Raw genomic sequence first — 53,886 nt, forward strand, 5'->3', positions numbered from 1 at the left:
GCCGTGCGTGATGTGCGCGGGTGCGATCCTCGCGGCGCGCGTGCCGCGGGTCGTCTTCGGCGCGTGGGACGAGAAGGCGGGCGCGGCCGGATCCCTCTACGACGTGCTGCGCGACCGACGGCTGCCGCACCGCGCGGAGGTGTTCGCGGGCGTCGCGGCGGAGGAGTGCGCGGCGCTGCTCGACGCGTTCTTCGCGGGGCGGCGGGGCGGATCCGGCGCCGCTGCGCGGGGCGCCTGACCCGGTCGACCGGCGTCAGCGCGTGGCGACCCGCACGTCGGGCTCGAGGTAGATGACGCGCGCGACCGGCACGGCTTCGCGCACGCGGCGCTCGATCGCGTCGATGCCGGCGGCCACGTCGCCGAGCGAGCTCGTGGCGGGCATGGCGATCTTCGCGGCCACGAGCAGCTCGTCGGGGCCGAGGTACAGCGTCTTCATGTGGATGATCGACTCGGCCTCGTCGCCCGCGATGATGGCGGCGCGGATGGCCGCGAGGTCCGGCTTCGAGGCGCCCTCGCCGACGAGGAGGCTGCTCATCTCGACCCCGAGGATCACGGCGACTGCCACCAGCAGCACGCCGATGAGCAGGGTGCCGATGCCGTCGTAGATCCCGTTCCCCGTGAGGATCGACGCCGTCACGCCGAGGAGCGCGAACACCAGGCCCGAGAGTGCGGCCGTGTCCTCGAGCAGCAGCACGGGGAGCTCCGGGCTCTTCGCGCGGCGCACGAACTGCACCCACGTCTGCTTCCCGCGGAGCGGGTTGGACTCCTTGATCGCGGTGCGCAGCGAGAACGACTCGAGCGCGATGGCGATCAGGAGCACGACGATCGGCAGCCACGGCACGTCGAGCGGCTCCGGGTGCTCGATCTTGTGGATGCCCTCGTAGAGCGAGTACACGCCGCCGACGGAGAACAGGATGATCGAGACGATGAACGCGTAGACGTAGCGGACCCGGCCGTATCCGAACGGGTGCTCCTCGTCCGCGAGGCGCTTGGCGCGCTTGCCGCCGATGAGCAGCAGGATCTGGTTGCCGGAGTCGGCGAGCGAGTGGACGCCCTCGGCGAGCATGGAGGAGGAGCCCGAGAAGAACGCGGCGACGAACTTCGTGATCGCGATGCCGACGTTAGCGGCCAATGCGGCGAGGATCGCCTTGCTGCCGTGGGATTCGCTCAAGGCCTGTCCTCCTCGACCGGCGAGGCGGCTCGGGCCGCCCGGGCGCGCGTGCCCCGGTCGCCTCAGCCTAGCCACGCGGCCGGTGTCGCCGACCACTCGGTCGGGCGACGCCCGGTCCCTAGGATCGGGGCATGCCCGACGCCTCCCGCTCCGCCCCGTCCGCTCCCGCCGAGACCGTCCGCCTCCCGTCGCTCGCGATGCTCGGCACCGGATCCATGAACGGCGCCATCCTTGGTGGCCTGCTGCAGCCGGGCGTCGAGGTCGACGGCGACGTGCGCGTGACCACCCGCTCGGCCGCCAGCGCCACGGCGCTCGGCGAGCGCGACGGCGTCACCGCGTCGAGCGTCGAGGAGGACGCGGACGCCAACCGGCGCGCGGTCCGCGGCGCGCGGGTCGTGATCGTGGGCGTGAAGCCGCACATGGTGCCCGACCTGCTGCGCGAGATCGCCGACGACCTGGATCCCGGCGCGCTCGTGATCAGCGTCGCCGCCGGCGTGACGATCGCCACCTTCGAGGAGCTGCTGCCGGAGAGCATCGCGGTGCTGCGCTCGATGCCGAACACGCCCTCGCTCGTCGGCCGCGGCGTGACGGGCCTCGCCGCGGGCACGCGCTCGACGCCCGAGGACCTGGCGGTCGCCCGGGCCGTGTTCGCCACGGTCGGTGACGTCGTCGAGGTCCCCGAGGAGCGGATCGACGCCCTCAGCACGATCTCCGGATCCGGCCCCGCCTACGTCTTCCTGCTCATCGAGGAGCTGACCCGCACGGCCGAGGCCAAGGGCTTCAGCGCCGACGAGGCGCGCGTGCTCGTGCAGGGCACGTTCCGCGGGGCGGTCGAGCTGCTGGCCGCGTCCGACGACGAGCCCGCCGAGCTCCGCCGCCGGGTCACGAGCCCGAAGGGCACGACCGAGCGGGCCGTCGAGGTGCTGGAGGCGGCGGATCTGTCAGGTCTGTTCGACCGAGCGACCGACGCCGCGCTCGCCCGGGCCCGGGAGCTCGCGGCGGGCTGAGCGCGCCGCTGCGGGCGGACCGGCGGATCAGGACAGCGAGGCGAACCGCTCGATGTCGGCCGAGGTGCCCGACACGATGATGAGGTCGTGGTTCGACACCAGCGTCTCCGAGGTCGCGTAGGTGAAGGGCTTGCCGGGCGTCTTCACGCCGACCACCGTGATCCGGTGCTTCCTCCGCACGGCCGACTCCAGCAGCGTCATGCCTCGGATGGGCTTCGGCGGGTACATCTTGGCGAGCACGAAGTCGTCGTCGAACTCGATGAAGTCGAGCATCCGGCCGGACACGAGGTGCGCGACGCGCTCGCCCGCCTCCGCCTCCGGGTAGATGACGTGGTTCGCGCCGATGCGCTCGAGGATCTTGCCGTGCGACTGGCTGATGGCCTTGGCCCAGATCTGCGGGATCTTGAGGTCCACGAGGTTCGCCGTGATGAGCACGCTGGCCTCGATGGACGACCCGACCGCGACGACCGCGATCGAGAAGTCCTTGGCGCCCAGCTGCTGCAGGGCCTCGATGTTGCGCGCGTCGGCCTGCACGGCGTGGGTGACCCGGTCGGACCACTTCTGCACGAGCCCCTCGCTCGCGTCGATCGCGAGCACCTCGCGGTCGAGCCGCGCGAGCTGGCCCGCGGTCGCGGCGCCGAAGCGGCCGAGCCCGATGACGAGCACGGGGGCGTTGTGGGGGATGCGTTCGCCCATGAGGGGCCTCTCTGATCCGGTCGGTGCGGGATGGGACGGGTGGGTGGGTGCGCGTCGCCGGCTCAGCCGACGATCGGCCGCTCCTCGGAGCGCTGGAAGAGCTGCCGGCGGGTGCTGGAGGCGAGGGCGGCGGCCAGCGTGACCGTGCCGACGCGCCCCAGGAACATGGTGGCCGCGAGCACGTACTTCGCGGGATCCGTGGCCTCGGCCGTGAAGCCCGTGCTGAGCCCCGAGGTGGCGAACGCGCTGATGGCGTCGAAGAGCACGTAGTCGAGGCGCTCGCCGGAGATCTGCAGCAGCACGATGCTGCTGAGCGCCACGGTCGTCGCGCCCCAGAGGACGATGCTCACCGCGAGGCGCAGCACGTCGCTCGGGATGCGGCGCTCGAAGACCTCCATCGACTCGCTGCCGCGGGCCTCGGCGAGCGCCGCGAGGAACAGGATCGCGAGGGTGGTGACCTTGATGCCGCCGGCCGTGGACGCGGACCCGCCGCCGATGAACATGAGCATGTCGGTGACCAGCAGGCTCGCGTTGCCGAAGTCGGCCATGTCCAGCGTGGAGAAGCCGCCGGAGCGCGTCATGACCGAGAGGAAGAGCGCCTGGAAGCCGTGCTGCACGGGATCCATGAGCGCGAAGGTCTTCTCGTTGTCCCACTCGAGCACCACGTAGGCGAGCGTGCCGAGCACGATGAGGATGAGCGACGTCCCGAGCGTGAGCTTCACGTGCACGGAGAACCGCCGGGGCTTCCGCCAGCCGCGGTAGACGGCGTAGATGACGGGGAAGCCGATGCTGCCGAGGAAGACGCCGACCATGAGCAGGCTGAGGAACCAGTAGTCCTGGTGGTAGAGCTCGAACCCGGCCTCGCTGAAGACGAAGCCCGTGTTCGTGAACGCCATGAGCGAGTAGTAGAAGGAGTCGAGCGCGGCCTGGCCGACCGGGATCCCCTCCAGCAGGATCCGCGGGAACAGCAGCGCGGCGATCGACAGCTCGATGACGAGCGCGCTGATCGCGACCGTGAGCAGCAGCGTGCCGATCTCGCCGAGCTTCACGGCCTGGCCCTCGGCGACGGGGCCGTGGTGGATCCGCAGCGGGTTGCTGTCGCTCGCCGCCATGAGCCGCGCCTTGAGGCCGAGGCGGCGCGACACGATGAGGCCCATGATCGACGCGAGCGTGAGCACGCCGATGCCGCCGATCTGCACGCCGAGCGCGATGAAGGCGTGGCCGAGCGGGGTCCAGTACGTCGCCATGTCGACGGTCGCGAGGCCCGTGACGCAGATGGCGGACACGGCCGTGAAGAGCGCGTCGGCGAAGGGCGCGGTGCCGCCCGTCGACGTCATGCCGGGGAGCATGAGGATCGTCGTGAGCGTGAACACGAGCGCGGCGAAGATGAGGATCGCGAAGCGGGCGGGCGTGGAGTGCGCGAAGTAGTCGAGGAAGTCGCGGATGCGCCCGAGGAGGGGACGCCCGTGATCCGGCCTGACGCGCATGGTCCCCTGTTCGCTTCCGGGGCGCAGTGCCCCGGATCGCCATGGTACTGCGAGCGCGGGACGGAATACCCTTCGGGGATGGCTGACATCTTCGACGTCGTGGGGGACCCCACCCGCCGCGACCTCCTCCGCGTGCTGCTCGACCGACGCGCGGTGCCCGAGGCGCCGACCGGGGAGATCAGCGTCTCGGAGCTCGTGCAGACCCTCGGGATCAGCCAGCCGACCGTGTCGAAGCACCTGCGGGTGCTGCGCGACATCGGCCTCGTCTCCGTGCGGGAGGAGGGTCAGCACCGCTACTACCGCCTCGAGCCGGCGCCGCTCGAGGCGCTGGACGCGTGGGTCGCGCCCTTCGTCGACGACGACCGGGCTGAGCCGGCCGACGACGGGCACGCGGATCCCGACACGGGGCTGCTCGGCGGCGGCCTGTCGGCGGACCCCGACGCCGGCGACGACGGCGAGCCGGCCGGCTACCCGTTCGCCGCGTCCCTCGGCCGGATCTGGGCTGACACCCGCTACCAGGCGGCCGCCGCCGTGCACGACGCCACGCGCGTCGCGGGCTCGGCGGGCCAGGCGTCGCTCGGCCGGCTGCGCGGTTGGAAGCCGGGGAATTCGCGGGACGCGTGATGCAGGATGTGACACGATGGACAGGCGTCCATCCGGACCCCTAGAATCGCGCACCAGCGCCCGCATCGCGGGGGCGATGAGGTCCGTGAGCCGGTCACGCAGAACGAGGAGTCGATCCGCCCATGTCGCGTGACCTGTCCGACGTCCGATTCCTCACGGTGGCCGAGGTGGCCGAGATGATGCGCGTCTCCAAGATGACCGTCTACCGCCTCGTGCACTCGGGCGACCTGCCCGCCATCCGCTTCGGCCGCTCGTTCCGCGTGCCCGAGTCCGCCGTGCTCGCCGCGATCGACCCGACCAACGCGCTGCCCGGCCAGCCCGGCGAGGCCTCGCGTCACTCCGGCATGTCGGATGTCGGCTAGACTCCTCTGAGGCTATTTTCCGCGGGTCACCAGAACCCGCGTGTTCCGTCCGGCAACAGATGAGGTGCCCCTATGGGTTCAGTGATCAAGAAGCGTCGCAAGCGCATGGCGAAGAAGAAGCACCGCAAGCTGCTTCGCAAGACGCGCCACCAGCGCCGCAACAAGAAGTAGAGCGGACGCGCCCACGAGGGCGCAGGACGTGATGGAGAGGACGCCGACCCGGTGACGGGGCGGCGTCCTCTTCGTGCGTCCGGGGGTGCTCGCCTACGCTGGGCGGATGAGCGCAACGGTCCTGACCCTCGTCGGCAAGCCCGGCTGCCACCTCTGCGACGACGCGCGCGACGTCGTGACCGGCGTGCTCGATGGGCTCGAGCCCGCCCGCGCGGCCGAGGTGACCCTGGAGGAGCGCAGCATCCTCGACGACCGGGCGCTCGCGGACCGGTACGCGGAGGAGATCCCCGTGCTCCTCATCGACGGGCGCGTGCACAACTACTGGCGCATCGACGCCGACCGGCTGCGGCGGGCGCTCGACGCGCGCTGACCCGGGACCGGGACCCGGCGCCGCCGCCCGCGGATAGGGTCGGAGCATGACCCTCCGCCACGTCGTCTCCTGGAAGCTCGCCGACCGCGATCCCGCCGCCCTCGACCGGGACGCCGCCCGCGTCATGGAGGCGCTCGGGACCCTGCCCGACCTGGTGCCCGGCATCCGCGCGTTCCAGCTGGGGCGCGACGTGGTCGGATCCGCGCGCAGCCACGACGTCGTGCTCATCGCCGACTTCGACGACCGGGCCGGCCTCGAGGCGTACGACGTGCACCCGGAGCACCAGCGCGTCGCCGCGTTCGTGCGGAGCCTGGTGGCGTCCGCGGCCTCGGTCGACTTCGAGGTCTGACCTCCCAGGGCGTCGTCGCCCTCGGCGCGCGCCGGCGGATCGACGCGGGCCGCGGCTCACCGAGCGGCGCGGCGGGCTCCGCCGGGAGCCGCGCCCGTCGCCCCCGCAGCGCGGCCGCGGCGAGGAAGCCGACCCCGAGGACGATCTCGAGGGTCCAGTAGACCGGGCTCGTGGTGTCCGCGACCCGCGTGAGGCCGAAGATCCCCTCTGCCACGAGCACGGCGCTGAGCACGGCGACGCCCGCGATCGTCCACCGGGACGACGCGCGCCGCACGAGCGCCGCCGCGACGCCGATGACCGGGCCCGCGACGAGGCCGACGGGGATCCACATGGAGTGGAGCGGCTCGGCGAGGAAGTGCCCGCGCCACAGGCTGACGGCGCCGTAGGCCTCCACCATCGCGACGAAGGACGCCGCGCCGAGCGCGGCGCCGAGGAGCGGGCGCGCCCGCGAGGCCCAGGCGGCGACGAAGGCGAGCATGCTCCAGCCGCCGGCCGAGTTCGCGAACGAGGCCGTCCAGAACGGGAGGACGCCCTGGGCCGGGCTGGTGAGGCCGCTCGCGAGGAGGCTGAGGACGAGGACGATCGCGGTGGCGCGGACGCCGGCGAGGACGCTCGCGCGAGCGGGCGGTCGCATCGGCGGGCGCGCGGGCGTGCGGACGGGGCGGTCGTCGGCCGAGCGGGGGATCCGCGTACCCGCGCCGACGGAGGTCGCGTCAGCCCCGCGGCAGCGCCGCGTCGAGGATCCGCACGGCCTCGTCGGCCGGCACAGTCCACGTGATCGTCGCGGTCACGCGCGCGACGCTGTCACCCGAGACGCTCGTGCCGGCGAAGTCGACCTGCACGTCGCGCACCTCGCGGCCGAGGACGGTGGCGGACTCGGTGGCGGTGAGGATCGCCTCGTCGTCGTAGGGGAGGTTCGTGAGGGCCATGGGCGTCCTTGGGTGCGTGCGGGGCGGGCGTGGTCGGGAGGGGCGCCGGGAGCGCGGATCGCGTCAGTCGAGGGAGGCGTCGGCGTGCGCGCCGGAGCCGAGCGGGGGCTCCGGCAGCAGGTGCAGCCCGGAGCCGGTGTTCGCGCTGTCCATGAGCACCTCCACCCACACCGGGTTGATCGCGGGCGGGCGACTGCCCGAGAAGCGGAAGTGCAGCGGCAGCTCGGGCGCGACCCACACGGTGCTGCGGCCGTCGCCCTCGGACGCCGGGTACTTCCACGAGAACGCGAAGCTCTCCCGGCGGCGGAGCTTGTTGAGCATCACGATCTGGAGGTGCGCGAGCGCGCGGTCGTCGATGGTGGTGCGGGTGCTGCTGTCGAAGATCAGCTGGCCCATGCCCTGCCCTCCTCCGTGTCCCGTCCTGGTGCCCGTCGCGGGCGCGGATCCTGAGGATCCCGCGGCGTCGACGGCTTGGCGACCCTCGGGTGAGGGCATCGAGTGGTGCATCAGATATTACGGCAACAGAGGAAAAAGATGCCCGTCGGGCGGCGATCCCGTGGCCCGTCCCGCCGGTCGACGCACCTTCAGGTGGTCAGCCGCAGGATGCGCCGGGATGCGATCGCGTCGAAGGCCGCGCGCACCTCGCCGAGCGCGGCGTCGCGGGCCGCGTCGTCGAGGTGCGCCGGGCCGTACGTCACGACGGGCTCGAGCACGTCGTAGCCCACGAAGCGCAGCGTGCCGTGGTGGAGCGGGAACAGCAGCGCGTCGAGGTCGCCGAACCACGATCCGGGGCCGAACGACTCCGGCGACCCTCCCGTGGTCACGAGGAGCACCGCGCGTCGGCCGACGAGGGCGGCCTCGTCGAACAGCCCGTGGTCGCCGCCGAAGACCGCGCCCATCACGAGGACGCGGTCGAGCCAGCCCTTGAGGATCGCCGGGACGGAGAACCACCAGAGCGGGAACGACAGCACGAGCAGGTCGGCCTCGAGGAGCGCGTCGAGCTGCCGGGCGACGGCGGGATCGAGCCGCCCGTCGCGGACGGCGGCCATCTGCTCGGCCTGGGGCTTGAAGCGCTCGCCCGCGTCGGGGAGCTGGGCCCGCGCGAGCACCGGATCCCACCCGCCCTCGCGCAGGTCGACGACCGTGACCGCGCAGCCACGGGAGGCGAGGGCACGTTCCGCCTCGCGCATCTGCGCCGTCGCGAAGGACAGGGGCTCGGGGTGCGCGTGCACGATGAGGGCGGTGCGGGGGCTGTCGCGTGTCGTCACGGGATCAGGAGACCGTCGACTGCGCGAGGCCCGACTTGAGCTGGATGTGCGTGACGCACACGCCGTGCTCCCGCCGGTCGGCGATGGGCTCGTAGTCGGCGAACTCGCCCTCGGGGTCACGGAGCCACCGCATGATCCGCAGGCGCACGGGGTTCGCGAGGACCTTGAACACCTCGACGGCGTCATCGTCGGCGTCGGGTCGGGAGCGGGGCACGCCCCATCCTCTCGCGACGGGCGGGTCGCTATCGCGCGTTGGAGCAGGTCGCCTCGTCGGCGGTCTGGCCCATCACGTTCTCGGGGAGCACGGCGGGTGCCGACGGATCCGTGGAAGGCGCGGCGCCCGCGTCCGACGTGGACGACGGGTCCGGCGTGGCCTCGGAGCCGGGCGGGAGGACGACGCCGTTGGCCGCCCGGTCGGGCGCGAGCGCGAAGTCCGCGTCGGCCGAGATGAGCGCCATCATCCGGTCCGCGGACGCGGCGTCCGGCACCACCTTCTGCCCTTCGCGGAAGCCCGGGTACTGGACGAACGTGATGCGGTCGAGGGGGATGTCCTTCAGCGTCAGGGCGAGGGACGCGATCGTCGCGGGATCGTCGAGCGACGTCGAGAGCTTCATGTCCTCCACGACAGCCCGCGCGATCCCGTAGACCTTCGCGGGATTCGTGAGCGTGCCCGTGCTCGTGACCGCTCGCGCGAGGGCGCCGAGGAAGACCTGCTGGTTGCTGATGCGGCCGATGTCGCTGCCGTCGCTCACGCCGTGCCGGGTGCGGAGGAACCCGACCACGTCATCGCCCTGGAGCGTCCGCTCGCCCGCGCCCAGGTGGATGTCCGCGTCGTCGTCGATGGGGTTGGCCAGGCACACCGGCACCCCGCCGATCGCCTGCGTGATCCCCTTCACGCCCAGGAACTGCACCACGCCGCCGTACGGGACGGCGAGACCCGTGAGGCTCTCGACGGTGCGGACCACGCACGCGAGCCCGCCGACCTGCATGGAGTCGTTGAAGGGGCTGCGGCTCGCGGCGGGCAGGTCCCGGGTGCCGTCCGCGCTGCGGCAGGCCGGACGGTCGACGAGGAGGTCGCGCGGGAACGACACCACCGTCGCCCGCGAGTGGTCCTCGCTGATGTGCAGCAGCATCGTGACGTCGTTGTGGTCGTTGCCGACCATCTCCGCCGGATCCCCGTACCGGTCGCCCTGCCCCTCGCGGCTGTCGCTCCCGGCGAGCAGGATGTTCGCACCCCCGTCGATCCCGCCGATGGACGGCGGCGGCGCCTGCCCGTCGTTGATGTCGACCGAGTTCGCCTGCACCGTGCGCGCGAGGTCCCACGCGGCGAACGCGGCGACGGATCCCGTGCTCGCGATCACCACGGCCGTCGCCGCAGCGAGCGCCTTCACCGCGGTGGGCACGGCGCTGGGCTTGCGCAGCCGGCCGTGCCGGGCGATGCCGGGCGCGAGGCGCCCGTCGTGTCGCGTCTCGCGGGGCATGCGGGCTCCTCGGGGTCCGGGCGTGCGGCCGTCCCGGTCGGATCGGCGGTGCCTGCCACGCTACGGACGCGGCGGCGGCAGCGGTTCCCCCGAGCGATGTAGATCCGCACCCCCGAACCGTGCGGCCGACGCGGAACGGCCCGACCCCCTGCTGAGGGGATCGGGCCGTCCGGTGGACGCTGGGCCTACGGGGCGAGCCGGTTCGGGCCGCGGAACAGGTAGGTGACCTCGCGCAGGTTCGACTGGTGCAGCAGCAGCATCAGCACGCGGTTGAGGCCCATGCCGAAGCCGCCGTGCGGCGGCACGCCGTAGCGGAAGAAGTCGAGGTACGAGCCGAGCTCCTCGGGGTCGAGGCCCTTCTCCCGGGCCTGCGCCTCGAGCACGTCGACGCGGTGCTCGCGCTGCGCTCCCGTGGTGATCTCGACGCCGTTCCAGATGAGGTCGTAGCTGTTCGTGATCGTCGGGTCCTCGGCGTTGCGCATGTGGTAGAACGGCCGGATCGACGACGGGTAGTCGGTGAGGAACACGAACTCGTGGCCGAACTCCTCCATCACGTGCGCCGCGATCTGGCGCTCGCCCTCGGGGTCGAGGTCGTCGTCGGCGCGGTCGATCACGTGGCCGCGCTTCGCGACGATGTCCTTGGCCTCGAGCAGCGGGATCCGCGGGAACGGGATGCTCGGCACGGTCACCTCCACGTCGAACAGCTCGCGGATCTCGTCGCCGTGCTTCTCCTTCACCGCGGTCAGCGCGGCGACGATGAGCTCCTCCTGGAGCCGGGCGACGTCCTCGTGGCTCTCGATCCAGCTGATCTCCGCGTCCACCGAGGTGAACTCGGTCGCGTGGCGCGAGGTGAAGGACGGGTCGGCGCGGAACGCCGGGCCGACCTCGAACATCTTGCCGAAGCCGGCGGACTGCGCCATCTGCTTGAAGAACTGCGGGCTCTGCGCGAGGTACGCGACGCCGTCGAAGTAGTCGACCTTGAAGAGCTCGGCGTTCGACTCGGAGGGCGTGGCCATGAGCTTGGGGGAGAAGACCTCGATGAAGTCGTGCTCGACCCAGTAGGTGCGCAGCGCGTGGACCAGCGTGGTCTGCACGCGGAAGATGAGCGAGTTGCGGGGCGCGCGCAGGTCGATGAAGCGCCAGTCGAGGCGCTTGTCGATGGAGGAGTCGGCCGCGATGGGGGTCTCGGGGATGGCCGCGCCCGCGACCTCGATGCCGGACAGGCCGACCTCCAGGCCGCCGAGCTTCACGCGCTCGTCGTGCTTGAGCGTGCCGGTGGCGGTGAGGAACGTGCCCGCGGCGAGGCCCGAGATGGTGTCGGCGGTCGCGTCCTCGTCGCCCTGGCGCTTGTAGGTGAGCTGCACCGCGCCGGACTCGTCGCGGAGGATCACGAACTGGATCTTCTTCTGATCCCGGACGGTCTCGACCCAGCCGGAGACGGCCACGTCCCCGTCGTCGAGGGCGGCCAGGTTCTTGATGAGGGTTCGGGTGGTCACGGTCGTCGAGTCTATCCGCGGCGCTGTCGGGCCGGTCGCCCCGCGGGCCGCCTAGCCTGGTGGCACGGCCACGCGACGGGCGGGCGCCGGCGCCCGCCGCGGCGCGACCACGCAGGGGAGACGCCATGCACATCGACCTCAACAGCGACCTGGCCGAGTCCTTCGGCCGCTGGACCCTCGGCGACGACGACGCGATGCTCGACGTCGTGTCGAGCGCGAACGTGGCCTGTGGGTTCCACGCGGGGGATCCGCTCGTCATGCTGCACGCGCTCGAGCGCGCGGCCCGGAACGGCGTCGCGGTCGGCGCGCATGTCGCCTACCGCGACCTCGCCGGATTCGGCCGGCGCGACCTCGACGCCTCGCCCGCCGAGCTCACGGGCGACGTGCTCTACCAGCTCGCGGCGATCAGCGGCATGGCCCGGACCGTCGGCGCCCGCGTCTCCTACATCAAGCCCCACGGCGCCCTCTACAACCGCATCGCGCACGACCCCGTCCAGGCGCAGGCCGTGGTGGACGCGGTCGTGGCGCTCGACCCCTCGCTCCCGGTGCTCGGGCTCCCGGGCTCCGAGATCCTCCGGCTGGCCGCAGCCGCCGGCCTGCCGACGCGCGTCGAGGCGTTCACCGACCGCGCCTACACGCCCGAGGGCGCGCTCGTGTCCCGGCGGCAGGAGGGCGCGGTGATCCACGACCCGGCCGAGGTCGCGGCCCGCTCCGTGCGCATGGCGACGGAGGGCACGGTCGTCGCGATCGACGGATCCGTGGTGCGGCTCGACCCCGACTCGCTCTGCCTGCACAGCGACACCCCCGGAGCCGTGGGGCTGGCGCGCGCGGTGCGCGACGCGCTCGAGGCGGCGGGCGTCGAGATCCGGCCGGTGCCGGACGCGGGCGCATCCTCCACCCCGGGCCACCGCGTCCTCCCCGCCCGCGACCGGCGCACCCTGTGACCCTCCGGCTCCTGCCGTGCGGCGACGCCGCCGTGATGCTCGACCTCGACTCGCTGGACGAGGTCCTGCGCCTGCAGCCCGTGCTCGACGCGACCCGGCCGCGCGGCGTCGTGGACATCGTGCCGGGCGCGCGCAGCATCCTCGTCACGGTGGATCCGCGCGTGCTGCCGCTCGCCGCCGCCCGTTCCTGGGCTCTGGCCGCCCAGCCCGCCGACGAGGCCGGCGCCCGCGGCGGCGCGCCCGTCGAGATCGACGTGGTCTACGACGGCGAGGACCTGGCCGACGTGGCCGCGCTCCTCGGCATCGGCGTGCGCGAGGTCGTGGAGCGGCACACCTCGGGCACCTGGACGGTCGCGTTCGGCGGCTTCGCGCCCGGCTTCGGCTACCTCGCCGGCGTGCCCGGCCTCGAGGTGCCGCGCCGCACGTCGCCGCGGCCGCGGGTCCCGGCCGGCGCCGTCGCGCTGGCGGGCGAGTTCAGCGGCATCTACCCGCGCGTCTCGCCGGGCGGCTGGCAGCTCATCGGCACGACGCGGGCGGTGCTGTGGGATCCGGAGCGCGAGCCGGCGGCGCTCCTGCAGCCCGGATCCGCCGTGCGCTTCCGCGAGGTCGACGCGTGAGCGACGCCGTGGTCGGACGCCGCGGCCGCCGTGCGTGGGCCGTCGTCCAGGCCGGCCTCGTGGTCGAGCGCACCGGCCCGCTCATGCTCGTGCAGGACGCGGGCCGACCCGGCCACGGCGGCATCGGCGTCTCGCCGTCCGGCGCCCTGGATCCGCGCGCCCTCGCCGACGCGAACCTCCTCGTCGGCAACGACCCCGGCGCGGCGGGCCTCGAGATCGTGCTCGGCGGCGCGGTGCTGCGGGCGACCTCCGCCGTGTGGGTCGCGGTCACGGGCGCCGTCGGACCGCTCGTGCGCACCGTCGGCCGCGAGTCCCGCCCGGCGCCGTACGCCGCCGCCGTGCTGCTCGACGCCGGCGACGCCCTCGAGATCGGCACGGCCGTCGCGGGGATCCGCTGGTACCTGGCGGTGCGCGGCGGCGTCGACGTCGCGCCCGTGCTCGGCTCGCGCGCCACCGACCTGCTCTCCCGCGTGGGACCCGCGCCCGTGGCGGTCGGCGACGTGCTGCCCGTCGGATCCGCGCCCGCCCGGCCCGTGCCCCCCGTCGACGCGCTCGCCGTCTCCGCGCCGGCCGACGGCGAGGTGCTCCTCCGCGCGTCGCCGGGCCCGCGCCTCGACTGGTTCGTCGACGGATCCTGGGCCGCGCTCTTCGACCGCGCGTGGGAGGTGACCGCCGAGGCCGACCGGGTGGGCGTGCGCCTCGACGGCGATCCCCTCGAGCGGCGGATCCCCGGCGAGCTCCCCAGCGAGGGCGTCGTCACGGGCGCGCTCCAGGTGCCGCCGTCGGGCCGGCCCATCCTGTTCCTCGCCGACCACCCGATGACGGGCGGCTACCCGGTGATCGGCGTGGTCGCGCGGGACGACATCCGGCTGGCGGCGCAGCTGCGCCCCGGCCAGCGCGTCCGCTTCGTGTGAGCGGACGCCCTGTCCGGGGCGCGGGACGTGCGGGCGGCGGACCGCCGGTGGTCAGTAGCGGGTGGGTCCGTACATCTGCATCACGCTGATGAACCCGTCGACCCACTTGACGACGGCGACGAACAGGACGATCGCGGTGATGCCGACCCACAGCCAGAGCGGCGCGAGCACGCGGCTTGGGTTCCCGGTGATGCGACGACGGACGATGACGGACCGTCCGATGACGTAGACGCCCGAGCCGAGGAACGTCCATGCCCAGTGGAACGGGCGGACGATGCCGCGCCGGCCGAGGTCGCGCCAGTCGAAGTACGCGACCGCGACGTTGGCGCCGTAGACGAGGAAGGCCACGAGGTTCGCCACGAGGTAGCCGACGCCGGGGAGCAAGGGGCCGACACCGGGGGCCATGGATCCGCGGTCGTAGTGCATGGGGCTCATCATCTGCCGGAGGTCGAGGCCCAGGATCGAGATGAGCGAGATGACGGGCAGCGCGGCGAGCACCCAGATCGCCCAGGTGAACGGCGCCGTGGACGCGGGCACCTGCGGCGGAGGGGTCGGGACGGCGTACGGCGTCTGCGCGTACCCGGCCTGCGAGTACGGCTGCTGCGCGTACGGCTGCTGCGCGGACGCCTGCCCGGGAGCCTGCTGACAGTTCGCCGGCGGCGCCGAGGCGGGAGCGGCCGGCGCCTCCGGGGCGACATGGCCGGAGGTCGGCGCGGCGGCGGGCTCGGCGGCAGCGGCTGCCGCGGCTGCGGCAGGCGCATCGGCCAGGTGGTCGGTCCAGCGCGTGCCGTCCCACCAGCGCAGGCGGTCGGATCCCGCGGGATCCGCGTACCAGCCCGCGGGAGTGGAGGGCGTTCCGGTCGAGTCAGTCACGAGGTGCTCCTAGGGGCGTGCGGGATGGAGGCGAGCGCGTCGGACGCACCGGGGCACGACCGCAAGAGGTCAGACTACCCACGTCGCGCTGGGCCCGCGCCGTCCCGCGCGACCCGTCTCAGGAGGCGTCGAGCCGCCGCGCGAGGTAGGGCGCCGTGCGGCTCCCGGCCGTGTCGGCGACCTCGCGCGGGGTGCCCTGGGCGACGATCCGCCCGCCCTGGTCGCCGCCCGACGGCCCGAGGTCGATCACGCGGTCGGCGTCCGCCACCACATCCGTCTCGTGCTCGACCACGACGACCGTGTTGCCCGCGTCCACGAGTCCCTGCAGCTGCCGGAGGAGGAGCACGACGTCGGCCGGGTGCAGCCCCGTCGTCGGCTCGTCCAGCAGGTAGAGCGTGTGGCCGCGCGGCGCCCGCTGCAGCTCGGTGGCCAGCTTGATCCGCTGCGCCTCGCCGCCCGACAGCTCCGTGGCCGGCTGGCCGAGCCGCAGGTAGCCGAGGCCCACGTCGCGCAGCGTGGCGAGGGCGCGCGCGGCGAGTGGCACGTCGGCGAGGAAGCCGTGCGCCTCGTCCACCGTCATCGCCAGCACGTCCGCGATCGAGCGCCCGTGGTACTCGATCTCGAGGGTCGCCGGCTCGTACCGGGCGCCGTGGCACGTGGGGCACGGCCCGTAGGAGCCGGGGAGGAAGAGGAGCTCGACGGTGACGGATCCCTCGCCCTGGCAGGTCTCGCAGCGCCCGCCCGCGACGTTGAAGGAGAACCGCCCCGCTCCGTAGCCGCGGGCGCGCGCCTCGTCGGTCGACGCGTACGTCCGCCGGACCGCGTCGAAGAGCCCCGTGTAGGTCGCGAGCGTCGAGCGCGGCGTGCGGCCGATGGGGCGCTGGTCCACGGACACGAGCCGGTCGACGGCGTCGGCGCCCTCCACCCGGGCGATCCGCGCCGGTCCCGACGCGTCGTCGTCGCCGTCCGCGTCGTCGGAGTCCTCGACCACCACGCGGTCGGGCGCGAGCGATGCCCGCAGCAGGTCGGGCAGCACGCGGCTCACGAGCGTCGACTTGCCGGATCCGGAGACGCCCGTCACGGCCACCATCACGCCGAGCGGGATCTCGACGTCGAGGTCCACGAGGTTGTGCAGCGTCACGCCCGTCGCCCGGATGCTCCCGGTCGGCGTGCGCGGCGTGCGGTCCACCCGGGCGGGCGCGAGGTCGGGGAAGAGGTGCGGCCGGGTCGCCGACGCCTCGACCTCGCGGAGTCCGTCGACGGGACCGCTGTAGACGACGGATCCGCCCGCCTGCCCCGCGCCCGGTCCCACGTCGACGATCCAGTCGGACCGCCGCACGACGTCCATGTCGTGCTCGACGACGAAGACCGAGTTGCCGGAGTCGCGCAGCTGCTCCAGCACCTCGAGGAGCGGCTCCGCGTCGGCCGGGTGCAACCCCGCCGACGGCTCGTCGAGCACGTAGACCACGCCGAACAGACCCGACCGCAGCTGTGTCGCGAGCCGGAGCCGCTGCATCTCGCCCGGGGAGAGCGTCGTCGTGACGCGGCCGAGGCTGAGGTAGCCGAGCCCGAGGTCCACGAGCACGGCGAGGCGGGCGACGAGGTCCGTCGTGATCGTCACGGCCACGTCGCCCATGCCGTCCGTCGGGGCGATGGCGGTGGCGAGGTCGGCGAGCGTCAGCGCATTGAGCTCCTGGATGCTGCGGCCCGCGAAGGTCACGGCCAGCGCCTCGGGCGTGAGCCCGCTGCCGCCGCACCGCTCGCACGTGCCGGACACCATGTGCGCGAGCGCCGCCTCGCGCAGGCGCGGGCTCGCGGAGTCGGCGAGCGTGTGCAGCACGTAGGAGCGCGCGCTCCAGAACCGCCCGTTGTAGGGCTTCGCCACGCGGTCGCGCTGCGGCGTGATCTGCACCACCGGCTGCTCCTCCGTGAAGAGCAGCCAGTCCCGCGCGTCCTGCGGCAGCTCGCGCCACGGCACGTCCACGTCGTGCCCGAGCGCGATGACGATGTCGCGCAGGTTCTTGCCCTGCCAGGCGCCCGGCCACGCGGCGACGGCGCCCTCGCGGATCGTGAGCGACGGATCCGGCACGAGCGATTCCTCGGTCACGGTGTGCGCGACCCCGAGTCCGTGGCACACGGGGCACGCGCCCGCGGCCGTGTTCGGAGAGAAGGCGTCGGAGTCGAGGCGGCCCTGGCCCGCGGGGTAGGTGCCCGCGCGCGACATGAGCATCCGCAGCGAGTTGGACAGCGTGGTGACGGTGCCGACGGTCGAGCGCGTGCTGGGCGCGCCCCGCCGCTGCTGCAGCGCGACCGCGGGCGGCAGGCCGGTGATGCTCTCGACGTGCGGCGTCTGCTCCTGCCGGATCAGCCGGCGCGCGTACGGCGCCACCGACTCGAAGAACCGGCGCTGCGCCTCGGCGTAGACGGTGCCGAACGCGAGCGACGACTTGCCGGATCCCGAGACGCCCGTGAAGGCGACGATCCGGTCGCGGGGGATGTCGACGTCCACGTCGCGGAGCGTGTTCTCGGACGCTCCCCGCACCCGGACGAAGCCGTCGGCTCGGTCGTCGGGGGCGGATGCGGGCGGGTGGATCTCGGGGGAAGGCACCTGCTCGACCCTAGGCCCGCTCGCCCGCGACCGTCGGCCCGGTGCCAGCGCAGCCGGGAGGTGGTACGGCGGCCGAGCGTGCGGCGGGCGCCGCCCGCCCGGCCGGGCGGATCAGCCGAGCGCGCCCCGCGCCTCCTGCAGCGTCGGGAAGTCCCCGACGTCGCGGCCGAGGCGGTCGGTGACGTGGAAGCCCGCGCCCCACCGCTCCTCGGAGAGCCCCGCGAACTCGTCCCCGCGTCGGGCGACCCAGAGCCCCGCGGCGACGGGGGACCAGCTGACGCCGGGGATGTCGGTCTGGCCGGGCGCGGCCTGCGTGAGAGCCATTGCTCCTCCTTCTCCGTGGCTCGTCGTCGAGCCCCCGTGCTGTCGTCGGCGACGGGGATGCGCGCCGCGACGCCGTCCGATGGGATGGAACCCAACTGTATGCGCACTAACGACTAGTGGGCGTTCTTCCGAGCGGATCCGGAGCTTGGGGCCCGCTGACGGACATCCCGACGCCCGCGCACGACGGAGGGCCGCCCGCGCTCACGCTGACGGCCCTCTCGTGGCGCGACGGGATCAGCCGCGGATGTAGGTCTCCAGCTCCGGGATGCGGAGCTTGGCGAGCACCTTCTTCTCGATCTGGCGCACGCGCTCGCGCGTCACGCCGAGCTGCTGGCTCACGAAGGCGAGCGAACGCGGCTCGAGGCCCGCGAGGCCGAAGCGCATCCGCACGACCTCGGCGTCGCGCTCGGCCAGCCCGTCGATGAGGCGCATGACGTGCGCGGCCATGAGCTGCTGCGTCACCACGTCGATGGGCTGCGTGACGTCCGCGTCCTCGATGAGGTCGGCCATCTCGGTGTCGCCGTCGCCGCCGCTGCCGCCCACCAGGACCTGCAACGACATGGGCTCCTGTGCGCGGTCGAGCAGGTAGCGCACCTTGGTGACGGGCGTGTCCGACTCGCGTGCGATCTCCTCCATGGAGGGGTCGCGGCCGAGCTCGACGGCGAGCTCGCGCTGCACCGCGTTGATGCGGTTGATGTGCTCGACCGTGTGCACGGGGATCCGGATGGTGCGGCTCGTGTCGGCCATGCCGCGGGTGATGGACTGCTTGATCCACCACGACGCGTAGGTCGAGAACTTGAAGCCGGCCTGGTAGTCGAACTTCTCGACGGCGCGGACGAGTCCCATGTTGCCCTCCTGGATGAGGTCCAGGAACGGCAGGCCGCGGCCCGTGTAGCGCTTGGCGATGCTGACGACGAGGCGCAGGTTCGCGTTCACGAGGTGCTGCTTGGCGCGCATCCCGTCCTGCGCCAGCGTCTGGTACTCGCGGCGCTCGGCCGAGGTGAGGTCGGTGCGGGTGTCGAGGACCTCCTGCGACAGCACGCCCACCTCGATGCGGCGGGCCACGGTCACCTCCTGCTCGGCGGTGAGCAGCGGCACGCGGCCGATCTGGCGGAGGTAGTCCTTGACGGCGTCGGTGCTGGCGCCGGGGGTGACGAGCGACGGCTCGGGGAGGTCGGAGTCCGCGTACGGATCGACGGGACGGACGGACTCGACCTGGTCGAGCTCGGTGTCGGAGGTGGTCTCGGCGGCCGTGGGCCGGGTCGGTGTCATCGTCATGGTGCCCGTTCCTTCCGTGCCGTCGCGGACGGCATCGTCATGCGGGCCCGCGTCCGTTCGACGGGGGTCACTGCGAGGTCCCGTGCTCCACGGGGCTCTCGCCGGGAGGCCGGATCACGACCTCGAGCACCTAACTTAGCGCGCGATTCCTTTGGGGCCAAACCGTTCGTATACGGACGTAATATCCGGCCGGCACCGGTCTCGAGACGCCGGCCCCCACCGGTGCGCCCAATCGTATTGGGGACGAACGATTAGCGCAGGGGGTTGCGCTCGTTCCTCGGCGGTTGTACATCTCCTCGCCACCTACACTTGACGGGTGGTCGCCTCACGAATCCATCTCGTCCGTCACGGCGAGGTGCACAACCCGCACGGGATCCTCTACGGACGCATCCCCGGGTACGGCCTCTCCGAGCTCGGCCACCGCATGGCGGACGCCGCGGCGCGCGCGCTCGAGGAGGAGGGTGCTCCCGTCAACCGCGTCATCGCCTCCCCGCTCCAGCGCGCGCAGGAGTCCGCCGCCCCGTGGGCCGAGCGCTTCGCCCTCGAGGTCGCCACCGACGAGCGCGTCATCGAGCCCACCAACCGCTTCGAGGGATCCCGGTTCCCCTCGCCCGCGCGCATCGCCCGATCGCCGCGCCTCTGGCCGCTCGTCGTCGACCCCGTGAAGCCCAGCTGGGGCGAGTCCTACCGCTCCATCGCCGCGCGCATGGCGGAGGCCGTGAAGGCCGCGCACCGCTCCGTGCCCGACGGCGACGTCGTCATCGTCAGCCACCAGCTGCCCATCTGGATGGTGCACCTCTCCCTCGCGGGCGAGCGCCTCTTCCACGATCCGCGCCAGCGCCGCTGCGCCCTGTCGAGCATCACGACGGTGGAGCGCGTCGGCGACCGCTTCGTCGAGACGGGCTACATCGACGCGGCTGCCGGGCTCGCCGCCGACGCCGTCGACCAGGGGGCGGTCTGATGCCCGGCGTGAGCCGTCGCAGCGTCCTCGCCGCCGCCGCGTCCACCGCGCTGGCCGCGTTCGCCCTCGCGGGCTGCACCGAGGATCCGCTCGCCGCCGAGTTCAAGGCCGGCGACAACAAGCGCTACATCGCCGGCGACGGCACGTTCACCGAGGTCCCGCTGGCCGAGCGCGCCGCTCCCGTCGACTTCTCCGGCACCCTGTCCGACGGCACGGAGATCACCTCCGCCGACTACGTCGGATCCGTCACGGTGATCAACTTCTGGTACGCCGAGTGCCCGCCCTGCCGCCTCGAGGCCAAGGACCTGCAGGCCGCGAACGAGGAGCACGCGGCGGACGGCGTCAAGTTCCTCGGCGTCAACACCCGCGACCGGCGCCCGAACGTCGACTCCTTCGACAAGACCTACGGCATCACCTACCCGTCCGTCCTCGACGTCGAGGACACCTCCATGCAGCTCGCGTTCGCTGGCACCATCGCGCCGAACGCCGTGCCCGCCACCCTCGTCCTCGACCGCCAGGGGCGCGTCGCCTCGCGCGTGCTCGGGCAGATCGACCCCGGGGTGCTCCGCACGCTGGTGAAAGACACCGTCGCCGAGGCGGCGGGGTAGGTGGATCAGATCCAGGGCGTCCTCTCCGGCCAGCTCCTCGTTGCGGTGCCGCTCGCGCTGCTCGCGGGCCTGGTCTCGTTCGCGTCGCCCTGCGTGCTGCCGCTCGTGCCTGGCTACCTCGGGTACATCGGCGGCATGGCCGAGGCGAAGGGCGGATCCGCGACGCGTCGCCGCCTGCTCGTCGGCACGGCGCTGTTCGTGCTCGGCTTCTCCGCGGTCTTCATCGTCACGACGCTCGTCTCCGCGACGGCCGGATTCTGGCTCCTGCGCTGGCAGGACGTCATCACGCGCATCCTCGGCGTCGTCCTCATCGTGATGGGGCTCGTCTTCACCGGCCGGCTCGGATTCCTGCAGCGGCAGGTGAAGAGCTCCTGGCGCCCGGCGACCGGGCTCGCCGGGGCGCCGCTCCTCGGGGTCGTGTTCGGCATCGGCTGGGCGCCCTGCATCGGCCCGACCCTCGCCGTCGTCATCTCCATGAGCCTCACCTCGGCCGACGCGGGTCGCGGCGTGCTGCTTGGGGTCGCCTACTGCATCGGGCTCGGCGTGCCGTTCCTCCTCGTGGCCCTCGGGCTCGGCTGGATGACGCGCACCGTCGGGTTCCTCCGCCGACACATCCGCACCGTCAACCTCGTCGGGGGAGCGCTGCTGGTCGTCACCGGCGTGCTCATGGTCTCCGGCCTCTGGTCGGCGTGGATGCTCCAGCTCCAGGGGGTGATCGCCACGTATGTCCCGGCCATCTGACCACGTCGACTCCCCGCGGCAGGCGCCGCGCGAGGGGGCGTCCATCACGCAGCCCAAGCTCGGGTTCCTCGGCACCCTGCGCTGGTTCTGGCGGCAGCTCACGAGCATGCGCACGGCGCTGTTCCTGCTGCTGCTGCTGGCGTTCGCGGCTATCCCCGGATCCCTGGTGCCGCAGCGCAGCTCCGATCCGAACGGCGTCACGCAGTTCCGCGCCGACAACCCCGACCTGTACCCGGTCCTCGACAAGCTGCAGGTCTTCGACACTTACAGCTCGGTGTGGTTCTCCTCCATCTACCTGCTGCTGTTCATCAGCCTCATCGGCTGCGTCGTGCCGCGCGCCAAGCACCACTTCGACGCGCTCCGCCAGGCGCCGCCCAAGACGCCCGCGCGGCTCTCGCGCCTCGCCGGGTTCACGACGCGCACCACGACGGCGGATCCGGTCGACGCCATCCGGCAGGCCCGCGCGCTGCTCAAGCGCCAGCGGTACCGGACCGTCCTCGTCGACGACGCGTCGGCCGCGGGCGGCGTGCTCTCGGTCTCGGCCGAGCGGGGCTACCTGCGCGAGACCGGCAACCTCGTCTTCCACTCCGCGCTCGTGGGGATCCTCATCACGGTCGGCATCGGCGGCGGCTTCGGCTACTCCGGGCAGAAGGTGCTCGTCGAGGGGCAGTCATTCGTCAACACGCTGTCGACCTTCGACTCGTTCAACCCCGGCCGGTTCTTCGACGACTCCTCCCTCACCCCGTACCGGGTGAAGCTGAACGCGCTGCACGTGCAGTACGAGCAGGAGAACCCGAACGCCATCGGCCAGCCGCTCGACTTCACGGCCGACGTGACGGCCGACGTGCCGGGCGGCCAGCCGCAGGACCGCGAGGTCAAGGTGAACGACCCGCTCGCCATCGGCGGCACCGACATGTACCTGCTCGGCAACGGCTACGCGCCGCACGTGACGGTGCGGGATCCCGAGGGCACCGTGGTGTACAGCGCCGACGTGCCGTTCCTCCCGCAGGACGCGAAGCTCACGTCGCTCGGCGTCGTCAAGGTGCCGGACGGGCTGCGCGAGCAGGTCGGCATGCTCGGCTTCTTCTACCCGACGCAGGGCGCGGAGAAGGCGCCGTTCTTCTCCTCCTACCCGGACCTCGACAACCCGCTGCTGACGCTCAACGTCTACACGGGCGACCTCGGGATCGACGGCGGTGTGCCCACGTCGGTCTACACGCTCGACACGGGGAACCTGACGCAGCTCACGGGCGGCAAGACCGGCGTCCAGTCCATCGAGCTCGCCCCCGGCCAGACGACGGACCTGCCGGACGGCCTCGGCAGCGTGAGCCTCGACTCCGTGCCGCGCTTCGTGTCGTTCGACGTGCACCACGACCCGACGCAGCGCTGGGTGCTGCTGTTCGCGATCCTCGTGCTCGGCGGCCTGCTCACCTCCCTCTTCGTGCCGCGCCGGCGCGTGTGGGTGAAGGCGGTGCCGCAGGCCGACGGATCCACCACCCTCGAGTACGCCGGGCTCGCCCGCGGCGAGGACCCCACGCTGGAGGCCGCGGTCGCGGCGCTGGCGGACAAGCACGTGGCCGGCCTCCCGCCTGCCGCGGTGTCAGATGCAGAAGTTAGGCTCCACTCGTGAACACGGCCATGCTCGACGACGTCTCCCTCATCGCGCTCCTCGTCGCGATGGGCCTCTACGCGGCCGCGTTCATCGCGTTCGCCCTCGACCTCGCGCGGCGCTCCGCGCTCGTGCCGGACGCCGCCACCGTCGCGGCGCGCCAGCCGTCCGCGGTCGGCGCCACCGCCGCACGCCGCGGCGGCACCGCCACCCTCGAGAGGGAGCCCGGGTCCTCCGACCGCGACCGCGTCGCCAGCGGACCGGACGCGCCCGTCGCCGCCGGTCGGTCCCTGAGCCTCAACGTCGCCATGGTGCTGCTCGTCGTCGGGTTCATCGCCCACGCGGTCGCCACGGTGCTCCGCGGCCTCGCCGCCTCGCGCGTGCCGTGGGCCAACATGTACGAGTTCGCCATGACGGGCACGCTGCTCATCCTCAGCGTCTACCTCATCGTGCTCACGCGCCGCGACCTGCGCTTCCTCGGCACGTTCGTCACCGGTCTCATCCTCATCCTGCTGGGCATCGCGGTCGTCCAGTACCGCGTCGAGGTGGCGCCGCTGCCGCCGTCGCTGCAGTCGTACTGGCTCGTGATCCACGTCTTCGTCGCCGCCCTCGGCACCGGGTTCTTCGCCCTGGCCTTCGCGCTCTCGGGCGTGCAGCTGCTGCAGTTCCGTCGCGAATCGCTCGCGGCCGACGCGCAGTCGATGAAGATGCGCTTCCTCGCGACGCTGCCCGACTCCGTCACGCTCGAGTCGATGGCCTACCGCCTCAACATCGTCGGCTTCATCTTCTGGACGTTCACGCTCATGGCCGGCGCCGTCTGGGCCGAGCGCGCGTGGGGACGCTACTGGGGGTGGGACACCAAGGAGGTCTGGACCTTCATCATCTGGGTGCTCTACGCCGGGTACATCCACGCACGGGCCACGCGCGGCTGGCGCGGATCGCGCTCCGCGTGGCTGGCCATCATCGGGTTCTCCGCCGTCATGTTCAACTTCGGCGTGGTGAACGTGTTCTTCAAGGGCCTGCACACCTACAGCGGGCTGTAGACCGCAGGGCCTGGTCTGCGGGGTCGGCCTGCGTCAGGCGCGGGCGAGCACGGCGTGCGTGCGGCGGATCCGGTCGAGCCACCAGTCGCGGCGCTCGGCGTCGGCCGCGTGGGCGTCGAGGAGCCGCGCGTCGGGCGAGACGCGCCGCACGGGGATCCGGCCGTCGACCGGCACGAGCGGGTCGGCGACGACGTCCTCGACGAAGAGCGAGACCGTGCCGAGGCCGCAGTCGTGCGGCAGCTCGGGGATCGCTGCCGCGAGGTGCGCGGCCATCGCGATCCCGACGCTCGTGTCGAGCGCGCTGGAGACGACCACCGGCAGGCCGGCGTCCCGCGTGATCCGCAGCGCGCGGTGGATCCCACCGAGCGGCTGCGCCTTGATCACGAGCAGGTCGGCGGCGCCGGCCCGGGCGACCCGCAGCGGGTCGTCGGCCTTGCGGACGCTCTCGTCGGCGGCGACGGGCACGCCCAGGTGGCGGATCCGCCCGCGCAGCTCGGCGAGCTCCTCCACCGACGCGCACGGCTGCTCCGCGTACTCGAGGTCATGCTCGGCGAGGGCGTGGATCGCGTGCTCGGCCTCGTCGACGTTCCAGGCCGCGTTCGCGTCGATGCGCACGCGCCCCTCCGGCCCGAGCAGGCGGCGCACCTCGGCGACGCGCGCCACGTCGTCCGCGAGCGTCGTGCCGCGCTCCGCGACCTTGACCTTCGCGGTGCGGCAGCCGGGGAACCGGGCCAGCACCTCGGCGACGCGGGCGGCGTCGACGGCCGGGATCGTGGCGTTCACGAGCACGTGGTCGCGGAGCGGCGCGGGCGGCTCCGTCCAGCCGAAGTCGATCGCGGCCGCGAGCCAGGCGGCGGCCTCGGCGTCGTCGTACTCGACGAACGGCGAGAACTCCGTCCAGCCCAGCGGGCCCTCGATCAGCACCGCCTCGCGCACGTCGAGGCCGCGGAAGCGCGTGCGGAGGGGGAGGGCGACGACGCGGGCGGTGGCGAGGAGGTCGTCGAGGGCGGGGAGCATGGATCCAGCCTCGCACCCGCGGGCGGCCGGCGGGGCGCCGCCTAGGCTGGACGCATGGTGAAGCAGGTCTCCGACATCCTCGATCCCACGCGCTGGCGCGACGTCCCCCTCGCGGAGGGCTTCACCGACATCACGTACCACCACGACCTCACGGGCCGCATCGCGCGCATCGCGTTCGACCGGCCCGAGGTGCGCAACGCCTTCCGCCCGCGCACGGTCGACGAGCTGTACCAGGCGCTCGACGACGCCCGGCAGGACCCGCGCATCGGCGTCGTGCTCCTCACCGGCAACGGCCCGAGCCCGAAGGACGGCGGCTGGGCGTTCTGCAGCGGCGGCGACCAGAGGATCCGCGGACGCGACGGCTACAAGTACGCGGAGGGCGAGACCGCCGAAGGCGTGGACCCGGCGCGCGCCGGACGCCTGCACATCCTCGAGGTGCAGCGCCTGATCCGCTTCATGCCCAAGGTCGTCATCGCGGTCGTCCCCGGCTGGGCGGCCGGCGGCGGGCACTCGCTGCACGTCGTGTGCGACCTCACGATCGCCTCCGCCGAGCACGGCCGTTTCAAGCAGACCGACGCGGACGTCGGCTCGTTCGACGGCGGGTACGGATCCGCGTACTTCGCCCGCCAGGTCGGGCAGAAGGCCGCGCGCGAGGTGTTCTTCCTCGCCGAGGAGCACAGCGCCCAGCGCATGCACGAGATGGGCGCCGTGAACCGCGTCGTGCCGCACGCCGAGCTCGAGGCGACCGCGCTGGAGTGGGCCGAGACGATCCTCGGGAAGTCGCCCACCGCGATCCGCATGCTCAAGTACGCCTTCAACGCGGTCGACGACGGCATGGTCGGCCAGCAGGTGTTCGCCGGGGAGGCCACGCGCCTCGCCTACGGCACCGACGAGGCCGTCGAGGGGCGCGACTCCTTCCTCGAGAAGCGCGCGCCCGACTGGTCGCCGTTCCCGTGGCAGTTCTGATCCGCGCGGCCCCGCTCCCGTGAGGCGCCTCGAGCGGCTGACCGCGTCCGGCGCCGACGTGGTGCCGCTCCTCCGCGCGGCCCTCGCGGGCGACGGCCCGGCGCTGCTCGCGCGCCCCGTGGACGCGCCCGTGGCCGTCGGGAATCCGCCGCCGCCGGCCGAGGTCGAGCGCCGCGTCGCGCTCGTGGTCGAGACGAGCGGCACCACCTCCCGGCCCAAGCGCGTCGCGCTGTCGTCGGACGCGCTGCTGGCGAGCGCCGCCGCGTCGCAGGCGGCGCTCGGGGCCCCCGGGCAGTGGATCCTCGCGCTTCCCACCCACTACATCGCCGGCCTCCAGGTGCTCGTGCGCTCGATCGCGGCGGGCACCGCGCCCGCGGTCCTCGCGCCCGGGAGATTCGACCCGCGCGCGTTCGCGCAGCTGGCCACGTCGCTGGACGCGCGCGTCGCCCGCTACACGTCGCTCGTGCCGACGCAGCTGCACCGGCTCGTGGAGGCGGCCGAGGGCGACACCGGCGACGACGCCCGCCGCGTCCGCGAGGCCGTCCGGCGCCTCGACGCGATCCTCGTGGGCGGCCAGGCGGCCCCGCCGCACCTGGTCGACCGCGCCGCCGCGCTGGGGTGGCGGGTGGTGCGCACCTACGGATCGAGCGAGACCGCGGGCGGCTGCGTCTACGACGGCGTGCCGGTCGCGACGGCCGGGGTCGCGGTCGTCGACGGCCAGGTGGAGCTCGCCGGCCCGATGCTCGCGGAGGGCTACCTCGGGGATCCGGCCGCGACCGATGCGGCCTTCGGCGAGCACGACGGCCGCCGCTGGTACCGCACGGGCGACGGCGGCGACCTGGTCGACGGCGTGCTGCGGATCACCGGGCGGCTCGACGACGTGGTCATCTCCGGCGGCGAGAAGCTGCGGCTCGCCGCGGTGGAGGAGGCGGTGCGGTCGATGGTCGCGTGGGAGCCGCGTCTCGGCGAGGCCGTCGCGGTGCCCGGCGAGCACGCGGGCTGGGGGCAGCGGCCGGTCGTGTTCGCGCCCGGGACCGTGGATCCGGAGCTCGCCGAGCGCGTGCGCCGCGAGCTCGCCGCGCGCCTGGGCCGCGTTGCGGGATCCGCGGTCGTGCGGGGGATCGACGCCCTGCCGACGCTGCCGTCCGGCAAGCCCGACCGCCGGGCGCTGCGGGCGCTGGCCGACGCGGACCCGGCCGCCTGACGCGTCGCGCGAGCCGCCCGCGTCGCGCGAGCCGCCCGCTCCGCCCGGGCATGACGAGGGGCCGGATGCTCGGCATCCGGCCCCTCGCCTCTCAGGAGGGACGTCCCTTGAGGAAGTCCTACTTCTTGAAGACGTCCTTCACGTTCTCGCCGGCCTGCTTGGCGCTTGCCCCGGCCTGCTTCGCTTCGCCTTCGGCGACCTTGCTGTCGTCGCCGGTCAGCTTCCCGAAGGCCTCCTCGGCCTTCCCCGCGAGCTTCTCGCCGGTGTTCTGGGCCTTGTCATCCGCACTCATATGCGCTCCTTCGTTCGGGGGATGGGACGTCTCCGACGCTACGCCCGCGCGCCCCCGGCGTCACCCCCTCCCACCGGACGCACGGGCGGGCGCCGCCCCAGGATCCCGCGTCGCCCGTGGGAGGATGGGCACATGGCCACCCGCACCCCCGACGCCCGTGCGAAGGGCCTGCTCTCCTGGCTGATCCTCGCGGTCGCGGTCGTCATCGCCGCCTTCACCGTCGCGATCCTCGTGGCCGCCGTGCAGGCGGACGGCCTGGGCGAGGTCACGGGCACGCTCGTCGCGGGCGGCATCGCGACCGTGGTGGCCGCGATCGCGTTCGTCGACCAGCGCCGTAAGGTCCGCGCGACGCGGGCGGCCGAGCTGGCCGCCGCATCCCGCGCGCCCGTCGATGCCGGTGCCGCCGACGCCGCGCCCGGGGACGACGCCGTCAGTCGATGAGCCGGAGCGCCACGAGGCGCTCCAGCGCCGCTTGGCCGGCGGGCGGGCAGCGGTCGGCGTCCGCGGATCCGACGAGCTCGACCTCGGCCACCTCCCCCGACGGCACGGGCTCCTGCCGCGTGCCCTCCCGGGGCTCCGCGCGGTAGACGGTCATGCTCACGAGGCGCCCCGCATGCACGCCGTGGGCGTCGGCCAGGACGGTGAAGAGGTCCTCGATCGTGGCAGGGTCGATGTCGAGCCCCACTTCCTCGGCGGCCTCGCGCACGAGCGCCTGCCGCGCGCCCTCGCCGGGCTCGATCTTCCCGCCCGGCAGGTAGAGCACGTCTTGTCCCTCCACGCGCACCATCAGCACGCGGCGGTCGCGGACGAGGGCGAGCGCGGCGACGCGGAGCGGGCGCTCGTCCGGGCTGCGGCGTCGGCCGGAGTCCCCGGGACCGTCGCCGTCGGGCACGTCCAGCTCGTCCAGGTCGTCATCGTCGTCGTCGAGGACGGGGACGACCGGTCGTCCGGCGGGGTCGGGGGTCGATGTCACGCGGTCCTCCTACAGTCCGTCGAGGCTCTTGCGAGCCGCCCACTCCACGTCGAGCAGGGCGACGACCACGGTATCGGCCCAGGCTCCTCCGGCCCATCGGTCGTGCACGAGGAGCGCCTCGCGTCGCATGCCGAGGCGCTCGGCCAGCCCCAGCGCGGTCGCGTCCGCCGCGTCGAACCGGCACGCGACGCGGTGCACGCCCGCCTCGGCGAACGCGAGCTCGAGGATCCGGTCGGCCGCCTCCGCCGCCAGCCCCGCTCCCCGCACGTCCTCGTGCAGCACCACCCCGAGCTCGGCCTGCCGGGCACCCGGGTCCCGCAGCAGCAGGTGCACCTCGCCGACCACCCGCGCCCACCGCTGGCCCTGGGCGGGCAGCTCGATCGCGAGGGCGAGCCGGTCGCCGACGCCAGCCAGGCGGGTCCAGTCCAGGCGGTCGGCGAGCATGCGCGCGGGGTCGGCCGCGGATCCGGCGAGGTGCGGCCGGGCGCCGGGGGACTCCGCGTACGACTCGATCGCGACCACGTCGTCCGGCGTGAAGGGCCGCAGGACGAGCCGGGCGGTGCGGACGGGACCGCGCACCTCGACCGGGTCGAGCGCGGGCAGGTCGCCGTCCACGGGGATCCGCCGGGTCAGGAGGTGGCGGGCGGCGTCGCCGCCCACTCGTCGGCCAGCACCGCGTAGTAGAGGCTGTCGACCCACTCGCCCTTCACGAGGTGCTCCTCGCGGAAGAGCCCCTCGTGGCGCATGCCGAGGCGCTCGGCCATGCGCGCGGACGAGGCGTTGCGGGCGTCGAGCTGCGCGAGGACGCGGTGGGCGCCCGCGCGCTGGAAGGCGATGTCGAGCATGGCGCGGCTGGCCTCGGTGGCGTAGCCGCGGCCGGCGAAGTCCGGGTTCATGACCCAGCCGATCTCGAGCTGGCGGGATGCCGCGTTGCGGAGGAGGAGGGACACGTCGCCGACCACGCGGCCGGATCCCGCGCGCGGGTTCAGGCTCGGCTCGTCGGGGAGCTCCACGGCGAGGCCGAGGAAGTCGTGCGACTGCTCGAGCCGCGTCTGCCGGCGGCGGGCGGCGAGGTGGCGCTTCGACGCCTCGCGGTCGCGGAGCGGCCAGAACATGTACTCGACCACGTCGGGCCGGCGCTGGATGTCGGCGTAGTCGTCGAGGTCGTCGGCCGTGTACGGCCGGATCACCAGGCGCTCGGTGCGCACGGGCTCCGTCATCCTGAGCGGCGCATCGAGGCGCGGGCCGCGGAGGATGCGGGGCCTCACGACGCCTGGCCTGCCTCGGCCGTGCGCGGCAGCGCGACGGCGACGGGGGAGGACACCGCGGCGGGCATCTCCACGTCGAGGCCGAAGAGCGCCTGTACGGCGTCGACCACGCGGGCCCCCTCGCCCTGGCGCGCGAGCTCGCGCGCGCGGACGGAGGGCTGGTGCACGAGGACGCTGACGAGGTGCCGGAGCGCCTTCTCGGTGGCCTCGGAGGAGTCGCCGCGCTTGCGCACGCGCTCCAGCTCGCCCTCGAGGACGTCGAAGATGTGGGTGCGCAGGGCGACGACCGCGGGGGCCACCTCGTCCTCGGCGCTCGCGGCGCGGAACTCGGCGGCGGCGGTGCTGACGATCTCGCGCGCGTCGTCCGTGGCGGTCAGGTCGCGCAACGGCGCGTGCAGGCTGATGGTCTCGAGGTCGAGCAGCTCGACGCCCTCGACGGTGACGACGTCCGGATCCACGTTGCGGGGGAGCCCCAGGTCGATGACCAGGCGGCGGCGGCCGTCGCCCGACACCGCGGCGGCGCCCTGCATGTGGTCCGCGGCGAGCACGGCGGCGGGCGCGGTGCTGCAGGTGACGACCATGTCGGATGCGGCGAGCGCCTTCAGCAGGTCGCGGCCCTCGACGGCGGGGATCCCGTGGGGGCCCGCGAACCTCTGCGCGCGGCCCGAGGGGGAGTAGACGTGCACGTCGACGACGCCGCGGTCGCGGAGGGCAGCGAGGCTCGCACCGGCGTAGGCGCCCGTGCCGACGAGCAGGACCCGCGTGGCCGACCAGTCGGCGATGCGGCTCTCGGCGAGGTCGAGCGCGAGCCGGACCATGGAGCGGCCGGCGCTCTGCAGTCCTGTGCGGGTCTTGACGCCGCGGGACGTGTTGGACGCGGTCTGGAAGAGGCGCTCGAGGCCGGTGCTCGTGGTGCCGCCCGTGCGCGCGCCCTCGAGGGCTCGGCGCACCTGGCCCGCGATCTCTCCCTCGCCGACGACGACCGACTCGAGCCCGGAGGAGACGGCGAACAGGTGCTCGGCGACCGCGTCGCCGCACTTCACGTCGACGCTGCCGCGGACGTCGTCACGGCCGATGCCGCTGGCGCCGCTGACCACGTCGACCGTGGCCTCGACGGCGAGGGCGCGGGCCGCAGTGAGGGGCTCCTCCACGTCGAGGTAGGCCTCGAAGCGGTTGCAGGTGGCGAGCACGACGGCGCCCGCGATGAAGTCGTTCTGCGCCATGAGCGTGCCGGCGACGGAGGGTGCGGCCACGGACAGCTTCTCGAGGACCTCGAAGCTGGCGTTGTGATGACTCGCCGTCAGACATATGAGCACGCTCCATGGTAAACCTCCCCACCGTGTGCTCCGGGCCGGTGAGGGCACCCTGGCTAGGCCGGGCCGCCTCCCCAGCCGAGCCGCCGCGCAGGCGGGGGATGCGATGATCTCCTCCGTGATCACGCCCAGCTCCTCGCCGTCCTCCGTGCCCTCGTCCGCCGCCGTCCCGCTCCCCGCGGAGCACCCGCTCAACACGCGCACCGCGTCGTCGCTCCTCGTCGAGGCGTACCGCGGCCACCGCGGCGAGCGCGCGCCCGTGTGGTTCATGCGCCAGGCCGGCCGGTCGCTGCCCGAGTACCGCGAGCTCCGCGTGGGCACGCGCATGCTCGACGCGTGCCTCGACCCGGAGATGGCCAGCGAGATCACGCTGCAGCCGGTGCGCCGCCACCACGTCGACGCGGGCATCTTCTTCAGCGACATCGTCATCCCGCTGAAGCTCGCGGGCGTCGGCGTCGACATCGTCGCGGGCCGCGGCCCCGTGCTCGAGAAGCCCGTGCGCACCGCGGCCGACGTGGCCGCGCTGCCGTCGCTGGATCCGGCCGCCCTCGAGCCCATCCGCCAGGCGGTCGCGCGCACGGTCGCCGAGCTCGGCGACACCCCGCTCATCGGGTTCGCGGGCGCCCCCTTCACGCTCGCCGCGTACCTCGTCGAGGGCGGGCCGAGCAAGGACCACATCGCGGCCCGCGGCCTCATGCACGCGGATCCCGACGCCTGGGACGCGCTCATGCGCTGGTGCGCCGAGATCACGGGCGTCTTCCTGCACGCGCAGGTCATGGCGGGGGCCTCCGCCGCCCAGCTCTTCGACTCGTGGGCGGGCGGCCTCTCGCTCGCCGACTACACGCAGCGCGTCGCCCCGGCGTCCGCGCTCGCGCTCGACCACGTGCGCACGATCATCGCCGCGGACGGCCGCACGGTGCCGCTCGTCCACTTCGGCGTCGGCACGGGCGAGCTGCTCGGCGCGATGCACGACGTGGGCGTCGACGCGGTGGGCGTCGACTGGCGCATCCCGCTCGACGAGGCGTCGCGGCGGCTCGGCGGATCCGTCCCCGTCCAGGGCAACGTCGATCCGGCCCTCCTCGCGGCCCCGTGGCCGATCCTCGAGGCGCACGTGCGCGACGTGCTCGAGCGCGGCGAGGCGGCGCCCGCCCACATCCTCAACCTCGGCCACGGCGTGCCGCCGGAGACCGACCCCACCGTGCTCACCCGCATCGTGGAGCTCGTCCGTGAGTAGCGACCCGCGGCAGGCGGCCGGCCAGGTGGATCCCACGGACGTCGTGGTGATCGGCGGCGGCGTGGGCGGCCTCATCGCCGCCCGCGCGTGCGCCCTCGCCGGGAAGCGCGTGATCCTCGTGGAGGCGTCGCCCGCGCTCGGCGGCACCGTCGGATCCCACGTGGTCGACGGCCTCCGCCTCGACAGCGGCGCCGAGAGCTTCGCCACCCGCCGCGGCACGGTCGCCGCCTTCCTCGGGGAGCTCGGCCTCGCCGACCGGATCGTGCAGCCGAATCCGGACGGCGCGTGGGTGCAGCTCGCCGAGCGCGCCATCCAGCTGCCGCGCACGGGCCTGCTCGGGATCCCCGCGCACCCGTTCGACGCCACCATCGCCACCGCCATCGGCCGGGCCAGCGTCGCCCGCGCGAAGGCCGACCTCCTCCTCCCCGCCTCCGTCGGCGCGAAGGAGCGCACGCTCGGCGGCCTCGTCCGCGCCCGCATGGGCGACCGCGTGGTCGACCGGCTGGTCGCCCCCATCGTCTCTGGCGTGCACAGCGCCCACCCCGACGAGGTCGACGCCGACTCCGTCGCGCCCGGCCTCCGCGCCGGCCTCGCCGAGCAGGGGTCGCTCGGGAAGGCGGTCGCGTCCATGCGCGCGGCGTCCCCCGCGGGATCCGCCGTCAGCGGCATCGTCGGCGGCGTGCACCTGCTCGTCGACGCCCTGGCCGCCGACCTCGCGCGCCTCGGCGTCGACGTCCGCACCTCGCTCGCCGTGGAGTCCGTGCACCGGCACCGCTCGCACGAGGGCGCGGCCGCGTACGACGACTGGCACGTCGAGCTCGCCGACGGCCGCGGCATCGACGCGGCGGGCGTGGTCCTCGCGATCCCCGCTGCCGGGCTCATCCGCCTCTTCTCCGGCCTCGCGCCCCGCGCCGTCACGGAGGGCTGGCCCGAGCCGTCCTCCGTCGAGCTGGTCACGCTCGTCGTGCGCGCGCCCGAGCTCGACGCCGCACCCCGCGGCACGGGCGTGCTCGTCGCGGCCGACGCCCCGGGGATCCGCGCCAAGGCCCTCACGCACGCCACCGCCAAGTGGCCGTGGCTGAAGGAGCAGGCGGGCGACCGGCACGTGCTCCGCCTCTCCTACGGGCGCGCGGGCGGCGATGACGACACCGCGGCCGTCCCCGACGACGAGCTCACCGCCGTCGCGGTGCACGACGCGTCGGCGCTGCTCGGCGTCGACCTGGCCGGCCGCGTCACCGGATCCGCCCGCGTGCGCTGGACCAACGCCCTCCCGTTCGCCGCCTCCGGCCACCGCGAGCGCGTGCAGGCCGTGCGCGACGAGGCCGCGGAGCACCCGGGCCTCGAGATCACCGGATCCGCCGTCGCGGGCACCGGTCTCGCCTCCGTGGTGGCCGACGCGCAGGCCGCGGCGGCACGCCTCCTGGGCCGCTGATGCGCGGTCGAGGACCCGCGTGGCCGGGCACCGACCGCCCCGCCGCCCCGACCACGCGGCCGCGCCGGAGGGATACGCTGGACCGACGTGTGCTGCACGTGCCCCTTCAACGATCGGAGATCTCCCATGAAAGGCAAGCTTCTCTTCGTCGCCGGAGCTGGTGTCGGCTACGTCCTCGGCGCCCGCGCCGGACGCAAGCGCTACGAGCAGATCCGCACGAACGCCAAGAAGGTCTGGGATGACCCGAAGGTCCAGCGCCAGGTCGACAACGCGGCCGGCTTCGTGAAGGACCACACCCCCGACGTCGCGCACGCGGTCGTCGGCGGTGCCAAGAAGGTCGTCGGCACCGTCACCGGCGGCAAGAAGGACTCCTCGCGCGGCACCACGCCCTCGAGCGCGTCGACCTCCTCGTACCCGACCATGGACCCCGCCTCGCCCGAGCCGAACGGCTCCGGCACCTCCCGCTGACCCGCAAGCCCATCCCCAGGAGGGAAACCCGCATGACGGATCAGGATCTCAATCCGAAGAGCAAGCGCTCGCTCGTCCGGCTCGTCGCCGACCTGCCGACGCTCATCGTCCAGCTGATCAAGGACGAGATCGAGTCGTTCAAGAACGAGCTCGTCTCGAAGCTCAAGCACGCGGGGATCGGTGCCGGCTTCCTCGTCGTGGCGCTGTTCTTCGCGTTCATCGCGTTCCTGGTGCTCGTCGCCGCCGCGATCCTCGGCCTGTCCGAGGCGTTCTCGCCGTGGCTGTCCGCGCTCATCGTCGCGGGCGTCTTCCTCCTCATCACGGTGGTGCTGGCGCTGCTCGGCATCCGCTGGCTCAAGAAGGGCGTCCCGCCGATGCCCGAGGAGACGGTGGACAGCCTCAAGGAGGACGTCGACGCGGTGAAGGGGACCGGCAAGTATGACCACTGACCGCCCCCGCCCCACGGGACCCCGGTCCCGCACCGAGCTGAAGCTCGACATCCAGCACACGCGCGAGGAGATCTCCGCGACGCTCGACGCGCTCGAGGCCAAGCTGAACGTCCGTCGCCGGGCGCAGGACGGCATCGCCGACCTGCGTCGCCGCATCCGCCGCACGGCCGACGAGGACCCGCTGCTCGTCGTGGCCGTCGGGGTAGGCGCGGTCGTGGCGGTCGGCGGCGTGGTCTGGGCCGTGGCCCGCGCCGCGCGCCGCTGACCCCCCGGTCGAGCGCCCGTGATGGCCGAGGGGGGATCCGCGCGTCCGCGCCGCCGCGAGGCGCGTGACCCGGGATCCCTGGGTGCGCATCCGCTGATGCTGCCGGGGCTCGTCGGCCTCGCCGGCTCGCTGATCCTCCTCGTGGCCTCGTTCGTCGTCGGCCACGCGCCGGCCGAGTCGGAGCTGTCGCGGACACCCGTGATCGGCGCCCTGCGCGTCTCGCCGTTCGCGACCGGCGTGGCGTCGCTCGGGGTCGTCGTGGGCGGCCTGATGCTCACCTCCGGCTGGCTCCTCCTCGGCGCGCTCCTCCCGCGGCTCGGTCTGTCCGGCCTGCGTGCCACGCTGCGGCTCGCGGTCGTCTGGACCGTCCCGCTCCTCTTCAGCGCGCCGCTGTTCAGCCGCGACATCTACTCGTACATCGCCCAGGGCCGCGTGCTGGGCGCCGGCCTCTCGCCGTACGAGCACGGGCCCGGCGTGCTGCCCGACTGGCGGAGCACGGGCGTCGACCCGCTGTGGGCGCACAACCCCGCGCCCTACGGCCCGTTGTTCCTCGCGATCGAGCGCGTCATCGGCGCGATCTCCGACGCCGTCGGAGTCGAGGTCGCGGTCCTCGCCGCGCGCGGCGTCGCCGTCGTCGGCGTCGTCCTCATGGTCGTGTGCGGCCTCCGCATCGCACGCCGCCGCCGAATCGACCCCGTGCGGACGGCGTGGTTCCTCGCCGCGAGCCCGCTCGTCGTCTTCAACTTCGTGGTGGCCGCGCACAACGACGCGCTGATGATGGGGCTGCTGGTCGCCGGCCTCCTCGCCGCCATCGACTCCCGGCCCGTGCTCGGCGTGCTGCTCGTGACGTGCGCGGTGGCGGTCAAGCCCATCGCGCTCCTCGCCCTGCCCATCGTCGCCATCGTGCACGCGGAGATGCGTGCCCGCCGCGTCGACGACCGGGCGCCGGAGGGCGTGGCCGTCGACGGGTCGGCTGGCGGCGTGGTCGGCCTCCGCCCGCCCACGCGGGACCCGCGCGTGTGGGCGGCCTGGACCGCGTCCGGGATCGCCGCGATGGGCCTCCTCGCGCTCGGCGGCGAGCTGCTCGGCGTCGGCCTCGGCTGGATCTCCGCGCTGTCGAGCCCCGTCTCCGTCGTCTCCTGGTTCATGCCGTTCGGCATCGCCGCGGGCGCGTTCGGCCCCCTGGTCGAGGCGCTCGGCGGTCCGGGCGGCGCGGTCGAGGGCGGGATCAAGACCGCGGGCATCGTGCTCGGGTTCGCGGGCGCCGCGTGGTGCATCCTCACCACCCGCACCCTCTCCGGGGAGGCGCGCCTCGCGCTGGCGTTCGCATGCATCGTCGCCATGTCGCCCGTCGTGTACCCCTGGTACGGCCTGTGGGTGCTCGTGATCCTCGCCGTCGTCGGCATCGCGGACGGCGCGGCCATGTCGCTCGCGGTCTCGGCGACGGTGTTCCTCGTCGGCGTCAACCTGCTGGAGCCCATGGCCGTCGTGCACCCCGTCGCGTCCGGCTGGCCGCGCATGCTGGTCGTCTCCGTGGCGGTGGTCGGCATCCTCGGGGTGCTAGCGCCGGGGCTGCAGGGCCTCGCGGGCACGGATCCGTTCCGGGCGCTCCGGGCTCCCCGCCACCAGTTCTCCGCCGTGCGGCAGCCCCCGGCCTGACGACCGTCGCGCCACCCGGATCCGGAGCGGGAATGCGCGCGCCCGCCGCGGACGTTCCCCGGTGACACCACCGACGGGAGCTCGACCATGGACACCGACCTCGACTGGCACGACCTCATCCGCCGGGCGCACGACCGCTTCGCCGACCGCCTCGGCGCGGTCACCGACTGGACGGCGCCCACGCCCGACGTCGAGTGGGACGTCCGCGAGCTCGTGGCGCACGTCATCGAGGAGCAGCAGTGGGTGCCGCTCCTCCTCGCCGGCCACACCGCGGAGACCGGGCAGCCGCACATCCGCGCGCTCGACGACGACCTCGTGGCCGAGTGGGGCCGCTACTCCCGCGAGGCGCTCGCGGCGTGGGAAGGCGTGGATCCGGAGCGTCCCGTCCTGCTGTCGACCGACCGCGTGCCGGCCCGGGAGTACCTGCGCGAGCAGCTGTCCGACGTCGTGATCCACGGCTGGGACCTCGCGCGCGCGGTCGGCGCCGACGAGCGCATCGACGACGAGCTCGTGCGCGCCACGTGGACGGTGTTCGCCCCGCAGAAGGACACGCTCGAGGCCAGCGGCCTGTTCGCGTCGCCCGTGCCGGTCGCCGAGGACGCGCCCCTGCAGGTGCGGCTGCTCGCGCTCACGGGTCGCGACGCCCGGTAGCCCGCGAATGATCTGACGGCCGCCCGTCCGATGCGGGGCGGGGTCGCCGCGCGACGTACCATGGAGATCATGAGCATCCCGGCTGCCGAGTCGGCGGCATCTCAGGTCCCCCCGATCGAGTCCCCCGGAGAGGCCCGTCCTGACGACGGGTCGACCCCCGCGGCATCCCCCAGCGGCTACGCCCTCTGGGCCGTCCTCCGCCGCGATCCCGCCCGCCCCGACGACCTCGACGGTCGCGAGGTCCCCGGGGCCGTCGACGAGCTCGACGGCATCGTCCACATCGTCGAGGCCGAGGGCGTCACCGTCCGCGGCTTCTACGACGTCTCGGGCATGCGCGCCGACGCCGACCTCATGGTCTGGATCCACGGCCCCCAGATGGAGACCCTGCAGTGGGCCTTCCGCGAGATCCGCCGCGCGCGCCTCATCCGCGCGCTCATCCCGTCGTGGAGCGCCGCGGGCGTCCACCGCGACGCCGAGTTCAACCGCAGCCACGTGCCCGGCTTCCTCCGGGGCGTCGAGCCGCGCGACTGGCTCTGCGTCTACCCCTTCGTCCGCTCCTACGAGTGGTACCTGCTGCCGCCCGAGGAACGCGGGCGCATGCTCGCCCAGCACGGCCGCCAGGGCGCGGCCTTCCGCAGCGTCATCGCCAACACGGTCTCGTCGTTCGGCCTCGGCGACTACGAGTGGATCCTCCCGCTCGAGTCGAACGAGCTCGTCGACCTGGTCGACATGATGCGCGACCTGCGCAACACGGACGCGCGCCGTCATGTGCGCGAGGAGGTCCCGTTCTACACGGGCCGCCGCATCACCACCGCCGAGCTCGTGGAGGTCCTCCAGTAATGGCCGCAGCGAACCTGGGTCGCAAGCCCGCTCCCGCCACCGACGCCCCGCGCGAGCCGGGCGCCCTCGTGTCCGCCGCGAGCGAGGCGGCGAAGATGGGCCCCGCCCACGTCGAGGAGCCCGTCGCGTACGACGCGATCCTTCTCGCCTCCTTCGGCGGACCCGAGGGCCAGGAGGACGTCATCCCGTTCCTCCGCAACGTCACGAGCGGCCGCGGGATCCCGGAGGAGCGCCTCGAGGAGGTCGCCCACCACTACCGCGCGTTCGGCGGCGTCAGCCCCATCAACGAGCAGAACCGCGAGCTGAAGGCCGCCCTCGAGGCGCGCCTCGCCGAGCGCGGCATCGACCTGCCCGTGCTGTGGGGCAACCGCAACTGGAGCCCGTACCTCAACGACGCGCTGCGCGAGGCCGAGGAGAAGGGCTACCGCCAGCTCATCGCCGTCGCCACGAGCGCGTACAGCTCCTACTCCTCGTGCCGCCAGTACCGCGAGGACTTCGCGGACGCGCTCGAGGACACGCAGCTGCAGGGCGTCATCCGCATCGACAAGGTGCGCCAGTTCTTCGACCACCCGGGCTTCGTCACGCCATTCATCGAGGGCACGCGCGACGGGATCCGCGACGTCATCGCGCACTTCGAGGCCGAGGGGAAGCCCGTCGACCTCGCGACCGACGTCGAGATCCTCTTCTCCACGCACTCCATCCCGTCGTCGGACGCCGCGAAGTCCGGCCCCGCCGAGCGCGGCTTCGACCAGGACGGCGCCTACGCGGCGCAGCACCTCGCCGTCGCGGAGGTCGTCATGCACGAGGTGAAGAAGGAGCTCGGCATCGACCAGGACGTGCCGTGGCAGCTCGTCTACCAGTCCCGCTCCGGCCCGCCCTCGATGCCGTGGCTCGAGCCCGACGTGAACGACGCCATCGGCGAGCTGCCCGCGCAGGGCCGCCGCGCCGTCGTGATCGTGCCCCTCGGCTTCGTGAGCGACCACATGGAGGTCAAGTGGGACCTCGACAACGAGGCCACCGAGTCCGCTGCCGAGAACGGCCTGTACTCGGTGCGCGTGCCCACGCCGGGCGTGCACGCCGCGTACGTCGACGGCCTCATCGACCTCGTGCTGGAGCGCCGCGACGGCGTAAAGGCCGCCGACCGTCCCCACATGACCGACCTCGGACCCTGGTACGACGTGTGCCGCACCGGCTGCTGCGAGAACGTGCGGCTGGGCTTCAAGCCCGCCGTCTCCGGGCTCGCACCGTGACGGACGGTCCCACGACGTCGGCTCCGACGACGACCCTCCGCATCGGGACCCGGGGGAGCGCGCTCGCCCTGGCCCAGACGCGGGCGATCGCCGCGGAGATCACCGGCGCGTCGGGACTCGAGGTCGAGCTCGTGCCCGTGACCACGCACGGCGACACGTCGCGCGAGTCCCTGGCGAGCCTCGGCGGCACGGGCGTGTTCGCCAGCGCGCTCCGCGAGTCGCTCCTCCGCGGCGAGTGCGACCTCGTGGTCCACTCGCTCAAGGACCTGCCGACCGCGCCGTACGCGGGCCTCACGGTCGCGTCGGTGCCGGTGCGCGAGGATCCGCGCGACGTGCTCTGCGCGCGCGACGGCCTCACCCTGGCGACCCTGCCGCGCGGCGCCCGCGTCGGCACCGGATCCCCGCGCCGCCGCGCGCAGATCCTCGCCGAGCGCCCGGACCTCGATGTGGTCGACATCCGCGGCAACATCGACACCCGACTCTCCCGCGTGACCGCGGGCGACCTCGACGCCGTGGTGCTCGCGGCCGCAGGGCTCGAGCGCATCGACCGGATCTCCGCCGCGACCGAGCACCTCGAGCTCGACCGCTGGCCCACCGCGCCCGGGCAGGGCGCGCTCGCGCTCGAGATCCGCACGGAGGACGCCGAGACGCACTCGGTCGTCGGCCGCGCCGTCGAGGCCGTCGACGACCCGTTCACGCACGCCGCCGTCCTCGCGGAGCGCGGCGTGCTCGCCGCCCTCGAGGCCGGCTGCGCCGCGCCCATCGGCGCGTGGGCCACCGTCACGAGCGGCCGCCTCGCCCTCACCGCCGTGGTCTACCGGCCCGACGGCACGCAGCGCATGGCCGCGAGCCACGAGCTCGACACGGCGGGGCTCGACCTCGCGCAGCTGGGCGCTTCCGCCTCCGCGCTCTCGGGGCCCGTGTCCCGCGAGCTCCTCGACGCCGGAGCGGCCGATCTCGCGCCGCTGGGAGGGACCCGATGACCTCGACAGACCAGAAGCCCCTGAAGGGCTGGCGCGTCCTCGTGCCCCGCGGCGGACCGTGGGGCGACGGCGTCGCGTACGACCTCCGCGCGCAGGGCGCCACGCCCGTCGTCGCGCCCATGATCAACTTCGCCGCCACGCAGGACGCGCAGGCGCTCGAGTCGGCCCTCGCCGACCTCGCCGCGGGATCCTTCGACTGGCTCACCGTCACGAGCGCCACCACGGTCGACGTGCTGTCGTCGCACCGCGCCGTCGTGCCCGAGGGCACGCGCATCGCGGCCGTCGGCGAGACCACGGCCGCCGCGCTCGTCGCCGCGGGCTACACGGTCGACTTCGTGCCGTCCATCGACTCGTCCGCCATGGCGCTCCTCGACGAGTGGACCGAGATGGCCGCGGGATCCCCTCGCCGCCGCGTGCTCACGCTCCGCTCCGAGATCGCGAAGCCGACGCTCACCGACGGGCTCATCGCGCGCGGCCACGACGTCCGCTCGGTCGTCGCGTACCGCACCGTCGGCGTCCCCGTCAGCGACCGGATCCGCGAGGACGTGTCCTCCGGCCGCGTCCGCGCGATCCTCGTCACCTCGGGCAGCGTCGCGGAGCAGGTGCACGAGCAGCTGGGCGACGTCCCCGACGGCGTCCTCATCGCCTGCATCGGCCCACGCACCGCGAAGGACGCGCGCCGATCCGGCGTGCGCGTCGACGTGGTCGCCTCCGAGCGCTCGGCCGCGTCGCTCATCCAGTCGCTGGTCGAGATCGCCCGCCACGAGGAGCCGCGTGCCGACACGGCGGGGCTCACCGGCCTCGCCGACCTCCTCGATCGGAGCACCACCGAATGACCTCCCCCTACTACCGTCCGCGCCGCCTCCGCACCTCGCCGGCGATGCGCCGGCTCACCGCCGAGACGCGCCTGCATGCGGCGGACCTGGTGCTGCCGATGTTCGTGCGCGAGGGCCTGACGGAGGCGTCGCCCATCACGTCGATGCCCGGCGTCTCCCAGCACTCGCTCGACAGCCTGCGGCGCGCGCTCGTCGAGGCGGCCGAGGCGGGCATCGGCGGCGTCATGCTGTTCGGCATCCCCACGGTGCGCGACGCCGAGGGCTCGGGCGCGAGCGACCCCGACGGCATCCTCAATGTCGCCACGCGCGTCGCGGTCGAGGAGGTCGGCGACGCGCTCGTCGTCCAGACCGACCTGTGCCTCGACGAGTTCACCGACCACGGACACTGCGGCGTGCTCGACGAGCACGGCGTGGTCGACAACGACCGCTCGCTGGAGCGCTACCGCGCCATGGGCCTCGCCCAGGCGGAGGCGGGATCCCACCTGCTCGGCCTCAGCGGCATGATGGACGGCCAGGTCGGCGCCGTGCGTGAGGCCCTCGACGACGCCGGGCACCACGACGTCGCGATCCTCGCCTACGCCGCCAAGTACGCCAGCGCCTTCTACGGCCCCTTCCGCGAGGCCGTCGACTCGCAGCTGCAGGGCGACCGCCGCACGTACCAGATGGACAACGGCAACCGCCGCGAGGCCCTCCGCGAGGTGGAGCTCGACATCGAGGAGGGCGCCGACGTCGTCATGGTGAAGCCCGCCATGAGCTACCTCGACATCCTCGCCGACGTCGCCGCGACCAGCAGCGTGCCGGTCTGGGCGTACCAGATATCCGGCGAGTACGCGATGATCGAGGCCGCCGCGCAGAACGGCTGGATCGACCGCGAGCGCGCCATCGACGAGAGCGTCCTCGGCATCAAGCGGGCCGGCGCCGACGCGATCCTCACCTACTGGGCCGTCGAGCTCGCCGAGCGCCTCGCCCGGCGCTGAGCCGCCGCCCTCCTCCTCGCCGGACCAGCGTCCGGCCCACTTCCGAGCGGATCCCCGCCCGGCACCGAAGGACTCACCGTGACCCACTCCCAGGACCTCTTCGACCGCGCACGCGACGTCATCCCCGGCGGCGTGAACTCGCCCGTCCGTGCCTTCGGCTCCGTCGGCGGCACGCCGCGCATGATGGTGAAGGCGGCCGGCCCGTACGTGACCGACGCGGACGGCGTGGAGTACGTCGACCTCGTCAACTCGTGGGGCCCCGCGATCCTCGGCCACGCCCGCCCGGAGGTGGTGGAGGCCGTGCAGGACGCCGCCGCCCTCGGCCTGGGCTTCGGCGCGACCACGCCCGCGGAGACGGAGCTCGCCGAGCTCGTCACCGAGCGCGTGCGCGTCGCCGGCGTCGACGGATCCCCGGACCGCCGCCCCATCGAGAAGCTGCGCCTCGTGTCGACCGGCACCGAGGCCACCATGACCGCAATCCGCCTCGCCCGCGGGTTCACGGGCCGCGACCTCCTCGTGAAGTTCGCCGGCCACTACCACGGCCACTCCGACAGCCTCCTCGCCGAGGCGGGCTCGGGCGTCGCGACGCTCGCGCTGCCCGGCTCCGCGGGGATCCCCGAGGCCATCGCCGCGCAGACCATCGTCGTGCCGTACAACGACCTCGGCGCCGTCCGCGCCGTCCTCGCCGAGCACGGGCCGCGCATCGCCGCCGTGATCACCGAGGCCGCCGCCGCGAACATGGGCGTCGTGCCGCCGCTGCCCGGCTTCACCGCCGAGCTCGCGCGCCTCACGCACGACAACGGATCCCTGCTCATCTCCGACGAGGTGCTCACGGGCTTCCGCGTGCACCCGGCCGGCTACTGGGGCCTCGACAACGCCGGGCTCGCGGCCGACCACCCCGACGCGTGGACCCCCGACCTCGTCACGTACGGCAAGGTCATCGGCGGGGGCCTCCCCGTCGCCGCGCTCGGCGGCCGGGCCGACGTGATGGACCACCTCGCGCCCCTCGGCCCCGTCTACCAGGCGGGCACGCTGTCCGGGAACCCGGTCGCCGTCGCCGCGGGCCTCACGACCCTCCGCCTCGCGGACGCGGACGTGTACCGCGCGCTCGACATCGCGGCGGACATCCTCATCTACGCCGTCGAGCTCGCCTTCGACCGCGCCGGCCTCGCCTACTCGGTGCAGCGCGCGGGAAGCCTCTTCAGCTTCACGTTCGGCACGCCGCCGGAGCACGGGATCACCGACTACGCCACGGTGCAGGCGCAGGAGACGTGGCGCTACCCGGCCTTCTTCCACTCCATGCTCGACCAGGGCGTCAGCCTGCCGCCGTCGGTCTTCGAGGCCTGGTTCGTCTCGGCCGCGAGCGACGAGGCGTCGCTCGACCGCGTGATCCGCGCGCTCCCGGCCGCCGCCCGCGCGGCCGTCGCGGCGACCCCGCCCGCGTAGCCGCCGGCACCCGGGTGCCGCGGTGTGCGGCATGGAGCAGTAGACAAAGTCTCCGGCCCATTTCGGCTGTCCTGTAGGGGCATCATCTCGATGTCGAGCGGGACACCGTGCTGCCGCCCCACGTCGCTGCGAGTCGCCTGGGCGGCCGATGCTCAGCAACCACAACAGCCGCGATCGCGTGGCCGTTTCGTCGGATGTGCTCGCAATCGTCTCGCGCATGGCGGTCCCCGTTGACGAGCATGAGCTGTTGGGCGAGGTCGCTGTCTCCCAGCGGCCCGCCGTCCGGGCGCTCCTCGGCAGGCTCGTCGAGCACGGGCTGCTGCACCACGGGGACGACACTGGTCGGTGCGGGGAGTCGGGGCCGCTCTCGACTTTCGGACCCGACGCGGAGTCGTTCCATCACGCTGCCATGGACGTTGGTTTCGTGCCGTTCCGTTCGGAGCGTTCCGCCGCCCTCGCTGCCGGTTTCTCCCGCGAGGAGCAGCCGAATCGCATCAAGACCTACCCGGACGCGCCTCGTGTCTACCTCTCCCGGCACAATCGGCCGCTGAGGGCCGAGATCGACGACGTCTTCGCAGCGCGGAGGACGCACCGTGATTTCCTGGCGCGGCCAGTGCTGCTCGACGATCTGGCGACCGTCCTGAACCGTTCTTCCGGAGTCACGCGATTCCAGGACACCGGCCCTCTCGGGACCCAGCTCGTGAAAGTGAGCCCGGCTGGCGGCTCGCGACACGACGTGGAAGCCTATGTGCTGCCGTTCAACGTCCAGGGGCTGGTTCCGGCTATCTACCATTACCACGTGCTCGAGCACTCGCTGGAACGCATAGCGGATATGCCGTCCCGTTCGGATCTGTTGGATATGGTCGGGCAGCAGCCGCACGTGGTGAATTCGGCATTCTCCGTGTTCACCACCTCCGTGATTTCGCGAATCGCCTACAAGTACCGCCATGCCCGTGCATATCGCATCTGGATGTATAACGTGGGGCATGTCGGTCAGACATTTGCCCTGGCGGCGACGGCGCTGCAGCTCGGGCCGTTTCAAACAGCCGGCTTCGAGGATACGCGGGTTGCGGAAATGCTCGGACTTGATATTCGCGACGAGTTTCCCACATACATGCTCGGCGCCGGGTATCCGGTACTGCGCGATGACGGGTTACCCGAGGATTTCCGGCTCGCGGAGGAGGTCGGTCGGATCACATGAGAGAGGCAGGAGAGATGGACGTCGTGACCTTCGAGGACCTGGCAGGTGACGAAGCTGAGTTCCTCGATTCGTATCGGGATGCGAGGCCGCTGCTCCGCTTAGGAGCGATCTCGTCTCCGGAGGAGCTCGTGAGCCTTCGGGACATCGACGATCTCCTCAACAGCGAGGCGATCCGGCCGCCCTACTTCAGGATGGCGAAGGGTGGGGATCAGATCCGTGACGGCGTCTTCACTCGCCTGGCTCGTGTGCAGCTGGCTCACATGGATGACGTCGTGGACCCTGCCAAGGTCCTCCAGGCGTTCCGAGGAGGGGCGACCATCACCTGGAACTCCATGAACCACTTCAACGCGAGGCTGCGAGATCTCACGACCATGATCTCGCGTACCCTGGGATGCCGGAGCGATGTCGTGTCCTTCCTCACACCCGGCGGCGGCGTCCAGGGATTCGCCCCGCATCTGGACAGCACCGAGGTCTTCGTGATCCGAATCAGCGGCACCAAGTCGTGGAAGGTGTGGGACACGCTGAGGCCGCGCCCGACGGCCGGATACGCTTTGGACGCGAGCACGCTCGGTCCCCCCTCGATGGAGTTCGTCATGAGCCCCGGTGACGTCCTCTACCTGCCGTGGGGGACGCCTCCCGTTGCGGCATCCGTCGACCAGCTCTCCCTGCACCTCTCTGTGACGACGAAGCCGCGATCCTTGGGCGAGCTGCTGGGGGACGTCGTGCGCGACGCCGTCGAAGGCGATCCTGCCTTCGCCGCTCAACCGACCCTCAACACATCCCGGATCGAGGAGGTCACGACGGTCCTGGCGAGCGCGTTGCAGAAGCTCGTCCTGAAGCTGGATGGTTTGCAGGTCGAGGAGGCGGCACGTTCTCTGGTCAAGGAGGCTGCCCAACAGCTCGGCTCCGGACGCATCGGGTTCTTCGAGGCCGTCGCGAATGCGGAGGCCGATCTGAGCGAGGTGTCGGTCCTGCGGCGGCGCGAGGGCGAGGACCCGCTCTCCTACGCCGCGGCAGAGGAGGGGAGGGTGCAAGTCGTGATCGGAGCGAGGACCTACGCCATGTCGGCCGGAGCGGTCCCCGCCCTCGCGATCCTGCGGGAGCGGCACGTCGTCCGCGTCGATGAACTGGCATCCGAGATCGGGACGGACGCTGCGATCACGCTAGGGCGGACTCTTCTCCGCATCGGGCACCTCGTGCCCGAGCACTCGTCGAGGTGATGCCCCTCATCTCACGCGAGGGCCGCCGGGGAGATGCACCTTCCACTGCATTCCACATGTACCTCGCGGCACGGCTTGTATCCATCGCCGGGGCCTCCGCCACGACGGTCGTCGTCCCGGTTCTGGTCTATTCCTCGACAGGTTCCGCGGGGCTCACGGGCCTGATCGCCGCCATCGGCGGGGCGACGTACTTCGTCTTCGGAATTCCCGTGGGACACCTCGTCGATCGCTGGCCGCGGGGACCAGTGCTGGTGACATGCAGCATCACACGCGGACTCGCTCTGGCGATCGTGCCGATCTCCGCGGCCACGGGCGCCTTCGGCCCGGCTGTGCTGGTGGCGGTGCTGGTCGTCACGAACGTGCTCTTCGTCGCGACGGATGCGGCCAACGCCGGCTCGCTGCGGACCCTGGTCGGCGCGGACGGGCTCCAGCGGGCGAACGCGACGGTCTCCGGCGCGGCTGCGGTGGTCGAGATCGCGGCCCCGCTGGCCGCGGGGGTCGCGCTCGTGGTGATGAGCGCGACGGAAGTGTTCCTTCTCGAGGCGTTCGCCCTGGTCATCTCCTCCGTGCTCCTCTGGTCGATCCGGGGGCGACTCGACGCTAAGGCGACGCGACCTGGTTCGAGGCCGGCGGGCGGGTGGTCGGCCGCCCTGTCGGGATTCGCCTTCATCCGGCAGACACGGACGGTGGCCACGACGACGGCTGCGGCGTTCGTCTTCGCCCTGACGGAGGGGCTCATGCTTGGGCAGCTCGTGGTGCTGCTCTCTCAGCGCTTCGGAGACGTTGCGGGCAGCGCGCTCGTGGCACCGACGTACACGGCGATCGCGGCCGGATCGGTCCTCGGGTCCTGGATCCTCACGAGGATCCGCTTCGCAGATGCTCCCCTTCGGATCGCCGCGTGGGGGTTCCTCCTCGCCGCCGCGCTCCTCTCCGGCCTTCAGCTCCCGGAGCCGCCTTGGGTCACGATCTCGCTGCTCGCTGCATGGGCAACACCGTTCGTCGTGGTCTTCGTGGGCGCCGCCGCCCTGCGTCAGAGCGTTGCTGAGGACTCCCTCCAAGGCCGCGTGGCGATCGCGAGCCGTCTTCTGACGCTCGGGCTGGGCATTCCGATGGGGAACGTCATCGGCGGGGCGATATCGGGCGCGGCATCCGCCCAGTCGACCTTCGCGGCTGCTGCGCTGGTCTCCGCGGTGGCGGCCGCTGCGTTCGGCCTCGCAGCCGTAGGCGGTGTCTCCGAAGCGTCCAAGCGGAGATGAGGTCGTGAGTCAGAGCGTGATCGCCGCGAACCGCTCCAGCTCGACCCAGCCGTCGCGCCCGTCCGCGGGCGTACCGGTGCGCGCGGTCGCGGGCACGCCGAGCCGGTCGGCCGCGGCGAGCTGCGCCACGTCGTAGCCCGTGAGCGCGCCGATCTCCGACACCGCCACCTGGTAGGTGCGGTACGGCCCGAGCTCCGGTGCGTCCGGCGTCGCGGACTGCCGGTCCAGGTCGCCGAGCTCCGGCGCCTGGTCGAGCAGGTACGCCGTGGCCGCGAGCCGGTCGCCCGAGACCCAGGCCGCGATCTTCCAGAACATGAGCGGGATCCGCACGCCGCGGTACACGGGGTCGTCGTCCGAGAACACGGGGCCGGTGAGGACCGTCATGCGCCGGTCGCCGAGGTCCGCGTTGTCGAGCACGTAGTCCTCGAGACCGAGCCACAGCTCCTTGGACTGGTTGAACTCCGCCGCCTGCGGGGCCGCGTTCGTGTAGACGAAGGTGTCCGCGCTCGCGCGGGCGGCCTCCGCGATGTCGCCCCACACGGGATCCCTCCGCCGCACCAGGTGCCCGCGGTCGATGTCGTTGCGGGCGTACAGCTCGGGGCCGCACTGCTGGTCGGCAGGCAGGCGCGGATCCAGGTGCCAGTCGTCGGAGCGCTCGACGTCGACGAGGCGCGCGCCGTCGATGTTCACGGCGGTCAGCGCGGCGAGGCGCCGGTCGGTGTCCATGAGCACCGTGAAGTGCAGGTAGTCGAGCCGCACGGGCCGCGCGACGGCCGGGGCCTCCGGCAGCGGGAGGGCGATGGGCAGGAAGTCGAGGTCGTAGCCGTCCATGCCCGGAGCCTATGCCCGGCCCCGGACGCTCGACCGGCCGGCCGGGTGGACGCCCGGAGGCGGGCGGGCGGCGGGATGCCCCGGGTCAGGCCCGGCGGAGGGGAGCGGTGGCGCGCCCGCGCGCGAGCTCCGCGAACACGTCCGTGGTGAGCCGGTACGCGTGCTCGACCTCGGCGACGACCCGGGCGCGCTCGTCGTCGTCCCACGGCGCCTGGTCGAGCGCCTCCCGGTAGGTGCTGCAGAAGCGCCGCGGCTCGGCGATCTCCGCGAAGAGGTAGAGCCCGACGCCGTTGGTGTCGAAGCCGAACTGGCGCTGCAGGAGCGAGCGGAGGAGCCGGCCGCCGGACAGGTCGCCGAGGTAGCGCGTGTAGTGGTGCGCGACGAAGCCGCCCACCCAGACCGACGCGACCTGCTCGATCCGCTCGACGTACGCGGCCGTGCTCGCGAGCGGCTCGACGACATCGCGCCAGTCGGGCCCGACCAGGAAGTCGAGGTCGGCCTCGATGGCCGGGAGGCGCGTGAGGCGGGGGCTGATGAAGCGCGCCGCGACGGGATCCGCCGCCATGCGCGCGGTCGCCGCCTCGATGGCGCGGTAGACGAAGTAGTGCTGGGCGACGAGCGCGACGTAGTCGTCGCGGCAGCCGCGGCCGGTGACGAGCGCGGTCATGAAATCGTCCGCGTCCTGCGCCTCGGCGCGCGGTCGTGCGCGGTCGCGGAGGGCCTCGGTGAGGGAGACGACGGTCATGATGTAGGTGAGCCTAACCTCATCTGCCGGCCGGGCGGAAGAGGCGTCGGACGCTGTCCTGCCGACCCTCGGCCGCGACTCAGGAGGCGGCGGCGAAGAACACGAGGCCGAGCAGCGGCGGCACGCCCTGGATGAGCGCGGGGATGAGGTACTTCTTGCCCGTGCTCGCGATGATGATCGACGCCAGCACCATGCACGCCGTGGTGAACAGCACGAGCGTGAGGCCGGCGGGGACGTTGCCGACGAAGTAGAGGATCAGCCCGAGGTCGGCGCCGAGCGCGAGGAACAGGTTGTAGAAGCCCTGGTTGTAGGCCCACGGCTTGATGATGAGCGCCTTCTCCTGGTCGGCCACGCCGAAGCGCTTCCAGGCGAACGGCTTCTCGAACCAGACGCTCTCGAGGAGGAAGAAGAACACGTGCAGCAGGGCCGCGAGCGCGACGAAGATGGTTCCGGTGGCGGCTACTGCGGTCATGATCCCTCGCTCTGGCGGCAGCGTGCCGCGTCGCGCCCAGGCTAGCGCGGCCGGGCCCCCGCTCGGGGTGGCGCGGCGGCGGACGGAGCTACGGCGAGCGTCAGGCGTGGACGTCGACCACGACGCGTCCGCTCGACGCGCCCGCGAGGATCCGCTCGCCCGCGGCGATCGCGCCGTCCAGCGGCACGGTCGTCGTGATGGAGTCGAGGAGCGCGGGGTCGAGGTCGGTCGCGAGCCGGGCCCACGCCTCCCGCCGCAGCGCGGCCGGCGCCTCGACCGAGTTGATGCCGGCGAGCGTGACGGCGCGGAGGATGAAGGGCAGCACGGTGCCCGGCAGGTCGGGGCCCTGCGCGAGCCCGGCCGCCGTGACGACACCGCCCCAGCGGGTCTGCGCGAGGACGTTGACGAGGGTCGCGCTGCCGACGCTGTCGACCGCGCCCGCCCAGCGGACGCTCTGCAGCGGTCGGCCCGGCTCGCCGAGCTCGGAGCGGTCGATCGCCTCGGCCGCGCCGAGCGCGCGCAGCCGGTCGCCGAGCTCGTCGACGCGGCCGGTCGACGCGACCACCCGGTGGCCGAGGCGGGCGAGGAGCGCGACGGCCACGGATCCGACCCCGCCGCCCGCGCCCGTCACGAGGACGTCGCCGGATCCGGGCTCCACGCCGCCGCGCTCGAGCGCGAGCACCGAGAGCATCGCGGTGAAGCCCGCCGTGCCGATGGCGGCGGCGCGCGCCGCGGACATGCCGTCGGGCACGCGCACCAGTGCGTGGGCCGGGACGCGCACGCGCTCGGCCAGCCCGCCGTCGCGGCTCTCGCCGAGGCCGGCGCCGTTCAGGACGACCAGGTCGCCGGGCGCGAAGTCCTCGGATCCGCCCGCCGCGACCGTGCCGACCGCGTCGATCCCGGCCACCAGCGGGCTGGTGCGCGCGATGCCGGGCCGGCCGCCGAGCAGCATGCCGTCCTTGTAGTTGAGGCTGGAGAAGAGCACGTCGAGCACGACCTCGCCGTCGCCGGGTCCGTCGGCGCCGCCTGTCGCCTGCTCGTCGGGGAGGTCGCGCAGCGCGACCTCGATGCCCTTCGAGCCGTCGTCGGGTACGGTCTTCTCGGCCACGAGCGCGCGGTAGGTCATGCCGTCACGCTACGCCCGGGAGCCGCGGCGACGCGAGCGAGGGCGATCCGCCGGCCGGCCGGGCTCAGCCGAAGAGGATCGCGGCCTCGTCGTAGCGGTGCTGCGGCACAGTCTTGAGTCGGCCGAGCGCCTCCTCGAAGCCCACGTGCACGATGTCGGTGCCGCGGAGCGCGACCATGCGGCCCCAGTGCCCGTCGCGCACGCTGTCGACCGCGGCGAGGCCGAGGCGGGTGGCGAGCACGCGGTCGTACGACGACGGGGTGCCGCCGCGCTGGATGTGGCCGAGGGTCGTCGCCCGGGTCTCGATGCCCGTGCGCTCCTCGATGATGGGCGCGATCTGCTCGCCGATGCCGCCGAGCCGCGGGCGGCCGAAGGCGTCGAGCCCGCGCTCGCCGTGCGCGTCCGACGCGTGCTCGGGGATGAAGCCCTCCGCGACGACGACGAGCGGAGCGCGCCCGCGGTCGTAGGCGGAGCGGACCCAGCCGATGATCTCGTCCATGCTCGTCTTCTGCTCGGGGATGAGGATCGCGTGCGCGCCCGCGGCCATGCCGGAGTGCAGTGCGATCCAGCCGACGTGGCGGCCCATGACCTCGGCCACCATGCAGCGGCTGTGCGAGTCGCCCGTGGTGCGGAGGCGGTCCATGGCGTCGGTCGCGATCTGCACCGCGGTGTCGAAGCCGAACGTGTAGTCGGTGGCGTCGAGGTCGTTGTCGACGGTCTTGGGGACGCCGACGATCTTGAGCCCCGCGTCGGTGAGGCGCTTCGCGGCCGCGAGCGTGCCCTCGCCGCCGATGGCGAGGATCGCGTCGATGCCGAGGCGGTCGAGGTTCTCCTGGATCCGCTCCACGCCGCCGTCGCCCTCGAACGGGTTCGTGCGGCTGGTGCCGAGGATCGTGCCGCCCTGCTTGCCGATGCCCTGGATGTCGCGGCGCGCGAGCGGCATGACGTCGCCGTCGACGACACCCCGCCAGCCGTCGCGGAAGCCCACGAACTCCTGCTTGTGGATGGTCGTTCCCTTGAGCACCGCCCCACGGATGACCGCGTTGAGTCCGGGGCAGTCTCCGCCTGAGGTGAGGATTCCGATGCGCACTCGTCCATCATGGGGCACGGGTCCGCGAGACTGGCCGGATGGACCCCGCACCCGACGGCCGCCCCCATCCCGCCTCGCCCGCGACGGGCGACCTCGACCGCCTCGCGCGCCGCGCGCTCGGCCTCGTCCGAGACGGCCGCCGCGCGATCCTCGCCATCGCGGGCAGCCCCGGCGCCGGCAAGACGACGCTCGCGCGCGCGCTGGTGGCGCGCATCGACGCGCTGGACGGCGAGGGCACCGCGGCGTACGTGCCGATGGACGGCTTCCACCTCGCCAACGCCACGCTCGACCGGCTGGGCCGCCGCGACCGCAAGGGCGCGATCGACACGTTCGACGGAGGGGGCGTGCTCGCCCTCGTGCGGCGGATCCGCGCGGAGACCGAGCACGTCGTCTACGCGCCGTCCTTCGACCGGGCCGTCGACGAGGGCGTCGCGGGCGCCATCGCGGTGGATCCGGCCGTCCGGCTCGTCGTGGTCGAGGGGAACTACCTGCTCGTGGACGACGGCCCGTGGGGGCTGCTCCGCGCCGAGTTCCACGAGGCGTGGTTCTGCGAGACCCCCGCAGACGCGCGCTTCTCGCGCCTGGTCGAGCGGCACACGGCCGGCGGACGCGATCCCGATGCCGCCGCGGCGTGGGCTCGCGACGTCGACGGCGTCAACGCGCGCCTCATCGAAGGCACCCGAGACCGCGCCGACCTCGTGGTGGACGGCACGGCCGCGGGCGTGCCAGCCGCGATCACCGGCTAGCGCGCGGATCACAGCTCGACGGTGCCGCGCTCCCCGACGTCCTTCGGACGCTCGCCCGTGATGGCGGCCTTGGCGTACTTGATCAGCGCGCTCGGTCTCGGGTGATCTCCGCGGTCCCGCGATGGAGAGGAACCCGTCGCCGGACTGCAGCGACACGTTCACCTGGTCGTCCGCGCGGATCTCGGCGGTCTTGTCGCTCGGATCCTGCGTGAAGAACCAGAGGTCGCCGTCGAGGTCGCGCTCCTGGCTGGCGAGCGGGCGGCTCACGAGCTGCCCGTGCGCGTTGACGGTGGTGAGGAGCGCGATGCGGGCGCCCTTCACGAGCTCGGCGACGCGCGCGGTCGTCCTGGTGGTCGTTCGTCGTGTCGGTCATGCGGCCGACGCTCCGCGCGCGGCGGCGGGCCGGGCGGGGTCGGCGGCCGTGCGTACCCTGAGGGGATGGACCAGGGCGGCGCGGAGGTGACGGCCCCCGACGCGCGCACGACCTACCTGCCCGACCGCGAGGTCGACCTGCGGCTTGTGCTGCGTCCGCTGTTCCGTGGCGTCGTGGATCCGACCTGCCGCTGGGACCCGGCCCCGCCCGGATCCCGCCGCGCCGGCGTCTGGCGCACGGCGCGCACGCCACTCGGGAACGCCTCGCTACGGCTCGATCCGCGCGCAGACGGCGGCGTCGAGGCGCGCGCCTGGGGCCCCGGCGCCGAGTGGGCGGTCGCCGGCGTGCCGGAGCTGCTGGGCGAGGGCGACGACTGGTCCGACCTCGACGTCTCCGCCCACCCGCTCCTCCGCGACGCGCACCGCCGCCTGCCCGCGCTCCGGCTGATGCGCACGAACCACGTGTTCGAGGCGATGGCGTCCGCGGTGCTCGAGCAGAAGGTCACCGGGCTCGAGGCCCGACGCGCGTGGCGGCAGCTGATCCTCGCGTACGGCGAGCCCGCGCCCGGCCCCGTGCCGACCGGCATGCGCGTGCTGCCGTCGCCCGAGCGCTGGCGGCTCATCCCGTCGTGGGAGTGGCACCGCGCGGGCGTGGACCCGAAGCGGTCGCGCACGCTCATCTCCGTCGCGAGCTCGGCGGCGGGCCTCGAGCGCACGCTCGCGCTGGGCCGGGGGAGCGACGAGATCACGCGGCGGCTGCGGTCGATCCCGGGGGTCGGCATCTGGACGGCCGCGGAGACCACGCAGCGCGCCCACGGGGATCCCGACTCCGTCAGCGTCGGCGACTACCACGTGCACGACACCGTGGGATGGGCCCTCGTCGGCCACGCGGTCGACGACGACGGGATGCTGGAGCTGCTCGAGCCATGGCGCGGCCAGCGTCAGCGGGTGATGCGCCTCATCGAGGCGAGCGGGTTCCGGAAGCCGCGGTTCGGCCCGCGCATGACGGTGCAGGACCACCGGACGCACTGAGCGCCGTCCCGCGGCGGCGCCCGGCGGGCCCTCGGGTCAGCTGTCGGCCGCGATGCCGGCGGGCAGGTCCGCGCCGGCCTTCGTGAGCGCGTCCACGAGGTCCTGGCCGGCGACCGTCGTGATGATGTCGCCCTGGATGCGCAGCGTCGGGGTGCCCGTGACGCCCGCGGAGGTCGCGTCGGAGGTGTTGCCCGTGATCCACGACGAGTACTTGCCCTCGGCCACGCACGTGCGCGCCGCGTCCGCGGTGACGCCCTGCGTGGTGAGCCAGGTGACGAAGTCGGCGTGGGTCCACGAGTCGGTGAGGGTGGAGTGGTTGTCGAACAGCGCCGAGTGCACGG

61 protein-coding genes and 2 pseudogenes (2 of these 63 running past the window's edge) are annotated in these 53,886 nt (G+C 73.4%); 36 read left to right on the plus strand and 27 right to left on the minus strand.

Annotation, left to right across the window (positions count from 1 at the left end; all coding sequences use genetic code 11):
• A protein-coding gene (gene tadA / locus CMN_RS02470) for a tRNA adenosine(34) deaminase TadA (RefSeq protein ID WP_015489275.1) crosses the window boundary here: on the plus strand, nt 1-238 show its 3' portion. Its footprint begins 224 nt before the window's first position; 238 of the gene's 462 nt are visible here — the last part of the coding sequence; its start codon lies beyond the left edge, outside the window; its stop codon occupies nt 236-238.
• A 15-nt stretch (nt 239-253) separates the two neighbouring features.
• Here the strand turns inward: tadA and CMN_RS02475 are convergent, their stop codons facing one another.
• Nucleotides 254-1,171: a cation diffusion facilitator family transporter gene (locus tag CMN_RS02475; protein ID WP_015489276.1), complete on the minus strand. Its 918-nt coding sequence runs from the start codon at nt 1,169-1,171 to the stop codon at nt 254-256.
• A 131-nt stretch (nt 1,172-1,302) separates the two neighbouring features.
• Between CMN_RS02475 and proC the strand changes: the two genes are divergently transcribed.
• Nucleotides 1,303-2,178, plus strand: a complete 876-nt coding sequence (gene proC / locus CMN_RS02480) for a pyrroline-5-carboxylate reductase (protein WP_015489277.1) — start codon at nt 1,303-1,305, stop codon at nt 2,176-2,178.
• Nucleotides 2,179-2,205: 27 nt separating this feature from the next.
• Here the strand turns inward: proC and CMN_RS02485 are convergent, their stop codons facing one another.
• Together CMN_RS02485 and CMN_RS02490 are read right to left on the minus strand one after the other, a co-directional pair.
• Complete coding sequence (locus CMN_RS02485; RefSeq protein WP_011931765.1) at nt 2,206-2,874, minus strand: potassium channel family protein; 669 nt, start codon at nt 2,872-2,874, stop codon at nt 2,206-2,208.
• Between the two features lie 62 nt (nt 2,875-2,936).
• On the minus strand, nt 2,937-4,361 hold the full coding sequence (locus CMN_RS02490) for a TrkH family potassium uptake protein (protein ID WP_015489278.1): 1,425 nt from the start codon (nt 4,359-4,361) through the stop codon (nt 2,937-2,939).
• A 78-nt stretch (nt 4,362-4,439) separates the two neighbouring features.
• Between CMN_RS02490 and CMN_RS15470 the strand changes: the two genes are divergently transcribed.
• The 5 genes from CMN_RS15470 (at nt 4,440) to CMN_RS02510 (ending at nt 6,237) form a co-directional block, all read left to right on the plus strand.
• On the plus strand, nt 4,440-4,985 hold the full coding sequence (locus CMN_RS15470; RefSeq protein ID WP_015489279.1) for an ArsR/SmtB family transcription factor: 546 nt from the start codon (nt 4,440-4,442) through the stop codon (nt 4,983-4,985).
• A 122-nt stretch (nt 4,986-5,107) separates the two neighbouring features.
• Nucleotides 5,108-5,347 (plus strand): helix-turn-helix domain-containing protein, encoded by a 240-nt coding sequence (locus CMN_RS02500; protein ID WP_015489280.1) that lies wholly within the window; start codon nt 5,108-5,110, stop codon nt 5,345-5,347.
• 72 nt (nt 5,348-5,419) lie between these two features.
• Complete coding sequence (locus CMN_RS14740; RefSeq protein WP_003792170.1) at nt 5,420-5,518, plus strand: 30S ribosomal protein bS22; 99 nt, start codon at nt 5,420-5,422, stop codon at nt 5,516-5,518.
• Between the two features lie 106 nt (nt 5,519-5,624).
• Complete coding sequence (locus CMN_RS02505; protein WP_015489281.1) at nt 5,625-5,888, plus strand: glutaredoxin family protein; 264 nt, start codon at nt 5,625-5,627, stop codon at nt 5,886-5,888.
• A 46-nt stretch (nt 5,889-5,934) separates the two neighbouring features.
• Nucleotides 5,935-6,237, plus strand: coding sequence for a Dabb family protein (locus tag CMN_RS02510; RefSeq protein WP_015489282.1), 303 nt, complete (start codon nt 5,935-5,937; stop codon nt 6,235-6,237).
• A gap of 97 nt (nt 6,238-6,334) precedes the next feature.
• On the opposite strand, the pseudogene CMN_RS15250 reads toward CMN_RS02510, so the two are convergent.
• The 7 genes and pseudogenes from CMN_RS15250 to aspS form a co-directional block, all read right to left on the minus strand.
• A pseudogene (locus CMN_RS15250) lies at nt 6,335-6,871 on the minus strand (DUF6518 family protein); the annotation flags it as partial.
• Nucleotides 6,872-6,950: 79 nt separating this feature from the next.
• Nucleotides 6,951-7,166: a hypothetical protein gene (locus CMN_RS02520; RefSeq protein ID WP_015489284.1), complete on the minus strand. Its 216-nt coding sequence runs from the start codon at nt 7,164-7,166 to the stop codon at nt 6,951-6,953.
• Between the two features lie 63 nt (nt 7,167-7,229).
• Entirely contained in the window at nt 7,230-7,562 is a 333-nt protein-coding gene (locus CMN_RS02525; protein WP_015489285.1) for a DUF7882 family protein, read from the minus strand.
• A gap of 188 nt (nt 7,563-7,750) precedes the next feature.
• Nucleotides 7,751-8,434 (minus strand): NAD(P)H-dependent oxidoreductase, encoded by a 684-nt coding sequence (locus CMN_RS02530; protein ID WP_015489286.1) that lies wholly within the window; start codon nt 8,432-8,434, stop codon nt 7,751-7,753.
• A gap of 4 nt (nt 8,435-8,438) precedes the next feature.
• Nucleotides 8,439-8,648 (minus strand): ArsR/SmtB family transcription factor, encoded by a 210-nt coding sequence (locus tag CMN_RS02535; protein ID WP_015489287.1) that lies wholly within the window; start codon nt 8,646-8,648, stop codon nt 8,439-8,441.
• A 28-nt stretch (nt 8,649-8,676) separates the two neighbouring features.
• Nucleotides 8,677-9,915, minus strand: coding sequence for an LCP family protein (locus CMN_RS02540; RefSeq protein WP_015489288.1), 1,239 nt, complete (start codon nt 9,913-9,915; stop codon nt 8,677-8,679).
• A gap of 185 nt (nt 9,916-10,100) precedes the next feature.
• On the minus strand, nt 10,101-11,411 hold the full coding sequence (gene aspS / locus CMN_RS02545; protein WP_015489289.1) for an aspartate--tRNA(Asn) ligase: 1,311 nt from the start codon (nt 11,409-11,411) through the stop codon (nt 10,101-10,103).
• Nucleotides 11,412-11,536: 125 nt separating this feature from the next.
• On the opposite strand from aspS, the gene CMN_RS02550 reads away from it, so the two are divergent.
• Genes CMN_RS02550 through CMN_RS02560 form a run of 3 tightly spaced genes read left to right on the plus strand, consistent with a single transcriptional unit; the run spans nt 11,537 to nt 13,886 of the window.
• A complete protein-coding gene (locus tag CMN_RS02550) occupies nt 11,537-12,355 on the plus strand; it encodes a LamB/YcsF family protein (RefSeq protein WP_015489290.1) in 819 nt (272 codons plus the stop codon).
• Nucleotides 12,352-12,972, plus strand: coding sequence for a 5-oxoprolinase subunit B family protein (locus tag CMN_RS02555; RefSeq protein ID WP_015489291.1), 621 nt, complete (start codon nt 12,352-12,354; stop codon nt 12,970-12,972). Before CMN_RS02550 ends, CMN_RS02555 begins: the two co-directional genes overlap by 4 nt.
• Entirely contained in the window at nt 12,969-13,886 is a 918-nt protein-coding gene (locus CMN_RS02560; protein WP_015489292.1) for a 5-oxoprolinase subunit C family protein, read from the plus strand. The genes CMN_RS02555 and CMN_RS02560 overlap by 4 nt, the downstream gene beginning before the upstream one ends.
• Nucleotides 13,887-13,937: 51 nt before the next feature.
• Here the strand turns inward: CMN_RS02560 and CMN_RS02565 are convergent, their stop codons facing one another.
• From CMN_RS02565 to CMN_RS02580, 4 genes are all read right to left on the minus strand, one after another.
• The gene (locus tag CMN_RS02565; protein ID WP_015489293.1) at nt 13,938-14,759 is read right to left on the minus strand and encodes a DUF2510 domain-containing protein; all 822 of its coding nucleotides are present in this window, start codon (nt 14,757-14,759) and stop codon (nt 13,938-13,940) included.
• A gap of 118 nt (nt 14,760-14,877) precedes the next feature.
• Nucleotides 14,878-17,367 (minus strand): ATP-binding cassette domain-containing protein, encoded by a 2,490-nt coding sequence (locus tag CMN_RS02570; RefSeq protein ID WP_015489294.1) that lies wholly within the window; start codon nt 17,365-17,367, stop codon nt 14,878-14,880.
• 111 nt (nt 17,368-17,478) lie between these two features.
• Entirely contained in the window at nt 17,479-17,691 is a 213-nt protein-coding gene (locus CMN_RS02575) for a hypothetical protein (RefSeq protein WP_015489295.1), read from the minus strand.
• Between the two features lie 234 nt (nt 17,692-17,925).
• Complete coding sequence (locus CMN_RS02580; protein ID WP_015489296.1) at nt 17,926-18,969, minus strand: sigma-70 family RNA polymerase sigma factor; 1,044 nt, start codon at nt 18,967-18,969, stop codon at nt 17,926-17,928.
• 316 nt (nt 18,970-19,285) lie between these two features.
• On the opposite strand from CMN_RS02580, the gene CMN_RS02585 reads away from it, so the two are divergent.
• From CMN_RS02585 to ccsB, 5 genes are read left to right on the plus strand one after another with little or no spacing between them, the layout of a single operon-like run.
• Nucleotides 19,286-19,930 carry a histidine phosphatase family protein gene (locus CMN_RS02585; protein WP_015489297.1) on the plus strand — a complete coding sequence of 215 codons (645 nt, stop codon included), beginning with the start codon at nt 19,286-19,288 and terminating at the stop codon, nt 19,928-19,930.
• The gene (locus tag CMN_RS02590) at nt 19,930-20,538 is read left to right on the plus strand and encodes a TlpA family protein disulfide reductase (protein WP_015489298.1); all 609 of its coding nucleotides are present in this window, start codon (nt 19,930-19,932) and stop codon (nt 20,536-20,538) included. The genes CMN_RS02585 and CMN_RS02590 overlap by 1 nt, the downstream gene beginning before the upstream one ends.
• A complete protein-coding gene (locus tag CMN_RS02595; protein WP_015489299.1) occupies nt 20,539-21,279 on the plus strand; it encodes a cytochrome c biogenesis CcdA family protein in 741 nt (246 codons plus the stop codon).
• A complete protein-coding gene (gene resB / locus CMN_RS02600; protein WP_015489300.1) occupies nt 21,263-22,909 on the plus strand; it encodes a cytochrome c biogenesis protein ResB in 1,647 nt (548 codons plus the stop codon). Before CMN_RS02595 ends, resB begins: the two co-directional genes overlap by 17 nt.
• Entirely contained in the window at nt 22,906-23,931 is a 1,026-nt protein-coding gene (gene ccsB, locus CMN_RS02605) for a c-type cytochrome biogenesis protein CcsB (RefSeq protein ID WP_041465221.1), read from the plus strand. Before resB ends, ccsB begins: the two co-directional genes overlap by 4 nt.
• Before the next feature lie 33 nt (nt 23,932-23,964).
• Here the strand turns inward: ccsB and CMN_RS02610 are convergent, their stop codons facing one another.
• Nucleotides 23,965-24,948, minus strand: a complete 984-nt coding sequence (locus tag CMN_RS02610; RefSeq protein ID WP_015489302.1) for an o-succinylbenzoate synthase — start codon at nt 24,946-24,948, stop codon at nt 23,965-23,967.
• A 54-nt stretch (nt 24,949-25,002) separates the two neighbouring features.
• Here CMN_RS02610 and CMN_RS02615 point away from each other — a divergent pair, with 54 nt between their 5' ends.
• Nucleotides 25,003-25,914: a 1,4-dihydroxy-2-naphthoyl-CoA synthase gene (locus tag CMN_RS02615; protein ID WP_015489303.1), complete on the plus strand. Its 912-nt coding sequence runs from the start codon at nt 25,003-25,005 to the stop codon at nt 25,912-25,914.
• 19 nt (nt 25,915-25,933) lie between these two features.
• Nucleotides 25,934-27,118: an AMP-binding protein gene (locus CMN_RS02620; protein ID WP_015489304.1), complete on the plus strand. Its 1,185-nt coding sequence runs from the start codon at nt 25,934-25,936 to the stop codon at nt 27,116-27,118.
• Between the two features lie 118 nt (nt 27,119-27,236).
• On the opposite strand, the gene CMN_RS02625 is transcribed toward CMN_RS02620, so the two are convergent.
• Nucleotides 27,237-27,410, minus strand: a complete 174-nt coding sequence (locus CMN_RS02625; protein ID WP_015489305.1) for a CsbD family protein — start codon at nt 27,408-27,410, stop codon at nt 27,237-27,239.
• 132 nt (nt 27,411-27,542) lie between these two features.
• On the opposite strand from CMN_RS02625, the gene CMN_RS02630 reads away from it, so the two are divergent.
• The gene (locus CMN_RS02630; RefSeq protein ID WP_015489306.1) at nt 27,543-27,851 is read left to right on the plus strand and encodes a hypothetical protein; all 309 of its coding nucleotides are present in this window, start codon (nt 27,543-27,545) and stop codon (nt 27,849-27,851) included.
• Here CMN_RS02630 and CMN_RS02635 read toward each other — a convergent pair.
• From CMN_RS02635 to CMN_RS02650, 4 genes are read right to left on the minus strand one after another with little or no spacing between them, the layout of a single operon-like run.
• Nucleotides 27,841-28,383: an NUDIX hydrolase gene (locus CMN_RS02635; RefSeq protein ID WP_015489307.1), complete on the minus strand. Its 543-nt coding sequence runs from the start codon at nt 28,381-28,383 to the stop codon at nt 27,841-27,843. The two genes, CMN_RS02630 and CMN_RS02635, sit on opposite strands and share 11 nt — an antisense overlap.
• A 9-nt stretch (nt 28,384-28,392) precedes the next feature.
• A complete protein-coding gene (locus CMN_RS02640; protein ID WP_015489308.1) occupies nt 28,393-28,998 on the minus strand; it encodes a GNAT family N-acetyltransferase in 606 nt (201 codons plus the stop codon).
• 14 nt (nt 28,999-29,012) lie between these two features.
• Nucleotides 29,013-29,591: a GNAT family N-acetyltransferase gene (locus CMN_RS02645; protein WP_106389112.1), complete on the minus strand. Its 579-nt coding sequence runs from the start codon at nt 29,589-29,591 to the stop codon at nt 29,013-29,015.
• Between the two features lie 56 nt (nt 29,592-29,647).
• Complete coding sequence (locus CMN_RS02650) at nt 29,648-30,967, minus strand: glutamyl-tRNA reductase (RefSeq protein WP_015489310.1); 1,320 nt, start codon at nt 30,965-30,967, stop codon at nt 29,648-29,650.
• Between the two features lie 103 nt (nt 30,968-31,070).
• Here CMN_RS02650 and hemE point away from each other — a divergent pair, with 103 nt between their 5' ends.
• From hemE to CMN_RS02730, 16 genes are all read left to right on the plus strand, one after another.
• Entirely contained in the window at nt 31,071-32,198 is a 1,128-nt protein-coding gene (hemE, locus tag CMN_RS02655; RefSeq protein ID WP_015489311.1) for a uroporphyrinogen decarboxylase, read from the plus strand.
• Nucleotides 32,191-33,630, plus strand: coding sequence for a protoporphyrinogen oxidase (gene hemG / locus CMN_RS02660; protein ID WP_015489312.1), 1,440 nt, complete (start codon nt 32,191-32,193; stop codon nt 33,628-33,630). Before hemE ends, hemG begins: the two co-directional genes overlap by 8 nt.
• A 126-nt stretch (nt 33,631-33,756) precedes the next feature.
• Nucleotides 33,757-34,098, plus strand: coding sequence for a hypothetical protein (locus tag CMN_RS02665; protein ID WP_015489313.1), 342 nt, complete (start codon nt 33,757-33,759; stop codon nt 34,096-34,098).
• 32 nt (nt 34,099-34,130) lie between these two features.
• On the plus strand, nt 34,131-34,547 hold the full coding sequence (locus CMN_RS02670; protein ID WP_015489314.1) for a phage holin family protein: 417 nt from the start codon (nt 34,131-34,133) through the stop codon (nt 34,545-34,547).
• Nucleotides 34,537-34,812, plus strand: a complete 276-nt coding sequence (locus tag CMN_RS02675) for a DUF3618 domain-containing protein (protein WP_015489315.1) — start codon at nt 34,537-34,539, stop codon at nt 34,810-34,812. The genes CMN_RS02670 and CMN_RS02675 overlap by 11 nt, the downstream gene beginning before the upstream one ends.
• A gap of 96 nt (nt 34,813-34,908) precedes the next feature.
• The gene (gene mptB, locus CMN_RS02680; protein ID WP_231853774.1) at nt 34,909-36,471 is read left to right on the plus strand and encodes a polyprenol phosphomannose-dependent alpha 1,6 mannosyltransferase MptB; all 1,563 of its coding nucleotides are present in this window, start codon (nt 34,909-34,911) and stop codon (nt 36,469-36,471) included.
• 87 nt (nt 36,472-36,558) lie between these two features.
• On the plus strand, nt 36,559-37,122 hold the full coding sequence (locus CMN_RS02685) for a TIGR03086 family metal-binding protein (RefSeq protein WP_015489317.1): 564 nt from the start codon (nt 36,559-36,561) through the stop codon (nt 37,120-37,122).
• Nucleotides 37,123-37,191: 69 nt separating this feature from the next.
• Nucleotides 37,192-37,962 carry a hydrogen peroxide-dependent heme synthase gene (gene hemQ / locus CMN_RS02690; RefSeq protein ID WP_015489318.1) on the plus strand — a complete coding sequence of 257 codons (771 nt, stop codon included), beginning with the start codon at nt 37,192-37,194 and terminating at the stop codon, nt 37,960-37,962.
• Nucleotides 37,962-39,212, plus strand: coding sequence for a ferrochelatase (locus tag CMN_RS02695; protein WP_015489319.1), 1,251 nt, complete (start codon nt 37,962-37,964; stop codon nt 39,210-39,212). The genes hemQ and CMN_RS02695 overlap by 1 nt, the downstream gene beginning before the upstream one ends.
• The gene (gene hemC, locus CMN_RS02700) at nt 39,209-40,195 is read left to right on the plus strand and encodes a hydroxymethylbilane synthase (RefSeq protein ID WP_015489320.1); all 987 of its coding nucleotides are present in this window, start codon (nt 39,209-39,211) and stop codon (nt 40,193-40,195) included. The genes CMN_RS02695 and hemC overlap by 4 nt, the downstream gene beginning before the upstream one ends.
• The gene (locus tag CMN_RS02705; RefSeq protein ID WP_015489321.1) at nt 40,192-41,031 is read left to right on the plus strand and encodes a uroporphyrinogen-III synthase; all 840 of its coding nucleotides are present in this window, start codon (nt 40,192-40,194) and stop codon (nt 41,029-41,031) included. Before hemC ends, CMN_RS02705 begins: the two co-directional genes overlap by 4 nt.
• The gene (gene hemB, locus CMN_RS02710) at nt 41,028-42,008 is read left to right on the plus strand and encodes a porphobilinogen synthase (RefSeq protein ID WP_015489322.1); all 981 of its coding nucleotides are present in this window, start codon (nt 41,028-41,030) and stop codon (nt 42,006-42,008) included. Before CMN_RS02705 ends, hemB begins: the two co-directional genes overlap by 4 nt.
• 78 nt (nt 42,009-42,086) lie before the next feature.
• Nucleotides 42,087-43,454, plus strand: a complete 1,368-nt coding sequence (gene hemL, locus CMN_RS02715; RefSeq protein ID WP_015489323.1) for a glutamate-1-semialdehyde 2,1-aminomutase — start codon at nt 42,087-42,089, stop codon at nt 43,452-43,454.
• A gap of 148 nt (nt 43,455-43,602) precedes the next feature.
• Entirely contained in the window at nt 43,603-44,655 is a 1,053-nt protein-coding gene (locus CMN_RS02720; protein ID WP_015489324.1) for a SagB/ThcOx family dehydrogenase, read from the plus strand.
• 14 nt (nt 44,656-44,669) lie between these two features.
• Entirely contained in the window at nt 44,670-45,875 is a 1,206-nt protein-coding gene (locus CMN_RS02725) for a JmjC domain-containing protein (RefSeq protein ID WP_041465223.1), read from the plus strand.
• A gap of 56 nt (nt 45,876-45,931) precedes the next feature.
• On the plus strand, nt 45,932-47,131 hold the full coding sequence (locus tag CMN_RS02730) for an MFS transporter (protein WP_041465224.1): 1,200 nt from the start codon (nt 45,932-45,934) through the stop codon (nt 47,129-47,131).
• A gap of 9 nt (nt 47,132-47,140) precedes the next feature.
• Here CMN_RS02730 and CMN_RS02735 read toward each other — a convergent pair whose 3' ends face one another.
• From CMN_RS02735 to CMN_RS02755, 5 genes are all read right to left on the minus strand, one after another.
• The gene (locus CMN_RS02735; protein ID WP_015489327.1) at nt 47,141-47,962 is read right to left on the minus strand and encodes a DNA/RNA non-specific endonuclease; all 822 of its coding nucleotides are present in this window, start codon (nt 47,960-47,962) and stop codon (nt 47,141-47,143) included.
• An 85-nt stretch (nt 47,963-48,047) separates the two neighbouring features.
• Nucleotides 48,048-48,707, minus strand: coding sequence for a biliverdin-producing heme oxygenase (locus CMN_RS02740; protein ID WP_015489328.1), 660 nt, complete (start codon nt 48,705-48,707; stop codon nt 48,048-48,050).
• A gap of 79 nt (nt 48,708-48,786) precedes the next feature.
• On the minus strand, nt 48,787-49,179 hold the full coding sequence (locus tag CMN_RS02745; RefSeq protein WP_015489329.1) for a DUF1304 domain-containing protein: 393 nt from the start codon (nt 49,177-49,179) through the stop codon (nt 48,787-48,789).
• A gap of 100 nt (nt 49,180-49,279) precedes the next feature.
• The gene (locus tag CMN_RS02750) at nt 49,280-50,305 is read right to left on the minus strand and encodes an MDR family oxidoreductase (RefSeq protein ID WP_015489330.1); all 1,026 of its coding nucleotides are present in this window, start codon (nt 50,303-50,305) and stop codon (nt 49,280-49,282) included.
• A 64-nt stretch (nt 50,306-50,369) separates the two neighbouring features.
• Nucleotides 50,370-51,395, minus strand: coding sequence for a 6-phosphofructokinase (locus CMN_RS02755; RefSeq protein WP_015489331.1), 1,026 nt, complete (start codon nt 51,393-51,395; stop codon nt 50,370-50,372).
• Nucleotides 51,396-51,433: 38 nt separating this feature from the next.
• Between CMN_RS02755 and CMN_RS02760 the strand changes: the two genes are divergently transcribed.
• Nucleotides 51,434-52,141, plus strand: coding sequence for a nucleoside/nucleotide kinase family protein (locus CMN_RS02760; protein WP_015489332.1), 708 nt, complete (start codon nt 51,434-51,436; stop codon nt 52,139-52,141).
• A gap of 132 nt (nt 52,142-52,273) precedes the next feature.
• On the opposite strand, the pseudogene CMN_RS15535 reads toward CMN_RS02760, so the two are convergent.
• Nucleotides 52,274-52,462: pseudogene (locus CMN_RS15535) on the minus strand (pyridoxamine 5'-phosphate oxidase family protein); the annotation flags it as partial.
• Between the two features lie 117 nt (nt 52,463-52,579).
• Here CMN_RS15535 and CMN_RS02770 point away from each other — a divergent pair.
• Nucleotides 52,580-53,545 (plus strand): DNA-3-methyladenine glycosylase family protein, encoded by a 966-nt coding sequence (locus CMN_RS02770; protein WP_045929090.1) that lies wholly within the window; start codon nt 52,580-52,582, stop codon nt 53,543-53,545.
• Between the two features lie 36 nt (nt 53,546-53,581).
• Here the strand turns inward: CMN_RS02770 and CMN_RS02775 are convergent, their stop codons facing one another.
• Nucleotides 53,582-53,886, minus strand: the 3' end of a protein-coding gene (locus tag CMN_RS02775) for a DsbA family protein (protein WP_015489334.1). It continues 496 nt past the right edge of the window; 305 of the gene's 801 nt are visible here — the last part of the coding sequence; its start codon lies off the right edge, out of view — the gene reads right to left on this strand; it ends in the stop codon at nt 53,582-53,584.

It is taken from the genome of Clavibacter nebraskensis NCPPB 2581, assembly GCF_000355695.1.
Taxonomy (GTDB): Bacteria; Actinomycetota; Actinomycetes; order Actinomycetales; family Microbacteriaceae; genus Clavibacter; species Clavibacter nebraskensis.

What these genes read in the sequence shown, in the direction of transcription:
- CMN_RS02730 (WP_041465224.1), top strand. Translation starts at nt 45,932, where the DNA reads ATGTACCTCGCGGCACGGCTTGTATCCATCGCCGGGGCCTCCGCCACG.
- CMN_RS02720 (WP_015489324.1), top strand. Translation starts at nt 43,603, where the DNA reads ATGCTCAGCAACCACAACAGCCGCGATCGCGTGGCCGTTTCGTCGGAT.
- CMN_RS02510 (WP_015489282.1), top strand. Translation starts at nt 5,935, where the DNA reads ATGACCCTCCGCCACGTCGTCTCCTGGAAGCTCGCCGACCGCGATCCC.
- CMN_RS02735 (WP_015489327.1), bottom strand. Translation starts at nt 47,962, where the DNA reads ATGGACGGCTACGACCTCGACTTCCTGCCCATCGCCCTCCCGCTGCCG.
- CMN_RS02770 (WP_045929090.1), top strand. Translation starts at nt 52,580, where the DNA reads ATGGACCAGGGCGGCGCGGAGGTGACGGCCCCCGACGCGCGCACGACC.
- CMN_RS02525 (WP_015489285.1), bottom strand. Translation starts at nt 7,562, where the DNA reads ATGGGCCAGCTGATCTTCGACAGCAGCACCCGCACCACCATCGACGAC.
- CMN_RS02695 (WP_015489319.1), top strand. Translation starts at nt 37,962, where the DNA reads ATGGCCGCAGCGAACCTGGGTCGCAAGCCCGCTCCCGCCACCGACGCC.
- CMN_RS02580 (WP_015489296.1), bottom strand. Translation starts at nt 18,969, where the DNA reads ATGACGATGACACCGACCCGGCCCACGGCCGCCGAGACCACCTCCGAC.
- CMN_RS02665 (WP_015489313.1), top strand. Translation starts at nt 33,757, where the DNA reads ATGAAAGGCAAGCTTCTCTTCGTCGCCGGAGCTGGTGTCGGCTACGTC.
- hemB (WP_015489322.1), top strand. Translation starts at nt 41,028, where the DNA reads ATGACCTCCCCCTACTACCGTCCGCGCCGCCTCCGCACCTCGCCGGCG.
- hemQ (WP_015489318.1), top strand. Translation starts at nt 37,192, where the DNA reads ATGAGCATCCCGGCTGCCGAGTCGGCGGCATCTCAGGTCCCCCCGATC.
- CMN_RS02760 (WP_015489332.1), top strand. Translation starts at nt 51,434, where the DNA reads ATGGACCCCGCACCCGACGGCCGCCCCCATCCCGCCTCGCCCGCGACG.
- CMN_RS02550 (WP_015489290.1), top strand. Translation starts at nt 11,537, where the DNA reads ATGCACATCGACCTCAACAGCGACCTGGCCGAGTCCTTCGGCCGCTGG.
- CMN_RS02575 (WP_015489295.1), bottom strand. Translation starts at nt 17,691, where the DNA reads ATGGCTCTCACGCAGGCCGCGCCCGGCCAGACCGACATCCCCGGCGTC.
- CMN_RS02685 (WP_015489317.1), top strand. Translation starts at nt 36,559, where the DNA reads ATGGACACCGACCTCGACTGGCACGACCTCATCCGCCGGGCGCACGAC.
- CMN_RS02630 (WP_015489306.1), top strand. Translation starts at nt 27,543, where the DNA reads ATGGCCACCCGCACCCCCGACGCCCGTGCGAAGGGCCTGCTCTCCTGG.
- CMN_RS02505 (WP_015489281.1), top strand. Translation starts at nt 5,625, where the DNA reads ATGAGCGCAACGGTCCTGACCCTCGTCGGCAAGCCCGGCTGCCACCTC.
- resB (WP_015489300.1), top strand. Translation starts at nt 21,263, where the DNA reads ATGTCCCGGCCATCTGACCACGTCGACTCCCCGCGGCAGGCGCCGCGC.
- CMN_RS02725 (WP_041465223.1), top strand. Translation starts at nt 44,670, where the DNA reads ATGGACGTCGTGACCTTCGAGGACCTGGCAGGTGACGAAGCTGAGTTC.
- proC (WP_015489277.1), top strand. Translation starts at nt 1,303, where the DNA reads ATGCCCGACGCCTCCCGCTCCGCCCCGTCCGCTCCCGCCGAGACCGTC.
- CMN_RS02675 (WP_015489315.1), top strand. Translation starts at nt 34,537, where the DNA reads ATGACCACTGACCGCCCCCGCCCCACGGGACCCCGGTCCCGCACCGAG.
- CMN_RS02745 (WP_015489329.1), bottom strand. Translation starts at nt 49,179, where the DNA reads ATGACCGCAGTAGCCGCCACCGGAACCATCTTCGTCGCGCTCGCGGCC.
- CMN_RS02705 (WP_015489321.1), top strand. Translation starts at nt 40,192, where the DNA reads ATGACCTCGACAGACCAGAAGCCCCTGAAGGGCTGGCGCGTCCTCGTG.
- CMN_RS02670 (WP_015489314.1), top strand. Translation starts at nt 34,131, where the DNA reads ATGACGGATCAGGATCTCAATCCGAAGAGCAAGCGCTCGCTCGTCCGG.
- CMN_RS14740 (WP_003792170.1), top strand. Translation starts at nt 5,420, where the DNA reads ATGGGTTCAGTGATCAAGAAGCGTCGCAAGCGCATGGCGAAGAAGAAG.
- CMN_RS02590 (WP_015489298.1), top strand. Translation starts at nt 19,930, where the DNA reads ATGCCCGGCGTGAGCCGTCGCAGCGTCCTCGCCGCCGCCGCGTCCACC.
- CMN_RS02520 (WP_015489284.1), bottom strand. Translation starts at nt 7,166, where the DNA reads ATGGCCCTCACGAACCTCCCCTACGACGACGAGGCGATCCTCACCGCC.
- mptB (WP_231853774.1), top strand. Translation starts at nt 34,909, where the DNA reads ATGCTGCCGGGGCTCGTCGGCCTCGCCGGCTCGCTGATCCTCCTCGTG.
- CMN_RS02485 (WP_011931765.1), bottom strand. Translation starts at nt 2,874, where the DNA reads ATGGGCGAACGCATCCCCCACAACGCCCCCGTGCTCGTCATCGGGCTC.
- CMN_RS15470 (WP_015489279.1), top strand. Translation starts at nt 4,440, where the DNA reads ATGGCTGACATCTTCGACGTCGTGGGGGACCCCACCCGCCGCGACCTC.
- CMN_RS02500 (WP_015489280.1), top strand. Translation starts at nt 5,108, where the DNA reads ATGTCGCGTGACCTGTCCGACGTCCGATTCCTCACGGTGGCCGAGGTG.
- CMN_RS02540 (WP_015489288.1), bottom strand. Translation starts at nt 9,915, where the DNA reads ATGCCCCGCGAGACGCGACACGACGGGCGCCTCGCGCCCGGCATCGCC.
- CMN_RS02740 (WP_015489328.1), bottom strand. Translation starts at nt 48,707, where the DNA reads ATGACCGTCGTCTCCCTCACCGAGGCCCTCCGCGACCGCGCACGACCG.
- CMN_RS02610 (WP_015489302.1), bottom strand. Translation starts at nt 24,948, where the DNA reads ATGCTCCCCGCCCTCGACGACCTCCTCGCCACCGCCCGCGTCGTCGCC.
- hemE (WP_015489311.1), top strand. Translation starts at nt 31,071, where the DNA reads ATGATCTCCTCCGTGATCACGCCCAGCTCCTCGCCGTCCTCCGTGCCC.
- CMN_RS02750 (WP_015489330.1), bottom strand. Translation starts at nt 50,305, where the DNA reads ATGACCTACCGCGCGCTCGTGGCCGAGAAGACCGTACCCGACGACGGC.
- CMN_RS02615 (WP_015489303.1), top strand. Translation starts at nt 25,003, where the DNA reads ATGGTGAAGCAGGTCTCCGACATCCTCGATCCCACGCGCTGGCGCGAC.
- CMN_RS02490 (WP_015489278.1), bottom strand. Translation starts at nt 4,361, where the DNA reads ATGCGCGTCAGGCCGGATCACGGGCGTCCCCTCCTCGGGCGCATCCGC.
- CMN_RS02625 (WP_015489305.1), bottom strand. Translation starts at nt 27,410, where the DNA reads ATGAGTGCGGATGACAAGGCCCAGAACACCGGCGAGAAGCTCGCGGGG.